This is a genomic window from Gemmatimonadaceae bacterium (assembly GCA_036496605.1).
GTDB lineage: Bacteria > Gemmatimonadota > Gemmatimonadetes > Gemmatimonadales > Gemmatimonadaceae > AG2.
The window spans coordinates 1-57,671 of record DASXKV010000035.1; the positions used below are offsets into that span (position 1 = coordinate 1).

Below are 57,671 nucleotides of genomic sequence, written 5' to 3' on the forward strand. Positions count from 1 at the left end.
ACGTTGAACAGATCGAACGTGACGCCGTACGAGAGGCGCTGCTGTCCGAGGTTGGGGAAATCCTTTCGGAAGCGGACGTCGACATTCTGATACGGGAACGTTCCCGGGACAGTGAAGCCACCACGTACATATGGATTGAGGTCGTTCGAGGCGCAGAAACGCGTATTGCAACCCACGTCCTGCTTGTACTTTCCGCCTAACGTCAGCAGCCCCGAGAACTGGATGCCCCACGCATATGGGAGGTCAGTAATCCAATTCCCGACCAACCGGTACTTTTCGTCATTCGACGGATGTCGCGGGATGCTCGCCGACGTCGGGAAATCGAAGTCGTCGCCCGGGTTATCGGCCCCCTTGAGGTCGCGCGACGCGTAGCTCCCGGAGAGGCCAGCTCCCCAGCCGATGCTGTGCGGAGTTGCCTTGGCGTACGGTCGATCGAGCTGCAGCAGGAGGGCGTTGTACCACGTCTGCTTATCGTTCGTCGAGTAGATGAAGTTGTTAAAGCCAAGCGCGTTCAGGTTGATGCCTCGCGCCGGGGACGACCCTGGCACTGGCCCATTGCAAGTGACGCCGAAGCCGTTCCCATTGACGCCGCAATTCATCCAATTCAGGGCCATCATGTCGTATGCGTGCGAGTAGGCATACGTGACCGTCGTCGCCCACCGACCAAACGAGTGCCGGACACCGAGATTCGCCTGCTGCGAGCGCGGCACCTTTGCGTCATTCTGAATGAACCAGATCTCCGGAAGTCCCGACGAGTGCACCAGCTGATCCAGCACCGCGCGATTCGTCGTTAGGTAGGCGTCGTTCCACGCCACCTGACCAGCCACCGGCGCGACGCCTCGCGGCGCAAAATTCACCGTAAACGCAGGGTGCGTGATCTTCTGCGTCTCGTCCGTGGCGTAGAGGTCGCGCTGGATGCGGTCATAGTAGAGGCCCCAGCCGCCAAAGACCGTCGTCCGGTTGGCTTTGTCGATGGCGTACGAAAAGCCAACCCGCGGCTGGAACGCGCCATAGAACGGGTTGCGATTGTGCCCGTTGCTGATGTAATCGCTGAGGTTGATGGGATTCGCGAGCTGGTTGTTGTACTTCGTGACGGTGTCGACGGCATTCTGTGGCGTGACGAAGCCGCGATTCAACATGTTCGTCTCGAGATCCCAGCGAATACCCAGATTCAACGTCAAACGCTCGACGGGCGTCCAATCATCCTGAATGTATGCGCCGACCTGCGTGTCGTTCGAGTTGAAGTTGGGATCGCCGGTCTGATAACTGAGTTGGAATGGTGTGTTGTAGTTATACGTCTGCGTACCGTTTCCCGTATTCGCCGTCGCTGCGTACTGGAACGTCGGAATGCGGCTGTTGTCCTTGATGCCGTACATGCGGACGAAGTCGAGGCTGAGACCGGACTTGAATACGTGCTCGCCGGACCAGCGGAATCCCGTATACGTGATGTCGTCGCGCAGCTCGATCGTACGCTGCTTGAAATCCTGGTCGCTGTCGTAGCTGCCGAGGGTGGCATTCCCGCCGGGGTATGTGTAGATCCGCTTGATCAGATCAGGATTATCCGCCGTTGGATTCCGCCGAAAGTACGTGAAAGCGAGCTTGGCTTCATTCAGCATCGGGCCGCGGACGTAGGTGTTCTTCGCCTGGGCGATGCTCACATTCTGCCGAAAATCGGTCGCGCCCTGCTGAACGGTGGGACCGCCGAAATCACGAAGGTCAGTCTCGGTGCGATTGCTGAAGCTGATCTCGCCCGTGGAATTCTCCGTGAAGGAATTGTCGAGTTTTCCAAACCATAATTGCTCGCGGAATGGCGACCCGAAGCTGCCGTTGTATTTCGTGACGTTCACTGAATCGAGCGCCGGAAAGGCGCCGGCCGTAACCTGCGGTGTGGCAACAGCGACACGATTCACACGATCCTGAATGTTGCTTTCATATGAACCGAAGATGTGCATCTTGTCCTTGATAATCGGACCACCAAGGCTCAACGCGCCGAGTGTGCGCTTGTAATCGGGCTTCACGAACGTCGCCGGGTTCAGGTTCTTGTCTTTCTTCTGAAAGCTGTCGAGCGCGACCATGTTCTTGTTCTGGAAGTTGAGCAGCGCATCGCCGCTCCACGTATTGCCGCCAGACTTGGTCGTCGCCGTGATGACAGCACTCGATGCGTTCTGGTATTCCGCCTTGAAGTTTTGAGAGATGACGCGGTACTCCTGTACCGCACTCCGTGGAAAAGGATTGCCGCGGCTCGCATCCTGACCCGCGATTCCGCCAGCGGTGATGTCGTTTTTCAGGCTCGTGCCGTCGACAAAGAGGTTGATGGAGTTAGGCGCCTGACCACCGGCGGAAATCGTCTTGACCGCGAGGTTCCCGTTGACCGGGTTGATGCGGTCTTCCGAAACGATGACACCGGGCGAGAGCGCCGCCAGATCGAGAAAATTCCGTGAGGTCGTCGGCAGGTTCTCGAGCTGCTGCTGCGTCACGTTTGTCGCAACCTCCGACGTCCGCATCTCCGGTGCGGGTGCCGCGGTTACGGCAACCGTTCCAAGCGTCACGGCCTGCGCTGAGAGATTGAAATCCTGGAATTGCGTCGCGCCGATTTGAACGACGATGCGCCGTGTGATCGGCGAGTAGCCGATCCGCCGAACGGTGAAGTCGTAGGCGCCCGGCGTGAGTCCCGGCAGAATGTACGTGCCATCGTCACGGCTCGTCGCCGCGCGCGGAACGCCGCTTTCGACATTACGTGCCGCGATCTGCACGCCGCTCAGCGCCGCACCGCCCGTCCCGGTTACTGTGCCCCGGACCGTGCCCGTCGTCGTCTGGGCGAAAGCGCCGTGTCGCGCCGGCGCGAGGAACGCCAGTGCAGCCACGAGCAGTAGCATGAAGCGACCGACTCCTGTTTTTCGTGTCATGAAGCGAACCTCCCGAAGTGTGAAAACGACGACCGCGCGCGAGCCGCCGAGCGCGTCGCCATGCCCATCATTCGACTACTCGTCCATCCGTGCAGCCGCACGACTGCCTAACGACGAGCGTCGTTGCCAGGATCTCGCAGCGCCGGCGCAGGCGCCGGTCGCCGCTCAAGGACTCCACAAGCCGCTCGGTCGCGCGTTCGCCCAATTCGATGATCGGCACGCGCACCGAGGTGAGAGGTGGACTGGTGTACTGCGCGATTGGAATGTCGTCGAAGCCCGTCACCGCGATCTCCTCCGGCACCGAGACCCCCGCTTCACGCAGGGCGCTCAACGCGCCGATGGCCATCGAGTCATTGGCCGCGAAAATCGCCGTTGGTCGCTGCGACAATCGGGACAGCGCTTTGGCCGCTCGGTAGCCGCCCGTTTCCGTGAAGTCGCCGTCGATCTCCAGCAACGGATCGGCCTTCACGCGCGCCGCTTTGAGCGCCGAGCGATAGCCGCGCCGCCGCTCCTCCGCGTCGACGTTCCCCGCCGCACCGCGGATGAAGGCGATACGGCGGTGACCCATGCCTAACAAGTGGCGCGTCATCGCCGACGCGCCGCCAACGTTGTCGATCTTGATCGCGTCGAACCCCGGCGTGCGCGCCGCGCAATTGAGCAACACGACCGCCGGACACGCCGCGAGACTCGAGCGCAACGTCTCCTGATCCAGATCTGGCGACATCACGATCAATCCATCGACGCGGCCGCGCATCGCGCCGAGCGCCGCTTCGAGCGCCTGCTGCTCCGAGTGTGAGCTCGACACCAACATATGGTAGCCGCTGCCCTGTGCCACGAGATCGATTCCGCGAATCACCTCTGAGAAGAACTCTCCGTAGAGGTCCGGAAGTAACACGCCGATTGTATGGGTGCGCCGGGTAATCAGACTGCGCGCGGCGCTATTCGGTGCGTACTGGAGACGCGACGCGACGCGCTCGATGCGCTGGCGCGCGTCGTGGCTCACCGGTCCGCTGTCGTTGAGCACACGCGAAACCGTGGCGACGGAAACTTTCGCCAGTCGAGCGACGTCGCGAATCGTGGCCGAACGGGTGCGGGAACGCGGAGGCGTACGGGATCACCCCGTGAGGGAAGCGCGGCCTGCTCCTATCGACTGGAAACGTTTACAGTGGGGCGGCGAACTGTCAAGGCGGCGTCACGATTCCGTCTCCACCCGCTCCACACGATTCGCCGTCCACACCACCACACCCCGCGTGCCCATCTCCGGACAGGCCTGCGCCGCCGACATCACCCCTTCGACAGCGCGCTCCGGCTCCGTGAATACGCCGTACACCGCAGAACCGGATCCGCTCATCAACGCGGGCAGCGCGCCGGCACCACGCAGCGCGTCGAGATACGCGGTGATCTCCGGATGACGCCGGCTCACGACCGGTTCGAAATCATTCGCGGCGACGGCGCCCAGTCCCTCCCACGTATCGAGCTCGCTCGGTTGCAGCACGCTGCTTTGCGCTTCGTACGTGCCGCGATCATGCGCGAGCCATGCATACGCGTCCTTCGTCGACACGGCGAAGCCCGGCATGACAAGAACAATTGGTCGCGGTGCGAGAACGGGGAGCGGCAACAGGCGGTCACCCCGTCCCCATGCGAGCGCCATCGGACTGTCGATCGTCATGAACGCGACGTCGGCGCCGAGCGACGGAGCGAGCTCGGCGAGACGGCGTCCGAGCGGTGCGGGTGACATCGCGTCGAGCGCGCGCAGCACCGCGCCGCCATCCGCGCTACCACCGCCGAGTCCTGCACCGGCGGGAATCTCTTTCGTCAGCTCGATCGCGAACGTCGACGGCCAACCGGTCGCATTCGCGTACGCACATGCCGCACGGTATGCGAGATTCTTTTCTGTCGGTCCGAGCCCGCCTTCCGGAAGCGTGTCACCGGTGATGTCGAGCGACCGGCCGCGGACGTCGTCGCCGACGCGCACGAGGACGCGGTCGGCTAACGAGAGCCGGAGGAAAACCGTCTCGATCGCGTGATAGCCGCCTTCTTCGCGAGCGAGGACGCGGAGCAGCAGATTCACCTTCGCCTGCGCCGCTACTCGCGCGATGCGACTCATGCAGCCGGCGGCTGGATCGATTTGTCGCTGCTCCCGCTGCGTACGTCCGGACCGCTTCCCGCGCTTCCAACTTTGCTCAACTCGGCGAACGTCAGACCCGCTCGTGCAAAGTAGTACGCACCGATGAGCGTGATCGGAATGAACGACAACAAGTGAAAGCCGACGGCCCACGTGAGCGCGATCGTCTGCGAGAACCCGTACACGCCTAACGCGAGCTTTCCGAAGGCCTCGAACGTCCCGAAGAAGCCGGGACTCGATGGAATGGCGACGCCGATCGCGATGATACCCTGCGTGAACATCGCCATACCGAATGGCGCGTGAATGCCGACGGCGACGAACGCGATCCAGAACGCGAGCGCGTTCAGGAGCCAGTGCAGGAGCGCCCAGAAGAAGACGGCGGCGAAGCGCCTCGGGCTGCGAAGCACGCTGAGACCGCTCGCGAACGCCACCAAAATCGTGCGCCCGCGGGACTCGAACGACGGCGCCACGCGCCGCGCGAACAACTCGAACAGCGAAATGATCTGGGTCGGAAAGAACACGATCAGATAGAGCACGACGATCACGCCGGCGACGAACACCGCGCCGCCGAGCGCCAGGCGTGCGACCGATGCCGCCGCGCCCGTTGGAAAGCTCGGCAGGAGCATCGCCGTGAGCATGAGCAGCAGCACGATCAACGAGTCGAAGACCCGATCGACGGCGAGCGAGGCGAAGGCCGCCGAGAATGACACGCGATCGACTTCGCGAGACAACGCATACGGGCGTGCGAGCTCGCCGGCCCGCGCCGGTAGGATGTTGCTCACCATCATGCCGATCGCGGTCGCTCGCCAGAGCGGTCCGAATGGAAGATTCGGCTCCACGGGATCGAGGATCGTGCGCCAGCGTCGCGCGCGCAGCGGAAAGATTCCCGTCGCCGCCACCGCCGACAGCAACAAGAGCCACAGATTCGCGCGACGAATCTCGAGTCCAACCTGCTGCCACTCGATATCGTGGAATGCATACCAAAGGAGCGCGAGACTCAGCACTATGCCGAGCGCGCCCCGCCAGCCAAATCGCATGCAGTTACTCCGCTAGCGCGAGATCCAGCAGATCGAACAGCTCGGCCATCGATTCGTCGTTGGCGTCTCCACCGCCGCGACGAATTTGCTCGCGCAACTCGATGGCGCGCTCGATCGCGGCGCGGCCGCGATACAGCAACGCATCGATCGGCACGAGCGGCTGCTCGGCGATGTCCACTGGCTCACTCATCGGGTGCGCGGCGATCGAGCTCAAACTGTCGATGCCTTGATCGAGCACCGCCATCGTGTCGCGTGGTGTCGAAACACGTTGTGCGCCGATCGGCGTCCGGCTCCGCGGAGCACTCGATATCGGACGCGAAGGCGGCAGTGGCGACGGCGTCGAAGGAACGGAGCTGTTCACGGGACTCCGAGGCTGATTGGCAGCATTGAGCGAGGCAGCCGCCGTGGCCAGACTCGCGTCGGCGCGAATGCGTGGCGTAATCACCGGCGTCGGTGAGGTCGAGGAGAATGATGGCGCCGGAGCCTGCCGCGCGGGAGCGGGGATCTGTGCGCTCGGAGGCGCGGCGCTCGACGGCGGTGCGCTCGCAACACTGCTCGTCGGTACCGCCGCGAACCCCTCGCCGATTCCCGAGTCGACCTGCCGCGCCAGTTTGAGCTCCGCCAACTGTGACGCGAGACGCTCGCCCTCCAGGCCGGGACTCGCCAACGCCTGTGCGAGCGCCTCGAGCGAGTTGAGCGAGAGATAATCGAGAGTTTTTACCGCATCGAAGTGCGCACCGATCAGCTCCGCCACCTGTTCTTCGGCGAAGCTCTCGGCATCGCTGCGCAGCGCGGCCAGCGCGTGGCGCAGCTCTCTCCGGACTCGATCCTGAGCTGGCGCGTCCTTCGCGCGCCGCGCCTCGGCGACGAGCCCGCGCAGATGTTCCCCCTGGCTCACGACCTCCAGTCGAAAACGCTCGGCAGGCGTCGTCGGCGGATGCGGAGACGCACTGACGACGTGGGGGCCCCCGTCCGCATAAAACAGCTCGGTGATCGGGACGATACGACTCGCGCCCTGCTCTTTCGATTCGAAGCGCGCGAGCGCGTCGACGAACGCGTCGCGCTCTGCCGAGGATGCGTCCGCGGGACGGCCCTCACGCAGCGCGGCAGCGGCGTGTCGGAGCAGTGCGGCGGCCGCACGGAGAAACGCGATTCGGTCTGCGTCGAGCGGTCCCTGACCCAGCTCCAGTGGCTTGGCAACGAGCTCCGCTCCTGCCATCACTTCCGACAGCGGCGTGACGTCCTTGATCCCGGCGACACCGCGCATCGCACGCACTCGACGCAGGACTTTCACCGCGGCATCCCGATCGTTAGGCCTGGTGGCGAGTAGCTCGAGTCCCGCGGCGATATTCGACGATTCCGCCGCGAAGAAACCGCCGCCCGTGGCAGCGGCGGGTGTGGACGACGCGCTCGGCGTCGCTGCCGGCGCGATGCGGGCAAGTTCCGCGGTGCGGTTCGCGGCGCGCTGATCGTCGCCCGCCGCCCACGACCGCACCGACCGAATGAGAATCTTCAGATCGTCGATCGTGGCGACGAGCGTTCCCGAGATTGCGGGCGACCACGCGACCGTGGCGTCGCGAAGACCTCGCGCGACGCGCTCGAGCGCCGTCGCCAGCTCGGCGAACGGCGTGAGCTTGGCCATCGTCGCACTGCCGCGAAGGGCCCGTGCGTTACGCGCGATCGCTTCCGCATCCGGCGCGCCCCCACCGGTCGCGTTGGCGCGCGCCAAGAGCCCGTCGAGCAACTCGACGTACTCGCTCGCTTCCAGGATGAAGAAGTCGAGGAATCCCGAGGTAGGAGTCGGATTCGTCATTGAGGGCGGTGGCCGGCCATCGAGAGGAGTTGGGGGCTAGGGATTAGGGACTGGGGATTGAAGTCAGGGCGCGAGACTCTGGGACGGCGTTAAGCACTAAGCTCTGCGGCCCTAGCCCTAATCTCTAGCCCCTACCCCTTAGCCCATCTGACGACGCTCGGGCCTCGTCCATAACGTTGCGGAGGTCGCGAACCGCCTGCAGCAAGCCGACGAAGATTGCTTGGCTGACCACCGAGTGGCCGATGTTGAGCTCCTCGATCTCGGGGATGACGGCGACGGGACGGACGTTGGCGACGGTGAGGCCATGTCCTGCGTGAACGGCGAGACCGAGGCGAGCACCGAGTCGGGCGGCGTCCTGCAGCGCGGTGAGTGTTTGCGAATCGCCGGCGCAGTGGGCGTACTGGCCGGTGTGCAGCTCGATGGCGGCGGCACCGAGCTCGCGGGAACGCTCAACCGAATCGGCGTGCGGCCCGATGAAGAGGCTTGTCCGAATCCCGGCGTCATTGAGCCGCGCCACGCCTTTGCGCAATCTCTCCGGATCATGATGGACGTCGAGCCCACCCTCGGTCGTGATCTCCTCACGGCGCTCCGGGACGAGGGTCACCTGATGCGGCCGCAAACGCATCGCGATCGCGAGCATCTCGTCGGTGCACGCCATCTCGAGGTTGAAGACCGTCGCGATGCCGGTTGCGAGTTGCTCGACGTCGGCGTCCTGGATGTGCCGTCGATCCTCGCGGAGATGCGCCGTGATTCCGTCGGCGCCGGCCTGCTCGCAAAGCAGTGCGGCCTCGATGGGATCGGGTTCTGTTCCGCGCCGGGCTTGCCTCACGGTGGCGACATGGTCGACGTTGATGTACAGCCGCTGATGCTTGAGCATGATTATCTTGGGCTGGCGCCTTCCCTCCACGGAGATCGCATGAAGTTAACTCTTCTGACCCTCGTCTCGATAACGCTCGCATCGGCGTGCGCGACATCGCCGTCGAAGGTCACGACGACCGCGCCGATGCCGGCCGTTGCTCCGGCAGGAAATACGACTGGAGCGGCCGACGCGAGAGGTGCCGTCCTCGCGTTTCTCGACGCGGCGAAAAGTCAGGATCTCCAGGCACTCTCGGCAGCATGGGGCTCAGTGGATGGATCGGTCCGCGATACGGGCGCGATTCCGCGCGAGGAGATGGAAAAGCGCGAGCTGGTGATGCTTTGCTATCTCACGCACGACACGCATCAAGTACTGAGCGACGCGCAGGCCCCGAACAACGAGCGGGTCGTTGCCGTGCAGCTCCGCCGCGGCAATCTGGCCCGCACATCGAACTTCTACGCGGTCGCCGGCCCTGGCGGTCGGTGGTATGTTCGAGCGTTCGACATGGAGCCGCTAACCGACTTCTGCAGAGCCAAGGGTCGCTAGTCGCGAACTTGGTCAGCCGAACCCAAGTTCATCGTTCGGTCAACTCGATCAAGACGCCGCCTGTGGAGGATGGATGGAGGAAAGCGATGGGCTTGCCTTCGGCACCGATACGCGGCTTTTCATCGATCAGCCGGATACCCGCGGCGCGGCAGCGCTCGAGCGCTGCCGAAAGGTCGTCGACCGCAAAACAGAGGTGGTGGATCCCCGGGCCACGTTTGGCGATGAATTTGCCGATGGGTGAATCATCGACCGCCGGCTCGAGGAGCTCGACCAGCGATTCCCCGGCGGAAAAACCGGCGATTCTGGCCCCATCCGCGTCATCCAGAGAAAGGCCGTCCATTCCGAGCACATCGCGATAGAATGGTGTGAGGGCCTCGAGGTCTCGCACGGCGATGCCAATGTGGGCAAGGCGAGCTCCAGAGCGGGGCAAGGACGATTTGGGCAAGATTACGAAGGCTGAAGTCAGGAAAAGCTAACCTTAAAGCGGGGCGACACGATCGAATTTCGCCCTCACAGGCAAGGAGGAGAAAGCCGAGCATGTCCAACGCCGTAGTGGTCACCGACGCGACCTTCGAGCAAGAGGTCGAGAAGCACGACGGTCTCTCCGTCGTCGATTTCTGGGCGACCTGGTGTGGCCCGTGTCGAATCATCTCACCTATCCTCGATCAACTCTCCGTCGAGTACGAGGGACGGGTCAAAATCTCGAAGATGGACGTCGACGCCAACATCAAGACGGCGTCCCGGTTCAACGTCCGATCGATCCCGATGCTGTTGTTCTTCAAGAACGGGAAGGTCGTGGATCAGATCATCGGCGCGGTGCCGAAGAACATGATCCAATCCAAGTTCGAGCAGCATGCCGCTCCTCAGAGCGCGGAGCGCGGTGCATAGGCGGGACGCAGTAGGGGCGGCAGTGCTAGCACCTAGCACCTGGCAATTCAGAACTACCGGCGTTTCCTGATAGCGGAGTCGAGCGTCCCTAAGGTGCCGCTGGTGGCGGACCTAGGGGCCTGAGAACGCCTGGGCCGACACGTCCGCGGCCAGGCGTTCTTCTTTTTCCTCTGCTCCGCGATGCACCATCATGTAGCCGGTCTCCGGTATCCGCACGCACGCGTGCTGCTGCCGCGCACCCGGCTCGCGTACATCCACCTCCGCAACCTGCTGACCGACGCGAAGCGCGATCGGTCCGCGCGCGTTTCGGGCTACGTCGCCATTTGGCTGCCAGAGGAATTCGTCACGCTTTACATGCAGCGCGGCGAGGTCGTGAACGCAACGATTCGCGACAAGAGTGGCTCGTGCGTCATCGCTATTGCGAAGGCGCTCGAGATGGTGCCAACGGAGCCCGAGTACGGTGACATCTGCTTTCACGAGGCGGACGAGGCGCAACTCGCCTGCATGTTCATCGCCCAGACTCGTGAGTCCGAGGCGTGGCCCGACGGACTCGCCGTCACCGATCCGGCCGTGCTCTTTCCGTATCTCATGGCGATCACGTTCGACGGATCGATCGAAATCATTGCTGACGAGACCGTGAATTATCTGCTTTTCAAGAACGGAAACGTCGAGCGCGCGTTCATGGCCGCGGGCAATCAGGGCACGCTCGTCGATCGCGTTGCCAAGTTGTTCGCACGCGAAGGACGAAGCGGATCGAAGCTTCAGCGCTGGCCCGAGATGCCGACGCTCCCCGAGCAAGCTCCGCCCGCGCTTGTGCAAGCATACCGCGAGCTCGCTACGGGGCTCGTCCAACGTCTCATCGCGCAGGGAAAGGAAGGTGCGCCAGCGATCGCCGAGCAAGCGCGTCAGAATCTGCTCACCGAGCACGATTCTCTCGAAGGATTCTCGTTCAATGGGCGCCCGGCTCGCGACCCGGTAACGGAGACGGCGAAACTCACGAAGGCGATGGCGGCATGGATGAAAGAAGTCATTTGGGCTGCCGTCGATCACGATGTGCTTCCGCCGGAACAGCTGATCAAAGAGCTGACGTGGGATCGCCGGCACATGTTCCAGTCTGCCGGGCTGTACGATCAGCTTCCCTGGAGGGTATCCTAGATGGGGTGAGCGCGTCGGTCGCCGCCGGTCGACTTTATGTCGTCAGTACCCCCATCGGAAACTTGGGGGATTTTTCTTTTCGAGCGATCGACGTTTTGCGCGCGGCGTCGCTGATCCTCGCCGAGGACACGCGGCACTCGCGGACGCTGCTGAACCGGTACGAGATCCGAACGCCAGTCAGCTCGTATCACGAACACAATGAAGCGAAGACAACACCGGGATTGATCGAGCGTCTTCGGAGGGGCGACGATCTCGCGCTGATCTCCGATGCGGGAACGCCCTTGCTTTCCGATCCGGGATCGCGACTCGTTTCGGCTGCCATCGACGCGAGCATCATCGTCATTCCGATTCCCGGTGCCTCCGCCTTGTTGCCGGCGTTGATCGCGTCGGGAATCGACGCCGAGCGATTCACATTCTTTGGCTTTCTTCCGCGCAAGGGACGCGAGCGCGCGTCGACGCTCGCCGAGCTCGTATCGTTGCCACATACTGCCGTGTTGTATGAAGCGCCGACGAGGCTGGCCGAAACGCTCAGTGAACTGGAAGAGCACGGCGCGGGGCAAAAAAAGATCGCGGTGGCCCGCGAAATGACAAAGCAGTATGAAGAGGTGCGTCGGGGAACGGTGAGTACGCTCCGCGCGTACTACAAGGACACGCCTCCGAAAGGCGAATGCGTGATCGTGCTCGCAGGCGCCGATGTGTGTGCCGTGGATGAATCGGATGTGCGCGCACGTGCGCGCGCGCTCGCGGCCGAGGGCCGGAGCGCACGTGACGTGGTCGCTCAGCTGGTCGCGGAACTTGGCGTCCCTCGGAATAAGGCGTACGCGATTGTGGAAGAGGAGAAGCATGCGTAGAGGGCGGAGCAAAGAGCGCGGAGCGCAGAGCGTTGCGCGCAGAGCGAGAAGCATCGCTATCGGCGTTGGAGCTCTCGCGCTGAGCGGCGGTCTCCTTGCCGCCGCCGGACCGCGCTCTTCCCACAGCGCTCTACACTCTCGGCCACCGGCGCGTCTGACTATTGCGCGTCTCCAGTACGACGGCGGCGGAGACTGGTACGCGAATCCGTCGAGCCTTCCCAATCTGCTCGCCGCCATCCGGGAACGGACCTCGCTCGATGTCGGCAAGGTCGAGGCGCGGGTTCGGATCATGGACGACAAGCTCTGGGATTATCCCTTCCTTCACGTCACCGGTCACGGCAACATTCGCTTGAGTGACGAAGAGGTCGTGCGTCTGCGCGAGTATCTCATGCGCGGCGGCTTCCTGCACGTGAGCGATAATTACGGGATCGACTCGAGCTTCCGCCGGGAGATCAAGCGCGTCTTTCCCGACCGTGAGCTGGTCGACGTTCCGTTGTCGCATCCGATCTACCACATCGTCTACGACTTTCCGAAAGGTTTACCAAAGATTCACGAGCACGACGGTAAGCCGGCGCGCGGCTTCGGCATCTTCATTGGAGATCGTCTCGCGGTCTTCTACGATTGGTCGTGCGATCTGGGAAATGGCTGGGAAGACTACGAGGTCTATCACGACCCGCCGGCGCTGCATGAAGCGGCGCTGCGCATGGGCGTGAACCTGTTCGTCTACGCCGTAACGAGTCGACCGGTGCCATGACGCCACTCGAATTCGTCGAACGAGAACGCGCACGCCTCCGACGCCTGCACATCGTCGCGGGCGTGTCGCTTGCGCTCGCCGTCACTTTCGTCGTGTTGGCGCTCGGCGTGCTCCTGCTCGGCAATGCGCGCTGGATTGCCCTGCCGCGCTCCGCGCCGTTCGCGGTATGGCTGGTTGTCGGCGCGCTGGATATGTCGGTCATCGTCTGGAGCTGGCGACGGCTGCGCGGCGACGTGACTCGAACAGGCATGGCGGCGACGATCGAGCGCGAGCAAGCGCTGCGGGCCGGTGCCTTACGAGGCGCGCTCGAGGTGGCTGACCGTGGCGCGCTGGGACGTCACGCCGCGACGGAAATGTCGAACAGGCTCCGGGGCGCGGGACCGAATCTCGCGCCGACGTCGCGACGTTCCGCGCGCCGGCACGCGGGTCGCACCTTCGCTGCCGCCGCGATCAGTATCGCGCTCCTCGGCGGCTTGACACCGGTGTTCGGCGACGGTCTGCTCGCGCTGCTGCTTCCGGTCAAGGCATGGAACGGCACGCTCCTGCCGAAGTTGGAGTTCCGCAGTCTGCCCCGTGAAGTGATGCGCGGCGAGGAACTGAAGCTGGAAATCGTCGCGCCGCGCCGATCGCAGGTGACGTTGGCGCAGCGAACGACTGGTGAGGGATGGCGCACGACGTCGATCGCGGTGTCACCTGACGGTATTGCACGCACCGAGATCGGGGCGATGCGCGGCGCGCTCACGCTCGTCGTCTCCGACGGCCGCGCGTCGACGGACACCGCAGTCGTTAGGGTCACGGATCGGCCGTTTGTCGGCGCGATCTCGATGCACGCGACGTATCCCGAGTATCTCGGACGGGCACCCGAAGGACTTCCTGTCGGCGAGCCGGCGCGCGTGCCACAGGGCACAATCGTCGAGATCTCCGGCCGTGCGTCGACGGAACTGAAAGGCGTCCGTCTCGTGAACCCGAAGAATTCGATCGAGTTGCACCCCAACGGTCATGCCTTCAGCGGCCGCTTCACGGCGACGCAGACCGCCAAATGGAATTGGAGCGCCGTGGGTCCGTTCGGTCCGATCAGCGACGTGCCGCTCCCGCTCGAGCTCGAGGTCGTACCGGATTCGGCGCCGCGCGTCGAGCTCGTATCTCCGGCTGCCGACACCCTCGTTGCCGGCGGCGACCGCATTCCACTTCGCCTAACGGTGAGCGACGATCACGGCATCGCGCGCGTGGAACTGCAGAGCTGGAAGCAGGGCAATGGTGCGCAGCAGCCCATGCTCGTTCAGATGCTCTCGGGACCGCAATCCACGCTCTGGAACGGCTCGGCGATGCTCGATCTCGCTCCGCGTGAGCTTCAGCCCGGTGACGCGCTGCACGTGAAGGTTGTGGCAATCGACAACTCACCGTGGGCGCAGAAAGGCGAGAGCCGGGAGTTGCTCCTCAAGATTCCAACGATGGAGGAGCGCCGCGCCATGGCGCGCGATGCCGCCGACTCGGCGGTGCGTGAGGCGCAGGCGACGGCGACTGCGCAGCGCGCTCTCGAACAACGCACCGATGACGCCGCTCGTGATCGCGGCCAGCGGGCAAACGGTACGCGCAACGGCGACAACGCGTCCTCGTCGGAATCGAAGGCGAACGGCGGACAACAGGGCTCGATGAGCTATGAGGCGGCGGAGCAGGCGCGCGCCGTCGCGAAGGAACAACGCGCGCTCACCGACCGTGTGAAGAATCTCGAAGAGCAGGCGAAGAGTCTCGAGCAGCAGCTCAAACAGGCGGGCGCGCTGGATACCAGCTTGGCGCGCCAGCTCCGCGACGCGCAGGAATTGCTGCGTCAAGCGCTGACGCCCGAGCTGATGGAGCAAATGAAGAAGCTCGAGGACGCGGCGCAACAGCTCTCCGGCGATCAGGCTCGTCAGGCAATGAAGGATCTTGCCGCGATGCAACAACGATTGCGCGAGCAACTCGAGAAAAGTGCGGAAATGCTCAAGCGCGCCGCCTTCGAGGGCGCGATGCAGACCTTGAAGGACGAAGCGAAGGACATCGCCGATCGTGAACGGAAGCTTGCGGACAGCGCGAAGGCCAAGCGCGACAGCGCGAGCGAGGCGCAGCAAAACCAGGCGCGACAGCTCGCCGAGCGGTCGGACCGTTTCAGCGACGACGTGCGGAAGCTTCAGGAGCGGCTCGCGCGCGAGAAGGCAGATCCGGGCGCAAAGCGCGCTGACGAGGCGCGAAAGCACGGTGAAGCATCCGCCGAGAAAATGAAAGAGGCTGCTGGGGATCAGTCCGCTGCCAGCGAGCAACAAAACGGACGCGACTCGCTGAAAGCGTCGAGCGGCAAGCCTAACGAGCAGCGCTCGTCAGCGGCGCAGCAACGCCAGTCGGGGCAGAGCTCGCAGACGCAAGCGGGTGGTGATCAGCAGCGGGGACAGGGCCAAGCCAGCGCGCAGGCGCAGAATGGCAAGCAGTCCAGCGGTGCGCAGGGCCAGCGCCGGCAGCAGGGTCAATCCGGTCAGTCGGGTCAGCGCGGCCAATCCGGGCAGCAGGGTGGCGAGATGCAGGAGAGCGCGCGCGACGCCGCCAGCCAGATGGAGCAGGCAGCACAGGCGATGCAGGACGCGCGTGATGCGCAGGTTTCGGAGTGGAAGAAGGAGCTCACGGGCGATCTCGATCAAACGATTCAGGAGCTCTTGCAGATGGCGCGCGAAGAGTCGGCGATGGAGCAGAAGGCGCGCTCCGGCGATGGGAAGGCCGACGAGATGCGCGGCCAGCAGAGCGCGGTGAAGCAGGGCGTCGACGAAGCCGCGCAGCGCATGCAGAAAGCCGGGCAGAAGTCCTCGCTCCTCTCCGCTCGATCGCAACGCGCGATGGCCGAGGCGCAGCAAAAGGTGGGGCAGGCAACGCAGCAGATGACAGACCAGCGTGGCTCGTCGCAATCCGCGAGCTCGTTAGGTGAGGCCGCCGAATCACTCAACCGTGCGGCAGCGTCGCTCGCGCGCGACCGCGAACGCGTGAACACGGCGTCGTCCGCGTCCGGATTCGCCGAGATGCTGCAACAGCTGCAGGAGATGGCCAAGAAGCAAGGATCCATCAATGCCCAGGCGCAGGGGCTCATGCCGATGCCCGGTGGGCAGATGTCGAGTGAGATGCAAGCGACCGCGCGCGCGCTCGCGCGCCAGCAGCGAAGCGTGGCGCAGCAGCTCGACGAGATGGGCGAAGGCCCTGGCGGTGATCGTGCCGCTCAACTGGCGAAGGAAGCGCGGCAGCTGGCCGACGCGCTGGAGGGAGGCCGCATCGATGGAACGACGCTCGCGCGGCAACAGCAGCTCTTCCGACGATTGTTGGACGCCGGCCGCTCGCTCGAGAAAGACGAGCGTGAGGACAGCAACAAGCGGGAGGCAAAGGCCGCGAAGGGTGACGACGTGTTCGCGCCCACGAACACCGATGCGACAGGGAAGAACGCATCGAAGTTCCGCGAGCCGAACTGGAACGAGCTGCGAGGACTCACCGCGGACGAACGGCGGGCGATCCTCGATTACTTCAAGCGCATCAATGAACAGAAGCCGTAAAGCGTGGAGGGTGGAAAGCGGAGCGCTGAGCGTTATGCCACGTGTCTTCGCCTTGTGTTGCGTATTGATGGCTTGCGCTCCACTCTCTGCGCTCTACCCTCAGCGCAGCGAAGACTCCACGGCGTTCTACAAGGCGCTCGAGCTCGAGAGCGCGGGAAAGTACAAGGAGGCGGCGCCCCTCTTTCGAACAGCGCTGAGCACGTCGAGCGCCGTGAGCGCTTTGCTTGGCCTCGAACGCGTGTACGCCGAGCTCGGATGGAGCGACTCGTTGCTCGCTCCGCTCGATACGCTCATTCGACGCAATCCGCACGAGTCGGTGTATCGCAGCGTGCAGCTGCGCACGCTGCAATCACTCGGCCGCGAGGACGACCTTCACCTCGCGATCGATCGCTGGGTCAAGCAGGTGCCGGGCGATCCATCCCCGTACCGCGAATACGCGCGACTGTTGCTGCAGCGCGGACTCACCGCGTCCGCCGATAGCGTGATTCGTCAGGCACGAGAGGCGCTCGGTTCGACCAACGACCTGCAGCTCGAGATCGCGCAACTGCGCGCGGCGATGGGCCTGTGGGAGGAATCCGCGCAGGCGTGGCGATTGGCGCTCGCGCCATCGCCGTACCTCGAGCAAGCGGCCATCTACGCACTCATGCCGACGCCCGTGGGGACGCGGAATGGCGTTAGGCAGGTACTGCTCTCGTCACCCGTGGACGTGACGGCGCGACGTGCACTCGCCGGTCTGGAGATGGGCTGGGGCTCACCGACCGACGGCTGGCTCGCGCTGAAAGACCTTCCGCCGGACAGCGCGAGCGCGGCCGCATGGACGGACTTCGCCACGCGCGCCGAGGGCGAGGAACGCTGGCCGCTGGCGCGAGACGCGTTGGTCGCGGCACTACGATGGCGGCGCACACCCGAGGTCACCCTGCGCGCGGCCAACGCGGCGGTGCGATCGGCCGATCCCGGAACGGCGTTAGCGCTTCTGCCCGTCGATGCACCGATCGCCGACTCGGCGCGCGCGGCGCGCACGACCGTGCCGCTTCAGGCACGAGCGCTGGCGATGATCGGACGACCTGCAGCCGCCGAGCGGCTTGTCGAACGCTTCGATCGATGGTTCACACCCGGTATTCGAACCGCCCTCACCCGCGCGGTGGCACTCGGCTGGGTACGTTCCGGCGACATGGCCCGCGCGCGGGCCTCGCTCTCGACTGCGGGCACCGAAGGCGACTCGAGCGATGCGGCGGGTTGGCTCGCTCTGTATGAGGGCAACCTCCGCACGGCGCGCGTTCTCCTACGCACGAGTACGGAGACGACGCCCGAGCTGGCGAGCGCGCTCGCGATCATCGCACGCATCCACGCCGATAGCGCACCAGCGTTAGGCAAGGCGTTCCTGCTTCTCGCGCGAAACGACACCGTCGGCGCGGCGACGGCGTTCGCGGAGGCGGCGGAGCGGCAAGCCAGCGGTGACGCGACGTCGATTCTGCTCTCGACCGCCGCGCAGCTCCGTGCCGCGCTCAGGGACGACGCGCAGGCGATGGCGCTGTGGCGCCGTATCGTCGAGCAGCAGAGTAGTACACCGGAGGCACCGTCAGCGGAGCTCGAATGGGCGCGCGCGCTTCGACGGCACGGCGATTCAGCGGGCGCAGTGGGGCGATTGGAGCACCTCATTCTCACCTATCCGCAGAGCGCTCTCGTGCCGCAGGCACGCCGTGAGCTGGACTTGGCGCGGGCGAGCATTCCTGGGACAACATGATCAACTTCTCATTCACCCGGCGCGTCATCGTCGCGCTGCTTCTTTCCTTCGCTGCCGTGCCGGCGCTCGTCGCGCAGCGGCTGCTCGTTCCCATGGACGACTCCCAACAAGATCACCTCAAGGCCTACGGCATCGTCTACAACGTCCTCAAGGATGGTCTGAGTGGTGAGTGGTTGCTCAACTATCGCGGCGGGTCGTTCCTGATTCCCGACACCCCGGAGTTGCGCAAGCGCGCGGCCCTGGCCGGCGTGACGACCGAAGCGATCGACGACGCGCAGCTTGGCGGAATTCGGAGCGAGATCGCGAACAGCAATATGGAATCGGTGCCGCTCGAGAAGGCGCCGAAGATCGCCGTCTATTCGCCGCCCGAAGCGCTCCCGTGGGACGACGCGGTGACGTTGGCGCTCAAGTACGCGGGTATCGAGTACACGCGCATCTACGACGACGAGGTCGAGCACGGCGATCTCTCGAAGTACGAGTGGCTGCACCTGCACCATGAAGACTTCACGGGGCAGTTGAACAAGTTCTATCTGACGTACCGGGAAGCGCCGTGGTTTATCGAGTTGATGCAGCAGAATCTGACCGCGGCGAAACGTCTCGGCTTCGCCAACATCCCGGCGCTGAAGAAAGACGTGGCAGAGAAGATTCGGCAATTCGTCGAGCGGGGCGGTTTTCTATTCGCGATGTGCGGGGCCACCGAGACGCTCGAGCTGGCGATCGCGGGCCACGACGTCGATTTAGCGTCTGCTTATATCGACGGCACGCCGATGGACGATGACGCCGATCGCAAGATGGACTGGAAGCGCAGCTTCGCGTTCCGCGATGCCCATCTCGAGCACTCGCCGTTCGTGAACTCGATGAGCGACATCGACGGTCATCAGGTGAACGTGCCGGGCCGACGCCAGCCCCTCGGCACCTTCACGCTCTTCAACTTTTCGGCGAAATTCGATCCGGTGCCTTCGATGCTCGTCCAGAATCATCGCTCCGTGGTCAGCGACTTCTACGGCGTGACGACGAGCTTCAATCGCTCCGTGCTCAAGCCCGGCGACGTCATCCTCGCCGAGGAGCCGGGTGCGCCGTGGGTCAAATACCTCCATGGCGACTACGGAAAGGGCACGTGGACGTACTATGGTGGTCACGACCCGGAGGACCCCCAGCATGCCATCGGCAATGCGCCGACGGATCTGTCGCTGCACAAGAATTCCCCGGGGTACCGGTTGATTCTGAACAACGTGCTGTTCCCGGCCGCGAAGAAGAAGCCCTTGAAGACTTGACCAGGCCCGCAGTGATTCAGTAGGACGGTAAAGGTCCCGCTTACGGTGCTTCTTCGGTATATTGCGCCGTGGCAACTGACCGCCTCTCGCCCAAGGCCGCCCTCGCAATCAAAGCCGCGATCCGACTCGCCCAGGGTCGCGAGGTTTGCTTCGTTTGCGCAGTTGATGAGGATGGGGTGGTGCAGTCCGCGCGCGTTGCCGCGCGGGGGGACGTCGGGAAGGTCCTCGCCCTGCCGGGGTTCGCGCAGCGTGGCGAGATGCTCATCCACAACCATCCATCCGGCGTCCTCGAGCCATCCAATCAGGACCTCGAGATCGCCGCGCGTATCCACGACGACGGAATCGGCTTCGGGATCGTCGACAACTTCGCGACCGAGCTTTATGTCGTCGTCGAAGTCCCGCGTGCGAAAAAAGAGACGCTCCTCGACGAGAGCGCGATCGACCGCGATCTTGGCCGCGACGGGCCGATCGCGGTACACCTAACGAGGTACGAAGACCGAACCAGCCAACGCGAGATGGCGGTCGAGGTTGCACGGCTCTTCAACGGCGGCGGCGTTGGACTGCTGGAGGCTGGCACCGGCGTCGGGAAGTCGCTCGGATATCTGGTGCCCGCGCTGCGCTGGGCAGCAGCCAACGGCCAGCGCACCATTGTCTCGACGAACACGATCAACCTGCAGGAGCAACTCGTCGGAAAAGATCTACCTTTTCTGGCGGAGGCGCTCTCTGACCAACGCGTTCGTTTCGCCCTTCTCAAGGGCTGGCGCAATTACCTCTGCTTGCAGCGGCTCGAGCAGGCGCGCGCATCGGCAGGCAGCCTGCTCGACGACGGACAGCGCGACGAATTGCAATCGATCGCCGACTGGGCCGAGCGTACGAGCGACGGCTCACTGAGTGATCTTCCGACGCCACCGCGATCCGAGCTCTGGGACGAAGTCGCGGCCGAACCGGATCTCTGCCTGCGACTCAAATGCCCGCTGTACGACAAGTGCTTCCTCTACAAGGCCCGTCGCGCGGCGGCACAGGCCGATGTGATCGTCGTCAATCATCATCTGCTCATGTCCGATGTCGCCGTCCGGCGGGCGTCGAACAATTGGGAAGAGGCGGCGGTACTGCCGGCGTACTCGCGTCTCGTCGTCGACGAGGGGCATCATCTCGAGGACGCAGCCGCGGCGCACCTTGGCATGACCGCGACACGACGCTCACTTCAGCGTTTGTTCAATCGCCTCGAGCGTCGCGGCCGCGGACTGCTCCCCGCGCTCGTCGGTCGCCTTTCGGCGAGCGACGACCTGCTCAGCACCGCGAGCCTCGACCTCGTCCATGCGCGTCTCGAGCCCGCTGTCGGCGCGGTACGCGACAAGAGCTCGATCGTTTTCGATCTGCTGGAAGTGTTGCTGAGCGAGTCGGGTCAGCCGGTGTTGCGACTTACCGACCGCTTCAAGAATGATCGGATCTGGGACGCTGGCTTGCGCCGCGCTCTCGACGACACGCTTGGCGAGATCCAGCTCCTGCATCAAGGTCTGGCGCTCGTTCGAGAGCGTATCGAAGGCAGCACGCGTCTCGACGAGCAGCTCGCGCCGCTGATGAACGAGCTGCGCGCGGTGATTCGACGTCTCCAGCTCGCGGGTGACGCATTGCTCCAGGCGCTCGACCCCCCGCCTGGTGACGCTACCGTGAGATGGATCGAAGCAAAGGGAAGGGAACGTTCCGCCTCCGTCACGAGTGTGCCGCTCGACCTCGCGCCGGTGCTACGTGAGGATTTGTTCAAGCGCAACGTTACCACCATCGTGACGAGCGCCACGCTCACCGCCAATGCAAGCGCGCGGAACGCCTTACGAGACGTCGCGAGTGCGCCTGCCGCCGACTTCAGATTCCTCGCAAGCCGCCTCGGTCTTACCGAACCTGACGTTTCGCTCCGGACGGGTCTCTATCCTTCGCCCTTTCGCTACCGGGAGCAGGCGCTACTCGCTATCGCGACGGACGTGCCCGCGCCTAACGTGGACGCGTCCGGTCACCAGCTGGCGGCCGCGCGACTCGCCCTGGATCTTGCCGCTGCGGCCGATGGAGGAATGTTCGTGCTCTTCACCAGCCATCGTGACGTTCGTGCGATGGCCTCGGAGCTGCGTGCGCGAGGCGCGGATCGTCGCTGGCCACTCCTCGTCCACGGCGAGGAACCGCGCGACGCCCTTCTTGCCCGCTTTCGTGAATCGGGTCGCGCGGTGCTCCTCGGAACGGCATCGTTTTGGGAGGGCGTCGACGTCCCTGGCGACGCGCTGCGCGCGCTGATGTTGGCGAAGCTACCGTTCCGCGTCCCAACCGAGCCGGTGACGGCCGCACACTGCGAAGCGATCACAGCGCGCGGAGGCGATGCGTTCGTCGACTACATGCTGCCCCACGCAGCGCTGCGATTGAAGCAGGGATTCGGGCGATTGATTCGCAGCGGAACAGACCGGGGCGTCGTAGTCATCGCGGATCCACGCATCGTGACGAAGACATACGGGCGTGGGTTGTTGGAAGGATTGCCAGGCGCTCGCCGCAAGATCGGCCCGTGGCGCGAGGTTGTTGAGGATGTCAGAGCGTTTTTCAGTGCGTCCTGTCTTCCTGAGCGGAGCGAAGGATCTACTGTCCCTTGTTAGAGTGACGCCACGCGACTCAAAAGCATGCCAACACAACCCTCCAAAATCGTTTGCATCGGCCGGAACTACACCGAGCACGCGAAAGAACTCGGCCACGAGATTCCCAAAGAGCCGCTGTTCTTTCTCAAGCCGCCGTCGAGCATCATCGCATCCGGTGAGACGATCGAGCTACCCAAGCAATCGACGCAGGTCGAGCACGAAGGCGAGATCGGTCTCATCATCGGCAAGCGAATGCGGCACGCTTCGTCGCGCGACGCCAAGACGGCGATTCGCGGCATCGTCGCCTTGAATGACGTCACCGCGCGCGATCTTCAGCGCGTCGACTCACAGTGGACGCGCGCAAAGGGCTTCGACACGTTCTGCCCAATCGGTGAGGTTGGTGCCGTTCCAAACGATTTGTCGTCACTCACAGTAGTTACAAGAGTGAATGGCGTGGAGCGCCAGCGCGGGTCGGCGTCGGAAATGCTCTTCTCGATTCCTGACGTGCTCGCCTACGTTTCGAACGTCATGACACTCGAACCCGGCGATGTCGTCGCGACCGGCACTCCATCTGGCGTCGGGATCCTGAAGGATGGCGACGAAGTAGAAGTCGAGATCGTTGGGGTGAGTCGGGTGCGTAATCCAGTGAAGGCGGGAGGCTAGTGCCGAAACACGCCGAGCGATTCAAGACACTGCCCGAATACCCGCTGGCCACCATTCCACAGCGCAAGCGCCAGCTGCTCGAACGTGGGCTCGACGTCATCGATCTCGGTGCTGGTGATGCCGATCTCGCGCCACCGGCGGCCGCCGTCGAGGCACTCACCAACGCGACGAAGAATCCGCTGATGAGCCGCTATGGCTTCGGGCTTGGCTACGTGCCATTTCGCGACGAAATCGCTGCCTGGACAGAAAAGCGATTCGGCTTCCGCCCTGATCCGCTGAAGGAGATCGTCCCGCTGATCGGATCGAAGGAGGGCATTTCACACCTCGCGCTCGCCTACGCCGAGCCGGGCACCTACACGATTATTCCCGAGCCAGGCTACAACGCGTACCAGGGCGGAACACTATTCGCCGGCGCAAAACCGTACCGGTACCCATTACGCCCTCGCACAGAATTCTTAGTCGATCTGAACGAGATTCCGCGTGACATACTGCAGAAGACGCGGATTCTGTATTTGAACTACCCGAACAACCCAACGGCGGCGATCGCGCCGGTCGAGTACCTCGAGCGCGTCGTTGCGCGGTGCCGCGAGCTGGACATTCTGCTGGTCTACGACAACGCATATTCGGAGCTGGCGTACGACGGCTACGTACCGCCCAGCATCTTTCAGATCGATGGGGCGCGTGAGATCGCGATCGAGTTCCACTCGCTCTCGAAGACCTACAACATGACTGGGTGGCGGTGCGGGTGGGCGGTCGCAAACCCCGAGATCTGTGCGACGCTTGCGAAGGTCAAATCTTTCGTTGATACTGGCCAATTCATGGCGGTACAGGCCGCCGGAGTGGCAGCCCTACGGAGCTGGGCGGATTTCGTCCCAGGAAATGTCGCGGCATTCAAGGAGCGCCGCGACGCCGCGGTACGAGCTTTCCGGGATGCCGGATTTGGGTGTGACGTTCCGAAGGCTGCGATGTATCTTTGGCTACGATTACCAGAGGATGTCCCGAGCGGACTCTTCGCTGAGCGACTTTTGGAGGACGAAGGGGTAGTCATCATGCCCGGATCTGCATTTGGGGCGGGCGGAGAAGGCTTCTTTCGCGTATCCTTCATTACAGCGCCGCATCGCATTGCCGAAGCGGCGCGTCGCGCAGGAAGAGTGTTGGCCAATCTGATGGCGGAGGTTGCGTGAAGCCACAGCGCGAGAGGCTGAATCTGACGATGAACAAGAAGCAGCGCGGCAGTTCCCTGCTGCTCTCGGTTGCCGTTCACGTCCTGATCATCTTCGCCCTCGCCGCCATCACCTTCCGATATCCTCTCGGGCAGCTCATCGGTCTCCCGAAAGATCGTGACCGCACAACCGAGCGGCTCCAGTACATGGTGTTGCCGCGCGGTGAACAGTTTGGCAACGGCTCGCGTTCCGCTACCACGCCTCCGGCGAAGGGACGTCCGGCGCCTCTTCAGGCCCCAGCATTCATACCGACCACAATTCCACCAGCTCCTGCCAAGGATTCGACCTCCGGTGCGGTCTCCGGTAAGGCAGGCGGCAGCGGTGGAGCGCCAGCTGGGATTGCTACCGGCGTGGAGCCAGCCGCGCCGGATCCACGCATTCCGCTCGCGCCTGGTCCGTTCGTACCTACGCAGCGCACCGCCGCGGAAAAAGTGGATTCGGTTGTGATGGCTGCCTTCGGCGTCTATTTCGACTCAGCGCAGTACGCAGCGGATCATCCCGGGCGTCAACCAGGCGACTGGACGAAGACAACCGCCGATGGTCAGAAGTGGGGCTGGGATCCCACGGGTATTCGCCTCGGCAAGTTCACGATACCTAACGCGATTCTCGCCGCGCTCCCGCTCAATATCGGCAGCGGTCAGTCGCCGATCGAAGCGCGAAGCCGGGCGTTCATGTACAACGACATTCGCCTCCACGCCCAGCAGTCCATCAGTGAGGACGAGTTCCGCGATGCCGTGCGCCGCATTCGCGAGCGCAAAGAGAAAGAGCGTCGCGAGAAGGACAAGGACAAGACAGTCGCCGCGGACGGAAAGGGCAGCGATCGCTAACTGATCGGCTGCTGTGGCTCCTCGTCGATGAATGTCGGCGGCGGCTCCTCTTCGTAGAACGGCCTGAACACACCGCACACCACGCCGAGCACCGCGAAGTCGGACCTTGGTCCAACTTCGATCGCGCGTTCCGAGGCGTTCGCGGGTTCGAGGACGATTGTCGCGCCGCGATGCGTCAACGTTTTCACTGTCGCTTCTTCACCGATGCGCGCGGCGACCATGTCGCCGTCCTTCGCGCGCGCCGACGGTGACACCATCACGAAATCCCCGTCGAGAATTCCGCGACCGATCATGCTATCGCCTTTGATCTTCACGAAGAAAACATCTTCGCTCGGGACGAAACGACGATCGATCGTTATGAAATACTTACGATGCTCCGGCAAGAGTGACGGTTCTCCCGCGTGCACTCTGCCATAGTACGGAACGGGCTGTGTGTGACCAGCGGCGGCGAAGCCGAGTAGGCGCACGCCGCGCGAGCGCGATTCATCGCGCTGGATATAGCCTTTGCTCTCGAGCGCGTGCAACAAGTCTGAAACTGTCTTTGTTGACTTGATGCGAAAGCGCTTCGCGATTTCGCGAATGCTCGGCTGATAAGTGTTCTCAGCGAGAAAGTCTATCATGTAGTGATAGACGCGCTTCTCGAGCTGGGTGAGTGGCTCCGTCATGAGCCCCGCTCTTGAATGAAAGGGTGGTTCCCCAAGCGGCGGGAAGCGTTACACGGCACGTGCGGCGTGACAATGTAGCGACCGCTTCGCGAGGGTCAAAGCGCGATTCTCCTCGTTACGCGAGAAAATGTTTTTTACCGCGTCGACAAAAATTCTTTTCTTTTATGTGCGCAAAAATTTTACCGCATCATCGATGCGCGCGAGCGCACGATCACGCCCAAGCAATGCAAGTACCTCGAAGATCCCGGCACTCACGCTCAATCCAGTAAGTGCGACACGCAGCGGCTGAAACAACTTCCCCGCCCCCACACCGCGTCTTTCCGCCTGCCTGCGCAATGCATCCTCCATCTGAGGAGGCTCCCATGCATCGACCGATGCGAGAGTGTCGCGTACACTCGACAACAATTCAACTGTCGCGCCACGATCCTTCCATTGGGTCGCGATGGCGTCCGGATCGTAGCTCACCTGCTCGGCGAGGTACGGAATTGCCTGACGGACGATGTCGTCGATCGTGCGCGAGCGCACTTTCAGCAGATCGATCAGAGAAAGCAGCCACTCGCGCTCTGGATCCAGTCGATCACGCGTGGCGAGTCCCGCGTCGATGAGCGCGCTCGCCACGATCGGCTCGAGTACGTCACTCGCGAGCAGGCTCAGATGCTGGCCGTTCATCCACTCGAGCTTCTTGAGATCGAAAATGGCTGCCTTCTTCGAGAGTCCCTCTGTGGAGAACAGCTCGATCATCTGCGGAACCGTCATGACCTCGATATCGTTCCCTGGCGACCAGCCGAGCAGGCCAAGGAAGTTCACCATTGCCTGCGGCAGGATCCCGATGTGCCGATAGTCACCAACCGCGGTCGCGCCGTGTCGTTTGCTGAGCTTCTTTCCGTCGAGACCGTGGATCATTGGCAGATGCGCGAAGCGCGGCAGCGCCGCGCCCAGCGCCTCGTACAACATGATCTGTTTGGGCGTGTTCGAGATGTGATCGTCGCCGCGCATAACGAGCGTGATGCGCATGGCGATGTCGTCCGACACGACGGCCATGTTGTAGATCGGCGTCCCGTCGGAGCGGAGAATGATGAAGTCCTCGATGTCCTTGTTCGGGAAAGTGATCACGCCGTGCACGACATCGTCCCACGACGTCTCGCCCTCGGGAACACGGAAGCGCACCACAGATGAGATCCCCGCGGCGACGCGCCGCGTGACCTCGTCGGCGGGCAACCGATCACACCGTCGATCGTACTTGAACGCCTCTCCGCTCGCCTCGGCTTCACGACGGCGCGCATCGATTTCGTCAGATGTACAGAAGCAACGATAGGCTGCGGCCCGGTCGAGCAACAATTGCGCGTCGGCTCGATGTTGGGCGAGGTTGGCGCCCTGGTACACGACCTCCTCGTCCCAATCCAGGCCAAGCCATCGCAATCCCTCGAAGATGCTGCGCGTGCTCTCCTCGGTGCTGCGCGCCCGGTCCGTGTCCTCGACGCGAAGCAGGAATTGACCACCGTAGTGCTTCGCGAACAGCCAGTTGAATAGCGCTGTGCGCGCTACGCCAACGTGCAGATAGCCGGTAGGCGAAGGGGCGAATCGGAGCCGGTGCATGAGGGGAAGCTATCGGCGGGAGCCAGGCCCTTGCGAGAAGCCCCCGCGCGTCAGCGCGGGGGCTTCACGGAGAGGGAGGGATTCGAACCCTCGATACAGGTTTAACCCCGTATAACGGTTTAGCAAACCGCCGCCTTCAGCCTCTCGGCCACCTCTCCCGTTCGTGATCTTTCAGTCACCGGGACCGCGCAATCTAATCCTTATCACGAGGGCAGAGCAACGGTGAAGCGAAACCACGCGCCTCGGTTGTCCTTGCCGCGCAGACGTTTGCGAGGTCTCCAGTCGTTACGATTGGCCGGCGCGGTGAGTCCTGCTAGCGATGATACGCGACCCCGTGGCCGATCTGCCTCCGCCCACGCTCGCGCCATTCGCATTGCCGAGCGAGGGGCGCGCGATTCCAACGCTCGACGGCGCTCTCGCGGCGGCCCTCGAGCGCGTCACGGGCTTGGCGTCTACCGTGCTTCGCGTACCAACGGCGTTCGTCGCCCTGCTGGGAAGCGATCGACGCTGCTTCGCCGGCGGACCCGCGATCCCGCGCTGGCTCTCCCACGATCCAGGCACGCTTTTCCGCTCGGGACTGTCCGGGCGCATTCTGATGTCCGAGAAGCCCACCGCGATTCGCGACGCGCGCGGCGACGAGTCGCCCGGCGTCGCCACTACCGCGCGCGACTTCGGCGTTGCGGGTTTTCTCGGAATGCGGCTCGTTTCGGCCGATGGTGAGGCGACCGCGATTTTCTGCGCGGTCGACGTCGAGCCTCGTGACTGGACCGCCGAAGAGATTCGACTCTTCCGAGAGATCGCTATCTCCGCTCTCACGGAAATCGAGCTGCAGCGCCGGACAGCGGAGGCGGAGCGCATCGAACAGCAGCTGCGTCACGATGCGCTGCACGACCGTCTCACCGGACTTCCAAACCGCGCATTCTTCGTGGAGCGCGTCCGAATTGCCGTCGAGCGCGCGCGGCGCAATCTCGACGAGTGCTTCGGAGTCCTGTTCCTCGATCTCGACAACTTCAAGGCGATCAACGACAGCTTCGGCCACGTCGCCGGCGACGAGCTCCTGCTCGAAGTCTCCCGGCGCTTCACCGGTTGTCTGCGCTCGCTCGACATGATCGCGCGTCTCGGCGGCGATGAATTCGCACTGCTCCTCGAGAACATTCGTGAGCCGAGCGACGCGGCTCGCGTCGCCGAGCGCCTGCAGGCGTCACTGCATGCGCCGATCAAGGTCGGCGAAGACGAAGCCTATGCTTCGGTGAGCCTTGGTATAGCGGTACATAGCAACGCGGACGATCATCCCCAGCATCTGCTGCGCAGTGCCGATCTGGCGCTCTACCGCGCGAAAGAGCAGGGACGGGCGCGATTCCAGGTATTCGATCCGCGCATGCACGAAGAGGCGGTCCGGCGTCTTCGTCTCGAGACGGATCTCCGGCGCGCGCTCGAGCGGAATCAGTTTCGGCTGCACTATCAGCCCGTGGTTTCCCTGAAGAGTGGGCGCATCGTCGCGGTCGAAGCGCTACTCCGTTGGGAACACCCGGAACGAGGCCTCGTGCCGCCGGCGGAATTCGTACATGTCGCCGAGGAGACAGGACTCATCTCCGACGTCAGTCGCTGGGTGCTCGAGCAGGCATGCCGACAGTGCCAGATGTGGCGGCGTGAGCACGGCGACGATGCGCCCGAGTCGGTGTGGGTAAATGTCTCCGTTCGTCAGCTGGCGGAGGGTGGCCTCGCGCGGCAAGTGGAGGAGGTGCTCCAATCACTCCGCTTCGACCCGAAGCGATTGACGCTCGAAGTGACGGAGAATCTTCTCGTCGAGAACATCGACATGGCGCGACGAACGCTGGCCGAGCTCCAGGCGCTCGGCGTGCGCATCTTCATGGATGATTTCGGCAGCGGGCATTCGTCGTTAGGCTTTCTCGACCGCTTGGCAATCGACGGGATCAAGATCGACCGCGCGTTCATTGGCCATCTCGACGCGGGTGAACGCCCCCTGCAGCTCGTCAGAACCATCATCGGTCTCGTGCGCGGTCTCGGTTTCACACCCATCGCCGAGGGCGTCGAAACCGAAGATCAATTGCGCTTGTTGCGCGACATGGGATGTGAGTTCGCACAGGGCTTTCATTTCTCGAAGGCCGTACCGCCTGAAGGAATCGCCAAGCTGCTCAAGGTGCGCGTGCGCTGGTAGCGCAGACCGCCTATGGCTGACGAATCGAAGGGCCGAATCCTGATCGTGGACGATGATGACCAAGTGCGCTTGGGCCATCAGCGGCTGCTCGAGCGCGCGGGGTATGATGTCCGAACGTCACGCTCGCCGTTCGAGGGACTCGAGCTGGCGCGCGACTGGCCGCCGGATGTCGTCCTCCTCGATCTCGTGATGCCGACCGTCAGCGGCTTCGAAGCCGTCAAGGTGTTCCGGAAGAAGCCGACCACAAAGGACGCGCTCCTGGTCGCCTTCAGCGGCATGATCGCGGAAGAGGAAGTCGAGCGCTTCCGCCGTATTGGATTCGACGAAGTGCTACCGAAGCCGGTACGCGCGGAGGATCTCGCGGCACGGATCGGCGGATTCATCGCCCGCCGCCGCATGAACACGAAAGCCTGATCGCGGCGCGTCCCGCATGACGGCAGTTAAGTAACTGCTCATGCTGCGCTCGTGCGCGTAGTCCACATGGCGGGCGGCACAAGCAGGATCGGCAACGCGATGCGCCGGGTGACGTCGCGCGATATCGAACCGATACGGCTCACGTCATCCAGGCCAACGCCACGCGTGCCGAGCACGACGATGTCGAACTCGTGATCTCTCGCGTAGCCAGCGACGGCGGCTGCGACATCGCGGCTTCTCACGACGGCGCTGTTGATGGCGACACCGGCCCATGTCCCGGCGTCTCTTCGAAGGCGACCCAACGTGTCGTCCAACGCATGGATCGGCGATGAGCCACCTGGATCGCTCGCCTGATCGACGTAGATCGCCGTCAGATTCACCGCTTCGGTCAGTGTTGTCCCCTCGGGTACGACGGCTCCGCGGAGCGCCGATGCCCACGACAGCGCGACCGTCAGAGCGCCGCGCGAGTTGTCCGAGAGATCGACGGGAACGAGCACTCGCTCGAGCGGCAATCGCATCGGTCCCGAAAGGATCAGGCATGGAGCCCAAGAGCTCGTGACGATTTGCAGCGCAGTGTCACCCATCGGGCGATTGGCTTCGGCTCGGTCGCGATGGCGGCCGAGCACGATCACATCGGCACGGATCCAGTCTGCCAAGGAGTGAATCACACGCGCCGGCTCACCCACGCCGAGATGTACCGTGATCTCATCGATGTGCAGTCCGGCGCGCTCTACGAGTCCACGAATGATGCGTTCCCGCTCGGCTCGCGGCGACTGGCTTCCGTTGCCGGCGCCGAAGGGCGCGCTATGGATGACGTGGAGCCTGGCATTCGCCGCGGCCGCGAGCTCGCCCGCGCCATGCAGGATGGTGATCGACTGCTCGTCTACGTCGATCGCGGCGAGCACGACTCTGAGGTGAAGCAACTGCATGGCGTTGGCGGCGCGTACTGCTCGAGGCTGTGCCGATCGTGATACTGCTCGCGGGTGAGATTAGGGCAGTGCGTCGCCGAGCCACATGGGGCCTTGGTCCAAGCCGAACCGGTCCGCTCTCTATTCACTTTCGGAGCTGGATGGCAACTATGACAGAGAGTCGCTTCCGATTACGGCCTCGTTCGGCTAATCGTTACTCGCGTCCTCGGACCGGCCGTTGCTTCATGTCGCGACCCGGAAATGGGCTTCGAGCGTGTCCTCGAGGTCGAACGGCGACATCGTACCTTGAGCGATGTTGTTCCAGACGATCTCGCGACAGGGTGCGATGCGCTCCGCGGTTCCGCTGCGAAAGATCATCCGACCTACTGTCTGGCCGTCCAATCCCGCTACCTCGAACGTGACGGTCCAGTGCCGGCGTTCCTCGTCGGTGTAGTTCTGCTTTGTCATGAGAAGAAAAGTAAAGTGGCGGCGCAGTGGATGCCCGCGCCGTCCTCTCCGCGTCGCGCGTTCGTGATTTCCGTCACGTTGCGCACCGTGTAAAAGATTCCTGAATGCGCTTGTTATTTCGCTTTTGTTGCGTATGCTCGAACCCTAACGATGCGACGCAGCGACCGTGGAGTCCCGAACGCGAGTGGTTCACCTCGACGGCGAGCTTTGGACAGTCCACGAGCAGCTCGCGCCGCCGGACTGGGTGCCGACCCTTATGTTCAAGACGGATGTTCGGGCCCGGCGCGTCCGCGCATATCCCGACGCGTGGTACGAGCTCACTGAGCGCGAACTGACCGATCTCGCGTGGGGCCGCCGTTAGGCAGGGAAGGTCTGCGCTAGCGCGACCGACTCAATGCGGAGAGCTCCTGGTCGGTCATTTCGCGCCAGTTGGCGGGATAGTCACGCACGCGGCGCGCGACCTTGTCGTATTCAAAGACGAGCGCGGGCCCAACGATCGCCTTCGGTATCACCTCTCGCGCCGCGCACTACGCAGGCGTCAGACGTGGCGCAGCGCCACTTCCTGGCGTGAAGCGAGCGGAGGGCCGGGGCCTCGAACTACTCGATTTCGCTTCGTGCTTCAAAAGCTGCTCAGGGCGGCGACGACAGCAACGGCTGCAGCGACGACGAGAGCCGCAAGGACGACGGCGGTAACTCCGCCGGCGGCGAGCGCAGTCCGTCCCGCGCTGACTTGTTGCCGCGCGACGCTATGGACGTCCCCCACCGCAAACGCGACGCGCTGGCCGGTCGAGCGGTTAAGGCCGACGATGCTATCGCCGACAACGTGCGGTGCTGTAATCTCGATGTCGGCGCCGGACGTCAGAGTCAGACGGACCGGCTTGGTCGAATCTGCCGCCGCTAATGCGACGGCGCTGGAGCTGGGGCCGGATTGCACCTGCCATGTGTGGCACGCTGCCACCGTTAGGCACATCGAGGCGAAAAATGGGCGGAGGCGCATGGCGCCTAACATAGCGAGCTCGGGCTGTCCCGCTAGGGCGAGGCGGGTTTCGCGTTGCGGCTTCTGCGGCACCCAACCCTGGCCTGTGAAATTAGGGCGATTCGCGGAGAGGCCGGGATAGCTCTCGAGCGGTTGACTCGCCGCCAAGGAATCATCAGCCATCTGCCTCGGTGACCGAACACGGAAAACTGCGGCACCAATGCAGGAAGCCACCTCGTTAGGCGCAATGAACCGAGACAGCCCTCTCTCGAAGAATCATCACAGCGACCACGGGCCACGAAACGTGCTTCGCGTCGAGACCTCGCGGTCGATTCCCTCGGCCGGGGAAAAGCGCGTAAGTCGTTGTAGCGTAAAGCGAGCGGAGGGCCGGGGACTCGAACCCCGAAGCGCTTGCGCGCGGCAGTTTTCAAGACTGCTGCCTTACCAATTAGGTCTAGCCCTCCGGCCCGAAAGATCATTGTCCCCACCAGCCGGCGCAACGCCGAGCCCAGCGCTCACGCGGACGACTGTTCAGCCCTGCTACACTTCCTTCGGTACTCGTCCGGAGCACTCGTGAGCGACATCCTCGGCATTCACCACGTTACCGCGATCGCCAGCGATCCGCAGCGCAACGTCGACTTCTATTCGGGGCTGCTCGGCCTGCGGCTCGTCAAGCGCACGGTCAATTTCGACGATCCGCAGACCTATCACCTCTACTACGGCGACGAAGTCGGTACGCCGGGCAGCATCATGACGTTCTTTCCCTGGCCCGGCGCGCGACGCGGCCGCATCGGCGCGGGACAGGTCGCGGTCACCTCCTTTTCGGTACTGCCCAGTGCAATTGGTTTCTGGGTCGAGCGACTCGTTAGGCATGGCGTCGCTCACAAGAGCCCGACGCGACGCGGCGACGGCGCCAACGTCGAACAGGTGATCTCACTGGCCGATCCGGACGGATTGCTGCTCGAGATCGTGGGTCATCCGGCAGCCGAGTCACGTCCCGCATGGGCCGACGCGCCGGGAATACCTCGCGAGCATGCGATCCATGGCTTTCACTCGGTCACGCTCTGGTTAGGCGATGCAACGCGCAGCGAGCGCGTTCTCGTCGACACGCTGGGCTTTCGCGCGGTGCGGGACGATGGATCGACGCGCCGCTTCGCGGCCGGTGACGGGGGACCTGGGGCCATCGTCGACGTGCGCACCGTCGGTGACTTCACTCGCGGGGCAGGAGGGGCCGGCACCGTGCACCACGTCGCGTTCCGCGTGCCTAACGACGAGACGCAGCTCACGGTCAGAAGCGTCGTGACCGATGCCGGCCTTCATCCAACGCCCGTCATCGACCGCAACTACTTCCACTCGGTCTACTTTCGCGAGCCAGGTGGGGTTCTGTTCGAGGTGGCGACCGATCCGCCGGGCTTCGCGATCGACGAGCCTGTCGAGCACCTTGGTGAGCAGCTCAAGTTGCCCGCTCAGTATGAGCCCCACCGCGCCGAGATCGAGGCGATCCTGCCGCCGATTCATCTCGCCGTATCGCCGGCCTCCGCGTCCCTGTTTGCGACGACGACGGGCCCCGAGGACGTGAGCGGTGACGCGCTCGGATTCGTCCACCGGTACATTCCGCCTAACGCGGGCGCCGAACTGGCGGGCGGGACGACCCTCTTGCTCCTGCACGGGACCGGTGGTGACGAGGATGATCTGCTTCCGGTTGGCCGAGAGCTTCTTCCGGGTGCGGGCATGCTGAGTCCGCGAGGGAAGGTCCTCGAGCGTGGCGCGCCGCGCTTCTTCCGTCGGCTCGCCGAGGGCGTATTCGATCAGGAAGATCTCGCACACCGCACGCAGGAACTGGCTGAGTTCATCCAGGCGGCGGCACGCACGTATAACCTCGAGCGCGACGGCATCGTCGCGGTCGGCTTCTCGAATGGCGCGAACATCGCCGCGAGCCTGCTCCTGCGACACGCCGGGTTGCTGCGCGGTGCGGTGCTCTTCAGCCCGATGGTCCCATTCGAGCCAGCCGCGCTACCGCGCCTCGATGGAACGTCTGTCTTCATCGGCGCAGGACGTGCCGATCCGATCGCCCCGGCGGCGCAAGCCGAGCGTCTCGCGACGCTCTTGCGCGACGCGGGTGCCGACGTGACGTTGCACTGGGAGCCGGACGGACACGCCTTGACGCGGCCCGAGCTCGCCGCCGCTCGCGATTGGATGGCGAGGTGCCTAACGGTGGCCGAAAGGCGCGACTGACCAGAGACGCGACTGGCTAACGGGCCCTGCCAAGAACCCAGTTGTGCGATTTAGTGACGCAGTCGTCGGTTGCGCGGTCTCAAGGTAGCGCCGTTCGATGCTGTGCGGTCTCCTCCCCGGTTGCCTCGTCGTCGATGATCCCGTGGGGTATGTTCATGCTGGTGTGTCTCAATTCAGCATGCCGCACACACTGACGCGATTGCTCCCGACGCCCATCCGTCGCATCGAGCCCGCGCTCCGCGCGAGCTGGCTTCGCCTTCTGCTGAGAGTTCTTGGCCGCGAGGGTGGCCCGCTTCCGGACTGGAGCCGTGGTCCCTACAACCTGCTCTTCATTCGGCACGACAAGCTCGGCGACATGATCATGTGTTCTGGTGTGCTGCGGGAAATCGTCCGCGCGCATCCCGGCATCAGAATCGATGTGTTGACGACGCCCGCGAACGCTCCGGCACTCGAGCATCTTCCCTTTGTGCGCGACGTGATCCTGCACGAACGCGGAAAGGGTCAGAGCCTCCTGTCACTCGCGCGGCGCCTCGAGCAGAGCCGCTACGACGTGGTGATCGACGGACTCGTTTGGCGGCCGTCGGTGAGCTCGTACACGTCCAAGCTCATGCTGGCGTCGCGTGCTCGATGGCGCGTTGGGAGCGCCGGTCGGCCGAATGACTTCATGTACAACGTTCCGCTCACGCCGCCGGCCCATCGTTGGGCGGAGCACCACGTCGATCATCTGGCGCGGCTTGCCAGTCCCTTCGGAATCGCGCGTGCGGTGGACTGTCGCCCGGAGATTGCGCTAACGGCCAGCGAGTGCGCCGCCGCCGAATGGCGATGGGACGCGGTGCCGGGATCGGGTGCGCGCGTGCTTGTGAATCTGTCCGCGGGGAACGCCGAGCGCCGGTGGGGCGACGAGCAGTTCGCGCAGGCCCTCGCGCATCTTCGGCGCCGCGTGCCTAACGCGGCAATCGCCATCATCGCGCTGCCATCGGATCGCGCGAGCGCCGATCGTCTCGCATCGCTCGTGCACGGCGTCGCGATCACGCCGACGGTTCGCGAGCTGTTCGGGCTCGTGGCGAGTGCCGATCTCATCATCACGCCCGATACCGCGGTCTCTCATGTGGCGTCGGCGTTCGTCCGGCCCACTCTCACGCTGCTGCGCCGACGCGCCGAGTATCACATCTGGGTTCCATACCGGACGCCCGGCCGGAACGTGTTCGGCGACGAGGAAGCGACGCTCGCCAACCTGCCGGTCGACCGCGTGATCGCGGGTCTCGACGAGCTCCTGGACGAGTGGCTTCCCGAGTATGCAGGCGACAGCACACGGGCGCGACTTCGGCGACCGGCCGCGCGCAGCCTACTCGTTAGCCGTTAGATCCGATCGCAGCGCCTGCCGCAGCCGCGTCTCGAGCGCGTCGGGAACGCGAACGCGGCGCAACTTGACGCGAAGTCCGTCCAGCACCGCACCCTCGAATTGAAAGCGTTTGAGGCACCCATCGCAGACCTCGAGGTGCCGCTCGACTTCGTGCGTCTCGGCGGGACTGAGCTCGCGATCGAGATAGTCGTCGAGCCGGCGCACCGTTTCGAGACAGGTATAGCGATCGAGCGTCATGAGTCACCTCTCGCCGGCGAGGGCACGATTCCCAATTCCTCGGCGACCCGCCAGAGTTGTTTCTGGAGCATGTGCCGCCCGCGGTGGAGGCGCGAGCGGACCGTCCCGATCGGCACCTCGAGGATGTCGGCGATCTCCTGGTACGAGAGATCGTCCATGAAGTACAGAGTGCATACGGTACGAAACTCGTCGGGCAGCGAGGCCAGCGCCCGCGCGACATCGTCCTCGGCCATGCGAGCGACTACGCTGGACGCGGGATCAGCGTCTGGGCGAAGCAGGCCCGCCTCCGCGCTCCGCAGATAGAGGAAGATGTCCGTCGCCTCGGTGAGGTCGTCGAGCGACGTCGCGGTGCCGCGCTTCCGACGCGTCGTCGTGTAGAAATGATTGACGACAATACGATAGAACCACGCCTTGAAGCTCGTTCCACGCTGGAACGTGTGCCGAAAGCGAAACGCGCGGAGGGCAGCCTCCTGGATGAGATCCTCGGCGTCCTGGGAGTCGCCCGTCAATCGCATGGCGAGGCGGTAGGAGCCGTCGAGCATGCCGACGAGCAGAGTCTCGAACTCCTGATCTGAGATTCGCTCGTTGACGGCCATCGGCACCACTCCGTCGACGGCCGGCCGATCCTCAGGGCGCGAAGGCGATGTCATACTCTCAAAACTGCCTCGACCGCCGTTGGGTTCCGATCCGTTCAGGAACCGGCGCCGGCGTCGTCGATTCCCAATCCGGCGATGAACGCCGCCGGCAGGTCGGCGCGAAGCCGTCGAAAGGTCATGACATCGAGCGCCGACGGCGCGACGTGAGATATCGTCGCGAGGCCGATGGCGCGCTCGAGGTCGTGACAGTTGGTGATCACCGTGCGACCAAGACTGGCGGCGGTGAGAGCCGCTCCACCGAAGAACGCACCATCGAAGTTTGCGTTCAGCAGGAGGGCACCGCGGAGCGACGCCGACGCGAGCTTTATCGACGGGGCGTCAGCAAACTCGAATGTCGCGAAGGAGAGATCAGCGTGACGGCAATCGGCGAACCGAAGACAGGCACCCGTGAAATCGGCGCCGGTGCACTGCGCCCCCTGGAGCGTGGTGTGCATGAGGCGCGCCCACGTAAAACGCGCACTGCGCGCGGATGCTTTCCGCAGATCCGCATGATGCATGAACGCGCGCGTAAACGCCGCCTCGTCGAGCTGCGCGCCGGCAAAGCCGGCGTACAGCAAACGCGCATCGGTGAATAGCGCGCCGCGAACGTCAGCCTCCTGGAATTGCGCGCCACTCAGGTCGGCGCCCTCGAAATTCGCGCCGTCGAGGACGGCGCCTCGGAAGTCGGCCATCGAGAGGTCGCTGCCGCGAAAGTCAGCGCCGCGGAGCGCGAGATTCGCGAATGACTCGCGGGGAAGTGATTTGCCCGCGAACGTCTCTGTCGAAAAACGCTCTCCCGGCTCGGCGACTTCGGGAAGCGTTGTCGTGCTGTCGTAGTGCTCGCTCACGGTGCCACGGGGGAAATGATGGGTCGCGCGCTGCGCGAACAACCCTAGCACCGGACGCGGATTATTGGAAGAGAGCCTCAGGTTCCGCCGTACCACTCATAGCCGCGATCGCTCCAGTAGCCTCCGTTGCGCGCCGGCATGAACACGACGCGCGTTAGATACTTCGTGTTCTTGTAACCCAGCTTGACCGGCGAATGGAGACGTGCCGGCGCGCCGTGGCCCGGACCGAGGTAGTGCCCGTCCATCGCGTAGGCGATCAGCGTCTGGTGATGCATCGCGCTGTCCATGTCCCAGCTCTCGTGGTAGTCCGAGTCGAAGGACTGAAAGTCGGCGTAGTGGGCGTCGTTGGTGATCCCGGCGAGCTTGGCGAGCTCGCTGACGCGGACGCCGATCCATTGCGCGCGCGCCGTCCAGCCCTCGACGCAGAAATGGTCGACGCTCTGCGCGACGCGCGGAAGCTTCGTGAGATCGTCGAGAGAGAGCGAGAGCGGGCGCCTAACTGCTCCGCTCACCTCGAGACGCCAGATTCCTCGCGTCGCCTCGTCCCAGATGGGAACTTCATCGGAGACAAAATACTGTGGGAAGGCATTCCCGCTGAGCCGAGCGCCGCCGGGAATTCGATCTTCCGACCGATGCCGGAAGAGGAGTCGCTCGACGCGCTCGTTGCCGCGCTGCGCGGCGGCGAGCGCCGGCTCGAAGTGTCGCGAGCCGAACGAATCACAGCCGATGAGCGCGGCTGCCGCGCCCGCGCCGGCAATCGTGAGGAAGCCGCGACGGTCGATACGCGAGTCGCTTCGAGATCGCTCCGACATTTTCGTCAGCTCGGCGTTGGATTTGAGGTCGGCGTCGTATTCGTGGGCTTGTGACGCGGCAGCAGATGGTAGAATGGCCGCGCGTTCCGGGCTTCGGGCGACTGATCTTCGTTGTACCAGCCCGTGATCATCGATCGGAGCGAGTACGGGTCGACGGCGAAGATCATGAAGATGTGGCCGAGCACGAGCACGACGAGCACGATCATCGCCATGAAGTGGACGTATCGCGCCCACACGTAACCGCCGAAGAGCATCGTCATCCAATGGAGCTGAACCGGCTTCCAGATGGCGATACCGCTGAGTACGATGACGGCGGCAATGATCGGCATCGCGAAGTACGCCGATTTCTGGAGCGCGTTGTGCTTTCCCTGGTGCGGGTGCTCGCGACGCGCGAACGTATAGAACTTGATCATCTCCCACGCCTGCCGCGCGTCATCGCGTCGCGGCGCGAGTTCGCGCCACTCGCCGCGGAGATAGAGAAAGCCGAGATAGACAATCGCGTTGAGAACCAGAATCCACATGACGGCGAAATGCCAGTGGCGAGCGCCCGCGAGCCAGCCGCCGAACGTCAGCCAGGCGGGAATCGGCTTTCCCTCGAATGGATAACAGCAGAACGTACCGCCTTTGCGCGCGAAGCGCGGATACGCATTGAAGATCCGGAGTCCGCTCGCGACCATGAGTGGCAGCGCAATGACGTTGACCCAGTGCGTGACGCGGACAATCCAATGCGTTCGCTTCGTCAGTGAGGCCATCTCGGGGGTTGGTCGAAGACCACGGAATAACGAATGCGCCGGGAAGATGGTTCCCGGCGCATTCGTCATCCAGGGTCACGAATGGATCAGTAGGCGGCGATTCCCATCTGGCCGCTCTTCGTCGGAAGACCGCCAACGCCATCAGGCAAGTTCGTCAGCGCGCCGTCGTGAGCTACGGCGAACGCACCGATCGCGTTCGCGCCCGCCTTCAGGACGTAGAGAAACCTGCTGTCCTGGCTGACGTCGAGATCGAGGGGCGTACTGCCCGCGCCGAGGTCGCCCGTAACGCCGGACGGGGAGAGTATTGCGAGCGCGCCGTTCGCGGCGACGGCGAAGCCCGTCACGCTCCCGCTACCTGCATTCGCCACGTAGGCGAAACGGCCATCGTGCGTGGTGATCAGCCAGCACGGTGCGGCCTGGTTGGTCGAGATCCGCGACGTCACCGCGGACAGCGCACCACTCCGAGCGGCGAGGTACGATGATGCGGATCCGCTGCCCGCTTCCGACGCGATCAGCTGCTGGCGCGGCGTCCAGTCGAAGCCGAATGGGGTCACACCGGCCGATGCCGTCGAGACCGGATGCTGCGAGAGCCGGCCGTCGCGAACCTCGAACACGTCGATCGTGTTGGACGTGCGCTCGGTGACCGCGAGCAAATGCTGATCGCGATCGAACCGAATGGCGGCGGCGCCACCCGCGCCGGCGCTCAAGGAGCGGCTCAGGCTCGGTTCGGCGACGAGATGCCCGCCGTCGATGCGAAAGCCGGTGACGGTATTGCTGTACTTGTTCAGCGCATACACAACATGATTCGTCGCCGCGAGGCTAACCGTACCCGTGCCATTCGACGAGACGGTGCCGATGCTGCGCAGGCCGTTCTTGCTCACGCCGAAAGCGGCAATGGTGTTGCTGCCCGCGTTCACCGCGAACAGGTATCGATGGTCGGGCGTGAGCGCGACCGCGTACTGCGACTGGAGGGGGTCGACGACGTTGGCACCGCCAAGTCCCTTGCCATCGGTGGGGTAGTTCGCGACGTAACTGAGCGTGCCGTCGGGGTGACGAGCGAAGGCGACGACGCTGTTGCTCGTCGCGTCATCGGTCTGCGTGAATACACCCCCAACGATGTCGTCATCATGCTCGTTAGGCCCGGCGACACGATCGAAATTGACGCTCGGTGAGCTCGGTCCCGAGATCGTACGCTCACTACACGCGGCGGCGACGAGGAGCAACAGTGCTGACACATGAGGACGCATGGAATGCCTCCCGGCAGAAAGGTGACGGGCCGAGACACGTCACGCGCGGTGCGTGACTCATGCTCGACTCGGGATAGGAGAACGACGGCACCTCGCAAACAGTTCCCGGCGCATTGCGAAGGTCGTGAAGCACGAACGGCCCGCGTTGTCGCGAGCCGTTCGGTGTTCAGCAAGTGCTCACTCAGCAATCGGTGGTCGGTGACGCTCGTGCTGCGGCGAGGCGCAGCGCGATGCGATGACGCAGCTCGCTCGGCACGTCGACGCGCTGCAATTTCGCTCTGACGGCGAGAAGTATGGTCTCCTCGAACGCGAACTCGCTCGCGCAAGCGCCGCAGGTCTCGAGATGCGCGCGAACGCGCGCCACCTCGCTCGGTCGCAGCTCGCGGTCGAGGAAGTCGTCGATGCGGCGAAAGACTTCTTCGCACGAGTAGCGGTCGAGTGGTGACACGGATCCAGAACCGACGAAGGCTCCGGAAGGTTCCGGAGCCTTGTCGTGCCGACGAGCGACGCGTGCGTACGGACGCGCTATTTCTTCGCGGCCTTGGGCTTCGTCTGCTCCTGCGTCTTCTGCGCCGGCGGCGGCTTTATCGGGAGCTGGATGCCCTCTGACTCGCTAGGCACGAGTGGCGACTGGTCGACCGCTCCACCTGGCGGCGTGTCGCCAACCAGCCGCTCGAGGTGCACGGCCGTCGCGACCTGCTTGGCCGTGTTCCACACCTGGTTCGCCTGCGTCTTGTCGCCGCGCGACGCCAGGGCTTCCGAGAGCTCGAGCCCTGTCGCGACGTAGAGGTATGGAATACCGACAGATGGCTGGTCGATCCAGTCGCCCGTTCGGATGACCGACTTCGGGCCGACGAAATCGTTGTTCCACAACTCCGCCGTGCGCTTCACATCCATCCAGCCGTCTCCCGCGACGTTCATCGTGTCGCGAGTCGATGCCTTTGGCGGAACGAAGACCTTCGCCGCGAGCGCCTGGGTCAGCACGTGGTCGCCGAGGCCGAGCTCACGCGCATAGCCACCGGAGGTACGGCTGAAGTATATCGGACGTGAAGGGTACGAGTCCTGAATCATGCGCAACACGAAGAGATCCGCGCGCTGCAGCAGATGCGGTGGGATCACAGCGTTGATGTCACACGTCGCGTTAGGCTCGGGGTGACATCCGGCCTTGAAGATCATCGGCTTATCGATCTGCCAATACGGTGGGACGGAGTCGGCCTCGTCGAGCGTCATCTTGAGAGGTGCGGCCGCCGGCTTCTGCCACGTCGTGTTGCGATAGGCCGCCGGTCCCTTCGCTGCGTCGTAGGTGAAGATCGGCCGCCGGATGAGCTGTCGCGTGTACCAGTCGGTGTTGAGAAGAGACGTATTTGCGACAACGACGTCTTTTCTAATGCCCTCGACTTCCTGCGCGTACCAGAGAGGAAACGTATCGTTGTCGCCGACGGTGACGAGCACGCCGTACGGCTCGACGGAGTCGAGGAGATCGTGGGCGAAGTCCCTGGTGTACGTCTGTCCGCGCCGCGGCGCCGTGTGGATGTTCATCACCAGCGGGATTCCCGCGATGAGCAGGATTGGCGTCGTGAGGAGCAAACTCTGACGGTTCGGCAGGAAGACCGACTCGCGGCCCAAACGCGTTTGCTCAGTGCCGAAGAGCGCAGCGAGATTCTCCCAGATGTACATCAAGCCTAACGCGGCCCAGACCCCCCACGCCGAGAAGCTCCAGAGGAAGAAATAGTCCCGGTCGCGAACCTCGCGTTGCACGCTGTCGCCCAGCTCGGGAGACTGCGAGGATCCGTACTTGAAGTTCAGGTAGATAATGAGCACCAGGGTGACGGTGAGCATATAGGTACCGAAGTACCAGAAGCTCCGCCGGTCACGCTGGAAATGCACCCAACCGCCAAAGAGACCGAGAACGAGGAATAGTCCGCCGAAGACACCCTGGAGCACCTGCGCCTTCAGTTGTGGATCGCGGAACCATTGCCACTTGAAGTAGAACCACCACATATCGACCTGCGCCGTGAACGGCGCTTGGCGGTCGCTGAGGTCGGGCTTGCCGTACTGTCCGCGATTGAAGTTGTACATGAACGCGTCGTACGTGCCCTTCGAGAACGTGCACGAGAAGTGGAGGCCGTCGCGACACGCGGTCGGTTCGCCTTCGTTGAGCGGCGGATTCCAGGCGGCGCGAATCGGCTGGATCGCGAATGGCGTGATGCCGAAAACGAGCGCCCCCCCACAGGCGAGCATAACTCGCCAACGCGTTAGCGTGCGCGGCCGACGCACGAGGACGGCAAGCGCCGCTGCTGGCGCGGCGAGCATGCCGCCCATGTGGTTCGCGTAGCCGAGGCCGAGCAGATACGCGACGAGCACGAGAATCCGATCTGCCTTGCGACCATCGGGATCGTCGGACCAGCGAATCATCAACCACGAAATGATCGCGATGCCGACGAGCGAAACCGTGTAGACCTTCTCGTTGACGACGGACTGATTCCACACGGTGAAAGCCGTCGCGCCAATGAGCGCCGCGAGGGTGCCACCGGTGATGCGCTGCCAGCGCTGCGGAAACCACCCCACGAGCACGCGCTCGGTGACGAGGAACCACATCCCAGCCGACACCGCACTGCAGAGCGCGGCAAGGAAATTGATCCGCGACGCGACGCTCGGCCCGAAAAGGGGAATGATCGTGAACACGCGCCCGAGAAGCACGAAGAGCGGGTTACCGGGCGGGTGGGGCAGTCCGAGCGTATACGCGGCCGCAATGTACTCGCTCGTGTCCCACATCGCCGTCGAGGGCGCGAGGGTCACGAGGTAGAGCAGGAGTACAACGATCGCTACGACAGCCGCCGCGATGTACGACGGGCGATAATCGAGATCATTAGCCGGCGCGCGATTTTCCGCGCGGGACGGACGTTGGGCGACAGAAGAGGTTGCCATTGAGAATTCGTTACTTGCTCATAAAGCACACCCGAGCTCACTCGGTCGATCGGGCAGTTCTAGGACGATGAAAGATGAAGGAGTGAAACGGGAGAAGAAAGTGAACGCAGTCAGGGAAATGTCAGCCTGAAGGGCGGGAACTACTAGAGGGGCGCGTCGAGAACGGCGCGTCGAGAGGGGCGCGTCGAGAACAGCGCGTCGAAAAGAGCGCGCCGAGAAGACCGTTGACCAACGAGGTGTCAGCTTCGGGCGGCCAGCTGTGAGCAGGAGCTGAACGTTGTGGACCCAGGGCTCCAGGCTGACAGCTCGGAAGATTGTCGCCCATTCGACGCGCCGTTCTCGACGCGCCGTTCTCGACGCGCCCCTCTCGACGCGCCCCTCTCGACGCGCCCCTCTCGACGCGCTCTTTTCGACGCGCTCTTTTCGACGCGCTCTTTTCGACGCGCTGTTCTCGACGCGCTGTTCTCGACGCGCTGTTCTCGACGCGCCGTTCTCGACGCGCCCTCTCGACGCGCCCCTCTCGACGCCCTCCGGCCCTTCACCCTTCAATGGCGGAATTGTCTCTTACCCGTCAGCACCATCGCGATCCCCCTCTCGTTCGCTGCGGCAATCACCTCGCCATCACGGACGGATCCGCCGGGCTGGACGATCGCGGTCACACCGGCTTCGGCAGCTTGATCGACGCCGTCGCGGAAGGGGAAATACGCGTCGGAGCCCAGGACCGCGCCCTTCGTGTCCAGTCCTTGCTGCTGAGCCTTGTGTACCGCGAGAAAGGCGGCGTCGACGCGCGACATCTGTCCGGCGCCGATGCCGATCGTTGCGCCGTCGCGCGCGAGCACAATCGCGTTCGATTTCACGGCCGCCACCGCGCGCCAGACGAAAAGAAGATCGCGGCGCTCGTCGGCCGTCGGCTCACGCGTCGTCGCAAGCTTCCACCCTTCGTCGTCGATCACGGTATGGGGACGCTCCTGCACCAGCACGCCGCCGCGTACGCGCTTGTAGTCCAGCGCGTGCGTGGGCCACGACGCGCGACCCTCGAGCACGCGCAGGTTCTTCTTGCGGCCGAGAATCTCGACGGCCTCCTCGCTGAACGACGGCGCGACGATGCACTCGACGAACAAGCTCGAGACGGCATCGGCCGTCGCTTCGTCGACGGGCACGGTGAACGCGATCACGGATCCGAACGCGGAGACCGGATCGCACGCCAGCGCTTTTCGATACGCGTCCAACGCACTCGCTCCGACGGCGAGACCGCACGGTGTCGTATGCTTGATGATCGCGCACGCGGTCTCGGCCGCGTACGGATCGACGGTCAGCAACGCACCCTCCAGATCGAGGAGATTGTTGAACGACAACTCCTTTCCACCGCGCTGCACGAGTGACGACAGCCCGGCTGCGGGAAAGTCGACGTAGAACGCCGCGGCCTGATCCGGATTCTCTCCGTAACGCAGCTTCTGCTGTCGAGCGACCGAGAGCGTCACGGTTTCAGGAAACTTTTCCTGTCGCTGCTGGGCGAACCACGCCGCGATTGCCGCGTCGTACCCCGCGGTATGAGCAAATGCTTTCTCGGCGAGCAAACGGCGGAGATCCCAATCGTCGTCTTCGACCTTCAATGCCGCGAGCACGCGCGGGTAGTCGCGCGGCTCGACGACGACCAGCACTGCGTCGAAATTCTTCGCGGCGGATCGCAACATGCTCGGGCCGCCGATGTCGATCTGCTCGATCACTTCCTCCGGACTCACGCCGCTGCGCGCGGCCGTGGCGCGGAAGGGGTACAGATTCACAGCGACGAGATCGATTGGCGAGATCTTTTCGGCCTCGAGCGTCTTCATGTGCTCGGGGTTATCGCGTCGCGCGAGCAAGCCCCCGTGCACCGCGGGATGCAGCGTCTTTACGCGCCCATCGAGCATCTCGCGTACGCCGGTGATGTCACTGACGTCGCGCGGCGCGAGGCCGGCGTCACGCAACGCGCGCGCGGTGCCGCCGGTCGATACGATCTCCCATCCGAGCTCCACAATGCCGCGTGCGAAGTCGACGACGCCGGTTTTGTCGGAGACGGAGATGAGCGCGCGCATCAGCGGGCGCCTCCACCAGTCATCGCGAGCGCCGCGATTATTCGCGAGAGCGAATGAATGTCGCGAAGGTCGAGCAGCTCGGCAGGGGAGTGGCTGTATCGTGAGGGCCAACCCAGCGGATCATCGAGCGCGCCGTAGTGTGCGAGCTCGGAGCCGTCGTTGCCGCCATTCGTCGTTCCAACCTGCAATGGGATGCGGTTGATGCGCGCCAGTCTCGTTATGCGGTCGACTTCCTCAGGGGGCGTCACGCTCGAGTTGTCCAGCGCTCGCGCCACGGCGCCCTCGCCGAGTTTCGCGTCTGCAAAACGCGAGCTCTCGAGCGGCGAATCGCTCGAGACGAAGGTATCGATCGCGTAGACGCGGCTCACGCTTGGTCCGAACTCCGCTGCGAGACCTCGCGCGCCCTCGAGGCCGCTCTCCTCGCGCACTGACCAGGCGAAGATCACTTTGTGATCGAGCTTCGCGCGTTCGATCGACTCGAGGGCGATCAGCATCGCGGTGTCGCCCGCCCGGTCGTCGATCGAGCGCGCGGTGAAGCGGGTGGTCGCAAGCCGTGCCGAGCATTTGTAGCTCGTGACAGCGTCCCCGATTGTAACGCCCGCCTTCACGAGGGCCGCCGAGTCGAGGCCGAACCAGGCGGTGAGCTGCGTTGGCTGTTTGTGCGGCGCGCTGTCTCGGGGAACGAAGACGCCACGGAGCGGTCCTTCGCGCGCGGCGCCGCATGACCGAGCGTCACGGGCCGGGATCTTGTCATCGTTGCGATGCAGCAGCGCCGTCTGACCTTCCCAGAGAGACTCGAAGAAGCCACCGCGCGTCCGCAGCGACACCGTGCCGTCCTTCGCGATATGTGAGACCTCGAAACCGACTTCGTCCATGTGCGCGACGAAAACGGTGGTGTCGCGATCGGGGCCCATCGCGAGATACAGATTGCCAGCGCTGTCGGTGACGACGGAATCGCGCGCCCAGGCCGGCAGTGCTTCTTTCACGGCGTCGCGCATCGCCGCTTCGTGGCCAGCCACGCCGTAGACGTCGGCGAGGCGGCCGAGCAGGTCTGCATAACGAGAGAGGCTATCGTGCAGCACCGAGGGCGGTGGCGGGGCCCAGACGCGCGCGAGCATGATCGGCGGCGGCGTGCCTGGGATGCCGGCCAACCTCGCCACGGTGGTAAAGAGATCGCGGAGGTCTTCCTCGCTGATGCTCTCGACGAGGGTACCCGTCCAGCGCGTCTGCGGCACGGCGGCCAGCGATGTCGTCACCTGCACGCGTGGCATCGCACTCCAGGGACTCGCGCGCGGTCCGGCCAACATCGTTCCCGCGCGCGCGAGCGCCTCGTCGAGCACGATGAGCGTATCGATCTGGCCGAGCCGCGCGAGCACGGCGCTCAATCCCGTGAAGTTGAATCGGCTCTGCGTGCTCACGACGAAGATGGTCTCGCCGGACTTCGGCGCAGCCGCCTGGCTCGCGGCGACGATGGCGGCGCATGACGCGCGATTCGCGGCACCGGGCCCGGCGACGTGGTCCGCGAATGTCCATGACGGCCACTCGCGATGCACGGCATCGAGGATCTGGATGCCAAGGTGCGCGACGTCGGCGCGAGAGCGCGCGCCGATGTCGATCCAAAGATCCTCAACACCCGCCGGCGTATCCTCAGCGGACCGGCGGCGCCAGAGGTGTGTGCTGCGGACGCCGACGACGCCGGGAATGTATCGCTCCACATCGCCGGCGTGGCCGACGACGTACACGCGTTGCCCCTCGTGGAACTGGTCCCACAATGCACCGCGGCGCCCATTCCCGGCTGGATGCACTCTGAGGTAGCCCTCGTCGGTAATCTCACTCACGGCGTAGCCGACCTCGTCGATGCCGCAAGCGAGCACGCGGCGCGGCTTTCCCGAGCCGACGCGCCTAACGAGATTGCCGAGGGCATCGCGCGCGAAGCCGCGCGTCGCCGACTGAATGCGACCCGTGGCCTGGTCCTCGTTGCCGGGCGTCGCCGGAACCGCGATCCATGTCGTGAGCGCGTGCGCATACGTGAGCTTGTCCTGAGCATGCGACGGCGCCGCAAGCGTCGTCGTCAGCGCCGCCGCGAAGAGCAGAGCGCACCCGTCAGCAGGCAAGCGCGCGATCGATGGCTTCGGCAAGGCAATCATCCTTTCGTGAGAGCATGGTAAACTCGGCGTCGCGTGGCCCGGTCACGCACGGCCCGACCTCGCATGACGCCAAGGTCACGCGTCCTCCGGCAACGGCATCGACGACGCGCGGATAGAGCAGGTGCTCGACACGCAGCACGCGCGCCGCGAGCGAGCCGCAGTCGTCACCGGCGAGAACCGGCACCGGCCACTGCGCAATGATCCGCCCACGGTCGTACACTTGGTCGACGAAGTGGACGGTGACGCCCGTGACCGTCACGCCTGCGGCGAGCACGGCATCATGCACTCGCCGGCCATACATCCCGGGTCCTCCGAACGAGGGAAGCAGCGATGGATGGACGTTGACGATCCGGCCTGCATAACGAGTAACGACGGCCGTCGGCACGTACCGCAGGTATCCGGCGAGCGCCACGAGCTCGACCGCGTGTTCGGCGAGCACCGCCTCGAGATCGAGGCCGGCTCGCTCCTGCGCAGCGGCGATGGTCGCGACCGCGATCCCGCGCGCGCGCGCTCGAGCGAGCGCACCCGCGTCGGCGCGATCGCTCGCGACGACGACGACCTCACCGCAGCGTCGTTCGCCGAGATGCTCGAGATGCTCGAGGATCGCTTGAAGATTCGTCCCGCCGCCGGATGCGAGCACGGCGATGCGCGTTCGGGTCACGGCGCGGAAAGTAGGCACCACCACGGTGCAGTGGCTAGTGGAGTGGCTCGTAGAGCGTCGAGGCCAGGACTCGTTCCACTGCTTCGGCGAGAGACATGACCAACTCCACTCCTGCACCCTCGGCGCGCTCGCGCTCGTCGAGGCGCGTGTCGTCGTCGACGATCAGCATCGGGCGCCCGCCCAGCGCGACTCCGGGCGCGACGTCGCGCCACCGATCGCCGATGTAGGTCGAGCGCTCGAGATCGAGATGCAGATCGTTGGCGGCCTGACGGAACAACAGCGTGCCCGGCTTTCGGCAGTCGCATTCGCCGTCGAAATCGGGATGATGCGGACAGACATACGTCGCGTCGACGTGCGCGCGATGCTCCGCGAGCAGCTCGGCCATTCGTGAGGCGACGCGGTCGTAATCCGCCCGGCTCAGCAAGTGACGCGCAATCCCCGATTGATTCGTGACGACAATGACTGGCACGTGGGCCCGATTGAGTTGCGCAATCGCGGCCCCGGCGCCCGGGCGTAGCGCAACGAGCTTCGGATCGGCGATGTAGTGGGCGTCGTCGATGATCGTTCCGTCGCGATCCAGAAACGCCGCCGCGCGGGGGACCGACGTACTCACGAGCGCGTATGCAGTGCTGCGATAAGGGCCGTGGCGAGCGCGCGGTCGTCGCGCGGTAACACGGTGCGCACGTCGAGCAGCATTTTGCCCTCCGCAACGCGACCGATCACGGCGCGCTCGCCAAGTCGAAGCGTGTTCTCCAGCGCGGTCGCGTCGCGGGCGAGCGAGAGTGCGACGGACGGAATCTTCGCCGTGGGGAATGCACCTCCACCAACGCTGGCCTCGCTGTCTGCGATCTCGATGAATCCAGCGAATGCGCCGAGCGCGTCACTCAGCGCCTGGGCACGCCGGCGCAGACCGTCGATCGATGCGCCCAGCATCGCGAGCACGGGGACGTCGCGCATGGCCTGCGCGGGCTCGCGATACAACGCCAACGTTGCCTCGAGCGCCGCGAGCGTGAGTTTGTCCACGCGATACGACCGCGCGAGCGGATTCCGGCGTAACGAGGCGATTGCGTCTCGCTCGCCGACGATCAGTCCGGCTTGTGGTCCGCCAAGCAGCTTATCGCCGCTCATCGTAACGAGCGTCGCGCCCGCGCTGAGCGCCTCGCGCGCTGTCGGCTCGCCCGTTAGGCCGAAGGCCTCGAGCGAGATGAGCAGGCCGCTGCCGAGATCGTGAATGATGGGCACGCCCGCACCCACGGCGATCGGTTGCAGCTCGGCGACCGACGCCTCGGCCACGAATCCCTCGATCGCGAAGTTGCTGCGATGGACCTTGAGCAGGGCGCCAATCGCGTTCGGGTCGCCTAACGCGCGACGGTAGTCGTCGACGTGCGTCCGATTGGTCGTGCCGACCTCGACGAGCCGCGCACCGCTTCGCTCCATGATTTCGGGAATGCGGAAGCTGCCACCGATCTCCACCATCTCGCCGCGCGAAATGATAGCGCCGCGTCGATCGGCGAACGTGTTGAGCGCGAGGACGAGCGCCGCTGCGCAGTTGTTGACGACGAGCGCGTCTTCGGCGCCGGTGAGCTCGCGCAGGAGCGCGGCGCAGTGCACGTAGCGAGAACCGCGAGCGCCGGTCTCGATGTCATACTCGAGATTGGAGTAGCCACTGGCGACCGACGCGATTGCGGCGACGGCGGCTTCGGGAAGTGGCGCGCGGCCGAGGTTCGTGTGCAGCACAACGCCGGTCGCGTTGATGACCGGCCGCAGGGATGGACGTACGATGCGCGCCAGCTCACGATCGACGGCCGCCACCCATGCATCCTCGTCATGCGGAGCGCCGTCGCCTACGCGCGCGGCGTCGATGACGGCTCGGACCGCATCGACGACGCTCGCCCGCGGCGCCCGCTCGAGCAACGCGTGCATGCCCGGCATCTCGAGCAGCGTGTTGACGCTCGGCAAGCTGCGCCGCGGGTCGGCGTTAGGCGCGGACGCGCCGCGAATCATCGGTGACTCGGTGGCCTGCGAGGAGGCGCCGTGCGCGTCGTGTCGCGAACCCGCGTCGAATCACGCTTGAGAGAGTCCTTCGCAGTTGGCAGCGGCACCTTCGGCATCGTCACCGTCCGCGTGCTGGTTCCGGCGCGCCCAACGATGTTCCGAACGTTGCGCGCCGTGACGCGATATGTCACCCCCGGTTCGAGCAGCGCCGGCGACGCGATCTTGAGCAGCACCGTACTCTCCGGTCCCGGCACCGATGGTTTCGGCGGTGGTGGCGCGGTCCCAATGCGCGGCACGAGTCGCGGTCCGGCCGGCTGTCCTGCCGGCGCGCGCGCCGGCGTTGGTGCTGGGAGCGGCACGATCGACGGTGGTGCACCCGGCGGTGCCGCGGCGCGCACCGGAATGGTATCGCGCCGTGCGGTTGTGTCGCGCCGTACGGTTGTGTCCCGCCGCGCGGTGCTATCGCGTCGCGTCGAGTCGCGCCGAGCCGCACTATCTGCAGCGGCCCGCGCTCCAATCACCGACGCGATCGCAACCTGCGTCGAATCGGATTTCTGGAGCCGAAAGAGCGCCGGCGTCAATGGCATTTTTGGATCGAGTGCCCGATCGAATGTCACGCGCATCGTCGCGCTGTCTTCGCGCGACGCCGCCGTCATGCGCGGCGGGAACGTGTCTCGCGAGATCGCGAGCAGCTCGACGACGGGGCGTACCTGGCCGATGATGACCGTGGCGCTGTCCCACATCTCGGCATTGTCGAGGATTCGATTGTTGTTGCGATCGAGAAAGCCCAGGAGCGTGTAACGTCCGGGTTTGAGCGGACCCACCACGTACTGGCCTAACGAGTCGGCCGCCGTGATGTACAGGACGCTATCGGGTCGCGAGATGGCCTCGATGAGTGCGCCCCCCGCTGGACGCTCGGCCGTCCAATCGAAGATGGTTCCGAGGATACCAAACTGCGGAATCGTCGCGCCGGTCGAAAACACGGTGGCACCGCCTTGCTTCATCTGATTTCCGCGGACGTCAGCGAGTCCCGGCAGCAACGTTACGGTGTAGGCAGTGTTCGCGCGAAAGCCGTGTCGCGGCCGCACGTCGATCCGATCGCGATGCCAGTTCACGCGCGGATCCCCGTCTGTCGGCGAGATGAGGAAAAACCGATCGAGCTGTCCACCGCTCGGATTGTCGTTAATGACCTTGTTGAACTCGAAGCGAACCGAGCCCGCACGCTGGTTCACGCTACCGGATTCCGGCGTCACCAGGGTCACTCGGGGCGGTGTCGGGTCGACGGGACCACCCGGTGGCCCGAGCCCGCCGCGATTCGCGCATCCGAACGTCAACACGGCGCCGAGCGCGCCGACGAGCCAGCGCGTCAGGTGCCGCACAACGCTCGCACCTTCTCGGTGAGTTGCCCACGCTTCGAGACCATCTCCTCGAGTGTTGCCCGATCGCTGCGGACGACATGCTCCGGCGCGCGCTCCACGTATTTCGGATTCGCTAAACGTTGCTCTCGCGACATGATCTGCTTGTCCAATGCTTCGAGCTCGCCGCGAAGCCGCGAACACTCCTTGTCGACGTCGATCAGCCCCGCGAGCGGTACGATGACTTCGCTCCCGCCGCGCAAGAGCACGTGCGCTGCGCCTTCGGGTCCCTCTCCAACGCCCGACGACACGGTCACGCGCGCTCGCGCCAGGCGCCCGATCGTGTCCGCATTCTCCTCATAGACTCGCGCATCGCTCCTGGCGAGAATGGAGGCATCGAGTGCTTTGCCCGGTGCGACGTTGTAATCGCCGCGAATCTGCCGAATACCAAGCACCGCGTCGCGAACGAGCTCGAAGTCCGCGCCTCTCGGGGCTCCGTCCCGAGACGTTCCCCCCGGCCAGCTGGCGCGCACGAGATTTTCTCCCGCGGACCGCCCCGGCAGCTTCTGCCACAACGCCTCGGTAATGAACGGTACGATCGGATGGAGCAGGCGGAGCGCACCGTCGAAGACATGCAGCAGCACCGAGCGCGCGACCTCGCGATCGTTAGGCTCGGCGTCGGGAGCGAGCCGCCCCTTCAGGGACTCGAGGTACCAATCGGCGACCTCGTTCCAGACGAACCGCCGGGCCGACTCGGCGTATTCATTGAGGCGCAGCCCCAGGTAACGCTCGTCTTCACGCCAGATCCGCTTGTCGACGCCATCGGACGGCGCCGTCGGCTGCAGCGGACCTAACGCGGCATCGCACTCCGCGATTGCCGCGTCGAGCCGATCGAGCACCCAGGCGTCCGGCAGCGTCAATTGCCGTTGATCGACGGCGCTCAGTGGTTGAACGGGTGCGTCGCCGAGATTCGAGAGCAGGAACCGGCCGATGTTCCAGAGCTTCGTCGCGAAGTTGCGTCCGGGCGAAAATGACTTCTCGAGATCCGCCGGGTCGAGAATGACGTCGGCGCCGATTCCGAGACCAGCAATGAGCGTCCAGCGAAAGGCGTCGGCCCCATAGAGCGTCACGACGTCCAGCGGATCCACGCCGTTGCCGAGCGACTTCGACATCCGGCGATGCTGGGTGTCGCGTGCCGTGCCGTGCAGGTACACCGTGTGATACGGCGCGCGCCCGAGGAACGCGTAACCGGCCATGATCATGCGCGCGACCCAGAAGAAGAGAATCTCCGGTGCCGTGACGAGCACGTCGGTTGGATAGAAGGCCTTGAGGTCTCGCGCCTCCTCGTTAGGCCAGCCCAGCGTCGACAAGGGCCAGAGCCAGGATGAGAACCACGTATCGAGCACGTCCTCATCCTGCCGCACGGGACCCTCGCAATACGGACAACGAGCGACATCCTCGCGACTGACGATGACATTCTGCGGTGGATCGCAGTCGTCGCAATACCAGACCGGAATTCGGTGACCCCACCAGAGCTGTCGCGAGATGTTCCAGTCGCGGATGTTCTCCATCCAGTTCACGTACACCGCTTCCCACCGTTCGGGCAGGATGCGGATCGCTCCGGTGCGGACGGCCGCGAGCGCCGGCTCCGCGAGGGGCGCCATCTTGACGAACCATTGATCGGACAGGCGCGGCTCGACCACCGTATCGCAACGATAGCAGTGCCTAACGGCATGCTCGTGCGTTTCGACGCGAGCGAGAGCGCGCTCGGCCTCGAGCAGCCCGACGATCCGGTCGCGTGCCTCGAAGCGATCCAATCCCTGCAGCTCGGCGGGCACACGCCCGGCGGAATCGCGCTCCTCGCGCATCGTGCCGGTCTCGTCGATCACGACGGGAGCGGACAACCCGTGGCGCTTCCCCACGTCGAAATCGTTCGCGTCGTGCGCCGGTGTGATCTTGACCACGCCCGTACCAAACTCCGGATCGGCATAGTCGTCCGCAATGATCGGGATATCGACGTGCACGATCGGAAGCCGCACGGTTTTCCCGATCAGCGCGCGATATCGCTCGTCCTTCGGATTCACCGCGACGGCGACATCGGCGAGCATCGTCTCCGGCCGCGTCGTCGCAATCGTGACGCTGCGCGATGGATCGTCGGAGAGCGGATACTTGATGTGAAACAACGAGCCCGGCTCGTCCTGAAATTCCGCTTCCTCATCGCTCAGCGACGTGAGACAGCGCGGGCACCAGTGAATCACGCGGTGGCCCTTGTAGATCAGGCCGCGCTCGTACAGGCGCACGAACGACTCACGCACCGCGCGCGACAGCTCCGGCGAGAGCGTGTACGCCGTGCGATCCCAGTCGGCCGACGCCCCGATCGCGCGCAGCTGTTTGAGAATGACGCCGCCCTTCTCCTCGACGAACGCTCTCGTCCGCATTACGAACGTCTCACGTCCGAGATCGAAGCGCGTCTTTCCCTCCTGAGCGATCAGCCGCTCGACGACGTTCTGCGTCGCGATGCCGGCGTGATCCGTCCCAGGGACCCAGAGTGTTTCAGTCCCACGCATCCGCGCCCAGCGAACGAGGACATCCTGCACGGTGTAGGTGAGCCCATGACCGACGTGGAGAATGCCGGTCACGTTAGGCGGCGGCATGACGATGGTGAAGGGCGCGCGATCGCCGCCGATGCGCGACGATCGCGTCGCATCGGCCGCAAACGACCCGTGCTCCAACCACTGTTCGTAGACCTCGGACTCCGTTGTCGCGGGGTCGTATCTGTCAGGGAGCTCAGTCATGAATGGCAGAAAAGTAAACGAGCCGCATCGCTGCGGCTCGCTGATGGTCGGACAGGAACGAGGACTTACTATGTGCGACTCGTGTCGCCAAAGTCCGTGCGTTCGCCGCCGGGTTCGCGGGCCGCGTCGACACGCGCGCCTTGTACATCGACGTCGCGTCCACGCGCTACGTGATCTGCCTTGGGTACACCAGTCGGCGCGACTGGTGCGCCGCCTGTGCGATCGCCGCGAACGGTGCGCTTGCCGCCGCCGCGACGTCGCTCCGCGAGCCCTTCGGTGTCGTCCGCCGCGTTGCGAAGCTCGGCTTCCGTACTCATCCACCGATCCTCGAGCTCCACTTTCGGCGACGCATGACGATCGGGTTCCTGTGACGTCCCCTGACGCCGGCGACCAGTCCCAACGGTGCGTCCTTCCCAGCCAGTCTCCGTCAGCGACGGATCGCCCTGCCGCACGCGGCGCGAGGATTCGCGAAGCCGGCGCTCTTCGTCGCCAATGGACATGCGGTTCACGACCGTGTCGACGTCGGGCACCCCGCGGGCGATCGTGACCGCGTGCTCGGCTTCGTCGTCGGACTCTACCCAGCCCGCGAGCTCGATGATTCCATCACCGATCGATCCGATGTCGACTGCGCGCTCGCTGAGGATCGGGTCGTTGCGGAATGCTTCGAGCACGCGCTCTTCGAGCGACTCGTCGGACTCCTCCGACTCGAGCTCGTCCTCTTCGTACTCCTCGAGCTCTTCGTCCTCGGCCTCTGGCGCTGCCGCGAAGAAGCGACCGCCAGCGCGCCTTCGAATCTTCGAGGTGAGTCCGCCGAATCCACCAACCCGCTGCGCGACGAACATGCCCGCGGCAAATCCAGCAAGCGCGCCCACCAAGACGCCTACAATCGTGCCGGTCGACGACTCGTCATCGCGATAGCGGAATGGTGACATCGTCAGGTGTCCCTGTGGCGGAGGTAATTGACAAAGGGTAACTTACGCGCACAATCGTCTAGCGACAGGCGTGCAAGAAGAAGGCCACCTACGGTTCCTCAACTCATCGCATTTTTCGACGTCTCATGGCCGATTCACAACTCGATACTTCCGCATCCGCGAAGGAGGAGCGTCCGTCGATCGTTCGCTTCTCGCTATGGGCCGCCGTGGCGATCGCGTTGATCGTCGGTCTCGTGCTGTTCTTCCGCTACACGCGGTTGTTGACGCCACTGCTGTAGCATACCGGCATCGCCGCTATTCGCCCTCGAGGCGTCGCCGCGGCGACGCCTCGTTTGACGTGGTAGTTGGTAGTTGGTCGTTGGTCGTTGGTCGTTGGTCGTTGGTTATTGGTAATTGCTAGCGACGAGCCACGAACCACCAACCACCAACCACCAACCACCAACCACCAACCACCAACCACCAACCACCAACCACCAACCACCAACCACCAGCAACCAGCCACCAATGCAAACCGACGAGATCACACTCACGCTTCCCGATGGCGCCACTCGCACGGTGTCGCGCGGGACGCTGCCGAGTGAAGTCGTGCGGTCGATCGGTGAGCGGTTGTTGCGCGACGCGATCGCCGTCGAGATCGATGGCCAGATTCAGGATCTCATGACGCCGCTCCGATCGAGTGGATCCTTCCGCGTCCTGACGCGGAAAGATCCACGCTCGCTCGAGGTGCTTCGTCACTCGGCGGCGCACGTTCTCGCGACTGCCGTGCGTCGTCTCCGTCCCGAGGCGAAGATCGGGTTCGGTCCGGCGATCGAGGATGGCTTCTACTACGACTTCGAGGTCGACAAGCCCTTCACACCCGAGGATCTCGCCGCCTTCGAGGCGGAGATGAGCAAGGTTGCCGAGGAGAAGTACCCCTTCGTGCGCGCAGAAGTGTCGCGCAAAGACGCGCAGAGGATTTTTGTTGAGGATCCACTCAAGTTAGAGCGGCTCGGCGAACTCGGTGACGGCGAGGTGATCTCGACGTACACTGATGGTCCGTTTGTCGATCTGTGTCGTGGACCGCACGTGCCAGATACCTCGTACGTGCGTGCTACCAAACTGACCTCCGTAGCTTCCGCGTACTGGCGCGGCGACGAGAAGCGCCAGCAGTTGCAGCGTATTTACGGCACCGCGTGGTGGAAGCAGGAGGATCTCGATGCGTATGTCTTCCGCACCGAGGAAGCGAAGCGTCGCGATCATCGCAAGCTCGGTCGCGAGCTCGATCTCTTCCTGATGAGTCCTGTCTCGCCCGGTGCCACCTTCTGGACCGAGCGCGGGACGTTCCTGTATAACACACTCGTCGACTTCATTCGCGAGCGTCAACGCGGACAGTTTCAAGAGATCAAAACTCCGCTCATCTACAACAAGGCGCTCTGGGAGCAGTCGGGTCACTGGGGCAAGTATCGCGAGAACATGTTCCTCATACTCGACAAAGAGACGAATGAGCACGACATGTCGCTCAAGCCGATGAACTGCCCGTCGCACTACGTGCTGTACCTCTCGAAGCGGCATTCGTACCGCGAGCTGCCCAAGCGCTTCGTGACCTTCGACGTGCTGCATCGCAACGAGGTGACAGGCGCCCTGTCCGGACTCACTCGCGTTAGGCAGTTCCAGCAGGACGACTGCCACGTCTTTCTGCGCGAGGATCAGATCGAGCAGGAGGTCAAGTTCCTGATGGGCTTCATCCTCGCCTACTACGCGACGTTTGGTCTGACGGCGCAGGTGCGTTTCGCGACTCGGCCGCCGGTGCGGCTGGGCGACGATGCGCTCTGGGATCGCGCCGAGGCGGCGCTCAAGGCGGCGCTCGACGCCACGGGCGCCGCGTACGAGCTCAAGCCTGGCGACGGTGCGTTTTACGGCCCCAAGATCGATTTCGATGTCACCGACTCGTTAGGTCGCGCCTGGCAGCTGGGGACGATCCAGCTCGACTACAACGCGCCGGAGCGGTTCAACCTGCTCTATGTCGGCGAGGACAACGCCGAGCACCGTCCGGTGGTGATTCACCGCGCGGTGAGCGGCTCGCTCGAGCGATTCATCGCGATCCTCATCGAGCACTTTGCGGGTGCGTTCCCGGTGTGGCTGGCACCGGAGCAGGTGCGCGTGTTGCCGATCTCCGACGAGGTGAAGGAGGTCGCGGCGAAGATCGCGGTCGAGATGCGTGCGGCGGGCTTGCGCGCGTCGCTCGACGACCGTTCGGAAACACTCAACTATCGAATTCGTGACGGCGAGGTAATGAAGGTCCCGTACATGGCCGTTGTCGGCAAACGCGAAGCGGAGGCGGGAACCATCGCCGTGAGGGCGCGCGGGGCGGGGAAGAAGCAGGAGATCGTCCCGGTCGCGGAGTTCATCGAACGCATCAGGCGGGAGTCGGAGACGCGTGCACTGAGTACGTGAACGGCGGGAACCACGTGTGAAGCGGTTCCCGCCCTTCGATCCCGCATTAGCTTGAACGGCATGAGCACCCCAGTAATCCTCGCTGCCGCCCGGACGCCGATCGGCAAGTTCCTGGGCGGGTTATCAACGCTGTCTGCCCCCGAGCTCGGCGCTGCGGCCATCCGCGCTGCCGTCGAAC

The 57,671-nt window shown here is 64.3% G+C and carries 48 protein-coding genes and 2 tRNA genes (1 of these 50 running past the window's edge); 20 read left to right on the forward strand and 30 right to left on the reverse strand.

Going from position 1 to position 57,671, the window contains the following annotated elements; all coding sequences use genetic code 11:
* The 6 genes from VGH98_13650 to VGH98_13675 form a co-directional block, all read right to left on the reverse strand.
* Positions 1 to 2,906 (reverse strand): carboxypeptidase regulatory-like domain-containing protein (locus VGH98_13650; protein HEY2377017.1); only part of this gene is annotated, 2,906 nt, incomplete at its 3' end.
* A gap of 67 nt (positions 2,907 to 2,973) precedes the next feature.
* On the reverse strand, positions 2,974 to 3,981 hold the full coding sequence (locus VGH98_13655; GenBank protein ID HEY2377018.1) for a LacI family DNA-binding transcriptional regulator: 1,008 nt from the start codon (positions 3,979 to 3,981) through the stop codon (positions 2,974 to 2,976).
* A 117-nt stretch (positions 3,982 to 4,098) separates the two neighbouring features.
* Positions 4,099 to 5,013 (reverse strand): 4-(cytidine 5'-diphospho)-2-C-methyl-D-erythritol kinase, encoded by a 915-nt coding sequence (ispE, locus tag VGH98_13660; protein HEY2377019.1) that lies wholly within the window; start codon positions 5,011 to 5,013, stop codon positions 4,099 to 4,101.
* Complete coding sequence (locus VGH98_13665) at positions 5,010 to 6,068, reverse strand: lysylphosphatidylglycerol synthase transmembrane domain-containing protein (protein ID HEY2377020.1); 1,059 nt, start codon at positions 6,066 to 6,068, stop codon at positions 5,010 to 5,012. Before VGH98_13665 ends, ispE begins: the two co-directional genes overlap by 4 nt.
* A 4-nt stretch (positions 6,069 to 6,072) precedes the next feature.
* Positions 6,073 to 7,881 (reverse strand): Hpt domain-containing protein, encoded by a 1,809-nt coding sequence (locus VGH98_13670; protein ID HEY2377021.1) that lies wholly within the window; start codon positions 7,879 to 7,881, stop codon positions 6,073 to 6,075.
* 124 nt (positions 7,882 to 8,005) lie between these two features.
* Entirely contained in the window at positions 8,006 to 8,758 is a 753-nt protein-coding gene (locus tag VGH98_13675) for a pyridoxine 5'-phosphate synthase (GenBank protein ID HEY2377022.1), read from the reverse strand.
* A 39-nt stretch (positions 8,759 to 8,797) separates the two neighbouring features.
* Between VGH98_13675 and VGH98_13680 the strand changes: the two genes are divergently transcribed.
* Complete coding sequence (locus VGH98_13680; protein HEY2377023.1) at positions 8,798 to 9,283, forward strand: hypothetical protein; 486 nt, start codon at positions 8,798 to 8,800, stop codon at positions 9,281 to 9,283.
* Positions 9,284 to 9,311: 28 nt separating this feature from the next.
* On the opposite strand, the gene mce is transcribed toward VGH98_13680, so the two are convergent.
* A complete protein-coding gene (gene mce, locus VGH98_13685) occupies positions 9,312 to 9,728 on the reverse strand; it encodes a methylmalonyl-CoA epimerase (GenBank protein HEY2377024.1) in 417 nt (138 codons plus the stop codon).
* A gap of 56 nt (positions 9,729 to 9,784) precedes the next feature.
* Here mce and trxA point away from each other — a divergent pair, with 56 nt between their 5' ends.
* The 11 genes from trxA to VGH98_13740 all read left to right on the forward strand — a co-directional run bounded on the left by trxA (position 9,785) and on the right by VGH98_13740 (position 24,837).
* Positions 9,785 to 10,171, forward strand: a complete 387-nt coding sequence (trxA, locus tag VGH98_13690) for a thioredoxin (GenBank protein ID HEY2377025.1) — start codon at positions 9,785 to 9,787, stop codon at positions 10,169 to 10,171.
* A 180-nt stretch (positions 10,172 to 10,351) separates the two neighbouring features.
* Positions 10,352 to 11,326, forward strand: coding sequence for a hypothetical protein (locus tag VGH98_13695; protein HEY2377026.1), 975 nt, complete (start codon positions 10,352 to 10,354; stop codon positions 11,324 to 11,326).
* Between the two features lie 5 nt (positions 11,327 to 11,331).
* Complete coding sequence (gene rsmI / locus VGH98_13700; protein ID HEY2377027.1) at positions 11,332 to 12,177, forward strand: 16S rRNA (cytidine(1402)-2'-O)-methyltransferase; 846 nt, start codon at positions 11,332 to 11,334, stop codon at positions 12,175 to 12,177.
* Positions 12,170 to 12,931: a DUF4159 domain-containing protein gene (locus VGH98_13705; GenBank protein ID HEY2377028.1), complete on the forward strand. Its 762-nt coding sequence runs from the start codon at positions 12,170 to 12,172 to the stop codon at positions 12,929 to 12,931. The genes rsmI and VGH98_13705 overlap by 8 nt, the downstream gene beginning before the upstream one ends.
* Positions 12,928 to 16,494, forward strand: a complete 3,567-nt coding sequence (locus VGH98_13710; protein ID HEY2377029.1) for an Ig-like domain-containing protein — start codon at positions 12,928 to 12,930, stop codon at positions 16,492 to 16,494. The genes VGH98_13705 and VGH98_13710 overlap by 4 nt, the downstream gene beginning before the upstream one ends.
* A 67-nt stretch (positions 16,495 to 16,561) precedes the next feature.
* Positions 16,562 to 18,238, forward strand: coding sequence for a hypothetical protein (locus tag VGH98_13715; protein ID HEY2377030.1), 1,677 nt, complete (start codon positions 16,562 to 16,564; stop codon positions 18,236 to 18,238).
* Entirely contained in the window at positions 18,235 to 19,512 is a 1,278-nt protein-coding gene (locus VGH98_13720; GenBank protein HEY2377031.1) for a hypothetical protein, read from the forward strand. The genes VGH98_13715 and VGH98_13720 overlap by 4 nt, the downstream gene beginning before the upstream one ends.
* A gap of 68 nt (positions 19,513 to 19,580) precedes the next feature.
* Positions 19,581 to 22,145, forward strand: a complete 2,565-nt coding sequence (locus tag VGH98_13725; GenBank protein ID HEY2377032.1) for a helicase C-terminal domain-containing protein — start codon at positions 19,581 to 19,583, stop codon at positions 22,143 to 22,145.
* A gap of 24 nt (positions 22,146 to 22,169) precedes the next feature.
* Positions 22,170 to 22,787 carry a fumarylacetoacetate hydrolase family protein gene (locus tag VGH98_13730; protein HEY2377033.1) on the forward strand — a complete coding sequence of 206 codons (618 nt, stop codon included), beginning with the start codon at positions 22,170 to 22,172 and terminating at the stop codon, positions 22,785 to 22,787.
* Positions 22,787 to 23,971 (forward strand): aminotransferase class I/II-fold pyridoxal phosphate-dependent enzyme, encoded by a 1,185-nt coding sequence (locus VGH98_13735; GenBank protein ID HEY2377034.1) that lies wholly within the window; start codon positions 22,787 to 22,789, stop codon positions 23,969 to 23,971. Before VGH98_13730 ends, VGH98_13735 begins: the two co-directional genes overlap by 1 nt.
* Positions 23,968 to 24,837, forward strand: a complete 870-nt coding sequence (locus VGH98_13740; GenBank protein HEY2377035.1) for a hypothetical protein — start codon at positions 23,968 to 23,970, stop codon at positions 24,835 to 24,837. The genes VGH98_13735 and VGH98_13740 overlap by 4 nt, the downstream gene beginning before the upstream one ends.
* Here VGH98_13740 and lexA read toward each other — a convergent pair.
* From lexA to VGH98_13755, 3 genes are all read right to left on the reverse strand, one after another.
* Positions 24,834 to 25,502, reverse strand: coding sequence for a transcriptional repressor LexA (lexA, locus tag VGH98_13745; protein HEY2377036.1), 669 nt, complete (start codon positions 25,500 to 25,502; stop codon positions 24,834 to 24,836). The two genes, VGH98_13740 and lexA, sit on opposite strands and share 4 nt — an antisense overlap.
* A 162-nt stretch (positions 25,503 to 25,664) precedes the next feature.
* The gene (gene gltX, locus VGH98_13750) at positions 25,665 to 27,098 is read right to left on the reverse strand and encodes a glutamate--tRNA ligase (GenBank protein HEY2377037.1); all 1,434 of its coding nucleotides are present in this window, start codon (positions 27,096 to 27,098) and stop codon (positions 25,665 to 25,667) included.
* Between the two features lie 67 nt (positions 27,099 to 27,165).
* Positions 27,166 to 27,256: transfer RNA gene (locus tag VGH98_13755), tRNA-Ser, on the reverse strand.
* 176 nt (positions 27,257 to 27,432) lie between these two features.
* Between VGH98_13755 and VGH98_13760 the strand changes: the two genes are divergently transcribed.
* Together VGH98_13760 and VGH98_13765 are read left to right on the forward strand one after the other, a co-directional pair.
* The gene (locus tag VGH98_13760) at positions 27,433 to 29,277 is read left to right on the forward strand and encodes an EAL domain-containing protein (protein ID HEY2377038.1); all 1,845 of its coding nucleotides are present in this window, start codon (positions 27,433 to 27,435) and stop codon (positions 29,275 to 29,277) included.
* A gap of 12 nt (positions 29,278 to 29,289) precedes the next feature.
* Positions 29,290 to 29,691, forward strand: coding sequence for a response regulator (locus tag VGH98_13765; protein ID HEY2377039.1), 402 nt, complete (start codon positions 29,290 to 29,292; stop codon positions 29,689 to 29,691).
* A gap of 38 nt (positions 29,692 to 29,729) precedes the next feature.
* On the opposite strand, the gene VGH98_13770 is transcribed toward VGH98_13765, so the two are convergent.
* Together VGH98_13770 and VGH98_13775 are read right to left on the reverse strand one after the other, a co-directional pair.
* On the reverse strand, positions 29,730 to 30,620 hold the full coding sequence (locus tag VGH98_13770; GenBank protein ID HEY2377040.1) for a universal stress protein: 891 nt from the start codon (positions 30,618 to 30,620) through the stop codon (positions 29,730 to 29,732).
* A 222-nt stretch (positions 30,621 to 30,842) separates the two neighbouring features.
* Entirely contained in the window at positions 30,843 to 31,067 is a 225-nt protein-coding gene (locus tag VGH98_13775) for a hypothetical protein (GenBank protein ID HEY2377041.1), read from the reverse strand.
* A gap of 184 nt (positions 31,068 to 31,251) precedes the next feature.
* Here VGH98_13775 and VGH98_13780 point away from each other — a divergent pair, with 184 nt between their 5' ends.
* Positions 31,252 to 31,428, forward strand: coding sequence for a hypothetical protein (locus VGH98_13780; protein HEY2377042.1), 177 nt, complete (start codon positions 31,252 to 31,254; stop codon positions 31,426 to 31,428).
* 258 nt (positions 31,429 to 31,686) lie between these two features.
* Here VGH98_13780 and VGH98_13785 read toward each other — a convergent pair whose 3' ends face one another.
* Positions 31,687 to 32,226: a hypothetical protein gene (locus tag VGH98_13785; GenBank protein ID HEY2377043.1), complete on the reverse strand. Its 540-nt coding sequence runs from the start codon at positions 32,224 to 32,226 to the stop codon at positions 31,687 to 31,689.
* A gap of 197 nt (positions 32,227 to 32,423) precedes the next feature.
* Positions 32,424 to 32,507: transfer RNA gene (locus VGH98_13790), tRNA-Ser, on the reverse strand.
* 109 nt (positions 32,508 to 32,616) lie between these two features.
* Here VGH98_13790 and VGH98_13795 point away from each other — a divergent pair.
* Entirely contained in the window at positions 32,617 to 34,278 is a 1,662-nt protein-coding gene (locus tag VGH98_13795) for a VOC family protein (protein HEY2377044.1), read from the forward strand.
* 178 nt (positions 34,279 to 34,456) lie between these two features.
* The gene (locus tag VGH98_13800) at positions 34,457 to 35,641 is read left to right on the forward strand and encodes a glycosyltransferase family 9 protein (protein HEY2377045.1); all 1,185 of its coding nucleotides are present in this window, start codon (positions 34,457 to 34,459) and stop codon (positions 35,639 to 35,641) included.
* Here the strand turns inward: VGH98_13800 and VGH98_13805 are convergent.
* The 16 genes from VGH98_13805 to VGH98_13880 all read right to left on the reverse strand — a co-directional run bounded on the left by VGH98_13805 (position 35,624) and on the right by VGH98_13880 (position 55,060).
* Positions 35,624 to 35,878, reverse strand: coding sequence for a zf-HC2 domain-containing protein (locus tag VGH98_13805; GenBank protein HEY2377046.1), 255 nt, complete (start codon positions 35,876 to 35,878; stop codon positions 35,624 to 35,626). The genes VGH98_13800 and VGH98_13805 overlap by 18 nt on opposite strands.
* Positions 35,875 to 36,528, reverse strand: coding sequence for a sigma-70 family RNA polymerase sigma factor (locus tag VGH98_13810; GenBank protein ID HEY2377047.1), 654 nt, complete (start codon positions 36,526 to 36,528; stop codon positions 35,875 to 35,877). The genes VGH98_13805 and VGH98_13810 overlap by 4 nt, the downstream gene beginning before the upstream one ends.
* Positions 36,529 to 36,569: 41 nt before the next feature.
* Positions 36,570 to 37,361, reverse strand: a complete 792-nt coding sequence (locus tag VGH98_13815; protein ID HEY2377048.1) for a pentapeptide repeat-containing protein — start codon at positions 37,359 to 37,361, stop codon at positions 36,570 to 36,572.
* Between the two features lie 77 nt (positions 37,362 to 37,438).
* Positions 37,439 to 38,173 carry a molybdopterin-dependent oxidoreductase gene (locus VGH98_13820; GenBank protein ID HEY2377049.1) on the reverse strand — a complete coding sequence of 245 codons (735 nt, stop codon included), beginning with the start codon at positions 38,171 to 38,173 and terminating at the stop codon, positions 37,439 to 37,441.
* A gap of 5 nt (positions 38,174 to 38,178) precedes the next feature.
* A complete protein-coding gene (locus VGH98_13825; GenBank protein ID HEY2377050.1) occupies positions 38,179 to 38,925 on the reverse strand; it encodes a cytochrome b/b6 domain-containing protein in 747 nt (248 codons plus the stop codon).
* Between the two features lie 86 nt (positions 38,926 to 39,011).
* Entirely contained in the window at positions 39,012 to 40,172 is a 1,161-nt protein-coding gene (locus tag VGH98_13830) for a beta-propeller fold lactonase family protein (GenBank protein ID HEY2377051.1), read from the reverse strand.
* 181 nt (positions 40,173 to 40,353) lie between these two features.
* The gene (locus tag VGH98_13835; GenBank protein ID HEY2377052.1) at positions 40,354 to 40,620 is read right to left on the reverse strand and encodes a zf-HC2 domain-containing protein; all 267 of its coding nucleotides are present in this window, start codon (positions 40,618 to 40,620) and stop codon (positions 40,354 to 40,356) included.
* 77 nt (positions 40,621 to 40,697) lie between these two features.
* Positions 40,698 to 43,100, reverse strand: a complete 2,403-nt coding sequence (locus VGH98_13840) for a DUF2723 domain-containing protein (protein ID HEY2377053.1) — start codon at positions 43,098 to 43,100, stop codon at positions 40,698 to 40,700.
* A 545-nt stretch (positions 43,101 to 43,645) separates the two neighbouring features.
* The gene (gene purH, locus VGH98_13845) at positions 43,646 to 45,175 is read right to left on the reverse strand and encodes a bifunctional phosphoribosylaminoimidazolecarboxamide formyltransferase/IMP cyclohydrolase (GenBank protein HEY2377054.1); all 1,530 of its coding nucleotides are present in this window, start codon (positions 45,173 to 45,175) and stop codon (positions 43,646 to 43,648) included.
* Positions 45,175 to 47,313, reverse strand: coding sequence for a M20/M25/M40 family metallo-hydrolase (locus VGH98_13850; GenBank protein HEY2377055.1), 2,139 nt, complete (start codon positions 47,311 to 47,313; stop codon positions 45,175 to 45,177). The genes purH and VGH98_13850 overlap by 1 nt, the downstream gene beginning before the upstream one ends.
* Positions 47,279 to 47,983 (reverse strand): phosphoribosylglycinamide formyltransferase, encoded by a 705-nt coding sequence (gene purN / locus VGH98_13855; protein ID HEY2377056.1) that lies wholly within the window; start codon positions 47,981 to 47,983, stop codon positions 47,279 to 47,281. The genes VGH98_13850 and purN overlap by 35 nt, the downstream gene beginning before the upstream one ends.
* 34 nt (positions 47,984 to 48,017) lie before the next feature.
* Positions 48,018 to 48,596: an HAD-IIIA family hydrolase gene (locus tag VGH98_13860; GenBank protein ID HEY2377057.1), complete on the reverse strand. Its 579-nt coding sequence runs from the start codon at positions 48,594 to 48,596 to the stop codon at positions 48,018 to 48,020.
* Entirely contained in the window at positions 48,593 to 49,987 is a 1,395-nt protein-coding gene (gene selA, locus VGH98_13865; GenBank protein HEY2377058.1) for an L-seryl-tRNA(Sec) selenium transferase, read from the reverse strand. The genes VGH98_13860 and selA overlap by 4 nt, the downstream gene beginning before the upstream one ends.
* Positions 49,984 to 51,357, reverse strand: coding sequence for an Ig-like domain-containing protein (locus VGH98_13870; GenBank protein HEY2377059.1), 1,374 nt, complete (start codon positions 51,355 to 51,357; stop codon positions 49,984 to 49,986). The genes selA and VGH98_13870 overlap by 4 nt, the downstream gene beginning before the upstream one ends.
* Positions 51,345 to 54,128 (reverse strand): valine--tRNA ligase, encoded by a 2,784-nt coding sequence (locus VGH98_13875; protein ID HEY2377060.1) that lies wholly within the window; start codon positions 54,126 to 54,128, stop codon positions 51,345 to 51,347. Before VGH98_13875 ends, VGH98_13870 begins: the two co-directional genes overlap by 13 nt.
* Positions 54,129 to 54,196: 68 nt before the next feature.
* A complete protein-coding gene (locus VGH98_13880; GenBank protein ID HEY2377061.1) occupies positions 54,197 to 55,060 on the reverse strand; it encodes a BON domain-containing protein in 864 nt (287 codons plus the stop codon).
* A gap of 125 nt (positions 55,061 to 55,185) precedes the next feature.
* On the opposite strand from VGH98_13880, the gene VGH98_13885 reads away from it, so the two are divergent.
* From VGH98_13885 to VGH98_13895, 3 genes are all read left to right on the forward strand, one after another.
* Entirely contained in the window at positions 55,186 to 55,338 is a 153-nt protein-coding gene (locus VGH98_13885) for a hypothetical protein (GenBank protein HEY2377062.1), read from the forward strand.
* Positions 55,339 to 55,564: 226 nt separating this feature from the next.
* Positions 55,565 to 57,493, forward strand: a complete 1,929-nt coding sequence (thrS, locus tag VGH98_13890; protein ID HEY2377063.1) for a threonine--tRNA ligase — start codon at positions 55,565 to 55,567, stop codon at positions 57,491 to 57,493.
* A 60-nt stretch (positions 57,494 to 57,553) separates the two neighbouring features.
* Positions 57,554 to 57,671: the beginning of an acetyl-CoA C-acetyltransferase gene (locus VGH98_13895; protein HEY2377064.1), read on the forward strand. Its footprint extends 1,082 nt past the window's final position; only the first 118 of its 1,200 coding nucleotides appear in the window; its start codon is at positions 57,554 to 57,556; its stop codon lies beyond the right edge, outside the window.

Coding starts and splice junctions, on each gene's coding strand:
- ispE (HEY2377019.1), bottom strand. CDS start 5,013: ATGAGTCGCATCGCGCGAGTAGCGGCGCAGGCGAAGGTGAATCTGCTG.
- VGH98_13665 (HEY2377020.1), bottom strand. CDS start 6,068: ATGCGATTTGGCTGGCGGGGCGCGCTCGGCATAGTGCTGAGTCTCGCG.
- VGH98_13670 (HEY2377021.1), bottom strand. CDS start 7,881: ATGACGAATCCGACTCCTACCTCGGGATTCCTCGACTTCTTCATCCTG.
- VGH98_13675 (HEY2377022.1), bottom strand. CDS start 8,758: ATGCTCAAGCATCAGCGGCTGTACATCAACGTCGACCATGTCGCCACC.
- VGH98_13680 (HEY2377023.1), top strand. CDS start 8,798: ATGAAGTTAACTCTTCTGACCCTCGTCTCGATAACGCTCGCATCGGCG.
- VGH98_13695 (HEY2377026.1), top strand. CDS start 10,352: ATGCACCATCATGTAGCCGGTCTCCGGTATCCGCACGCACGCGTGCTG.
- VGH98_13705 (HEY2377028.1), top strand. CDS start 12,170: ATGCGTAGAGGGCGGAGCAAAGAGCGCGGAGCGCAGAGCGTTGCGCGC.
- VGH98_13710 (HEY2377029.1), top strand. CDS start 12,928: ATGACGCCACTCGAATTCGTCGAACGAGAACGCGCACGCCTCCGACGC.
- VGH98_13715 (HEY2377030.1), top strand. CDS start 16,562: ATGGCTTGCGCTCCACTCTCTGCGCTCTACCCTCAGCGCAGCGAAGAC.
- VGH98_13720 (HEY2377031.1), top strand. CDS start 18,235: ATGATCAACTTCTCATTCACCCGGCGCGTCATCGTCGCGCTGCTTCTT.
- VGH98_13730 (HEY2377033.1), top strand. CDS start 22,170: ATGCCAACACAACCCTCCAAAATCGTTTGCATCGGCCGGAACTACACC.
- lexA (HEY2377036.1), bottom strand. CDS start 25,502: ATGACGGAGCCACTCACCCAGCTCGAGAAGCGCGTCTATCACTACATG.
- gltX (HEY2377037.1), bottom strand. CDS start 27,098: ATGCACCGGCTCCGATTCGCCCCTTCGCCTACCGGCTATCTGCACGTT.
- VGH98_13765 (HEY2377039.1), top strand. CDS start 29,290: ATGGCTGACGAATCGAAGGGCCGAATCCTGATCGTGGACGATGATGAC.
- VGH98_13770 (HEY2377040.1), bottom strand. CDS start 30,620: ATGCAGTTGCTTCACCTCAGAGTCGTGCTCGCCGCGATCGACGTAGAC.
- VGH98_13775 (HEY2377041.1), bottom strand. CDS start 31,067: ATGACAAAGCAGAACTACACCGACGAGGAACGCCGGCACTGGACCGTC.
- VGH98_13785 (HEY2377043.1), bottom strand. CDS start 32,226: ATGGCTGATGATTCCTTGGCGGCGAGTCAACCGCTCGAGAGCTATCCC.
- VGH98_13800 (HEY2377045.1), top strand. CDS start 34,457: ATGCCGCACACACTGACGCGATTGCTCCCGACGCCCATCCGTCGCATC.
- VGH98_13805 (HEY2377046.1), bottom strand. CDS start 35,878: ATGACGCTCGATCGCTATACCTGTCTCGAAACGGTGCGCCGGCTCGAC.
- VGH98_13810 (HEY2377047.1), bottom strand. CDS start 36,528: ATGACATCGCCTTCGCGCCCTGAGGATCGGCCGGCCGTCGACGGAGTG.
- VGH98_13820 (HEY2377049.1), bottom strand. CDS start 38,173: ATGTCGGAGCGATCTCGAAGCGACTCGCGTATCGACCGTCGCGGCTTC.
- VGH98_13825 (HEY2377050.1), bottom strand. CDS start 38,925: ATGGCCTCACTGACGAAGCGAACGCATTGGATTGTCCGCGTCACGCAC.
- VGH98_13830 (HEY2377051.1), bottom strand. CDS start 40,172: ATGCGTCCTCATGTGTCAGCACTGTTGCTCCTCGTCGCCGCCGCGTGT.
- VGH98_13840 (HEY2377053.1), bottom strand. CDS start 43,100: ATGGCAACCTCTTCTGTCGCCCAACGTCCGTCCCGCGCGGAAAATCGC.
- purH (HEY2377054.1), bottom strand. CDS start 45,175: ATGCGCGCGCTCATCTCCGTCTCCGACAAAACCGGCGTCGTCGACTTC.
- selA (HEY2377058.1), bottom strand. CDS start 49,987: ATGATTCGCGGCGCGTCCGCGCCTAACGCCGACCCGCGGCGCAGCTTG.
- VGH98_13875 (HEY2377060.1), bottom strand. CDS start 54,128: ATGACTGAGCTCCCTGACAGATACGACCCCGCGACAACGGAGTCCGAG.
- VGH98_13880 (HEY2377061.1), bottom strand. CDS start 55,060: ATGTCACCATTCCGCTATCGCGATGACGAGTCGTCGACCGGCACGATT.
- VGH98_13885 (HEY2377062.1), top strand. CDS start 55,186: ATGGCCGATTCACAACTCGATACTTCCGCATCCGCGAAGGAGGAGCGT.
- thrS (HEY2377063.1), top strand. CDS start 55,565: ATGCAAACCGACGAGATCACACTCACGCTTCCCGATGGCGCCACTCGC.